Below are 41721 nucleotides of genomic sequence, written 5' to 3' on the forward strand. Positions count from 1 at the left end.
GTCTTGGAGTGCGGATCTATATCTTACTAACCCGTTGGATGCAATATCGCATATCTAGTGCTATAATTTTTTCAAAGCACAAGATATTGTGCTTTAACGATTATAGAAACGAATTTGTGTAGAAAAAAATCACTTAAACTTTTTTTTTATTTTTACTAAAAAGCACCATCTTTAAGTTGATTTTTCTTTGTGAGCAGATAAGCGGATTGTCGAAGGTTAGTAGGCACTAACATAAATAAATTATCCCAAACTTATCCACAATTCTCCTAAAGTTGTTCTCTTGCAAATTCGCACTAACCCCACTATCTTGTGATCCCTAGCCGCTATAGCACCATATATAGTGGTGGTTTGCTAAACAATTTTTAATTCGTGCGATATCTAAAGCGCGTTCCTAAGGAATACAGGCACATAACATGAACCAACAGCTATCTGTATGCAAAAGAAACGGTCGCAAAGAGCCGTTAGATCTAGACAAGATCCATCGTGTCATTACATGGGCCGCAGAAGGCCTAGATAACGTCTCAGTTTCTCAGGTTGAGTTAAAGTCACACATTCAGTTTTATGACGGTATTCGCACTGGTGATATCCACGAAACGATTATAAAGGCTGCAGCGGATCTTATTTCAAAAGAATCTCCGGACTACCAATACCTTGCAGCTCGACTTGCTATTTTTCACCTACGCAAAAAAGCATATGGATGCTTTGAGCCGCCTCACCTATATCAGCATGTGGTAAAGCTTGTTGAAGACAAACGATATGATCAACACTTGTTGACTGATTACACTGAGGCTGAGTTCAACGAACTAAACGATTATATTGACCATAATCGCGACATGAATTTCAGCTATGCGGCCGTTAAGCAGCTGGAAGGTAAGTACCTCGTACAAAACCGTGTTACAGGTGAAATCTACGAAAGCGCACAGTTTTTGTATGTGTTAGTTGCTGCAAGCTTATTCGCAAATTATCCAAAAGAAACACGCTTAGATTACATCAAGCGCTTTTATGATGCCGTCTCTACGTTCAAAATTTCACTACCAACGCCAATTATGGCTGGTGTTCGTACGCCTACACGCCAGTTTAGTTCATGCGTATTAATTGAATGTGCTGACAGCTTAGATTCAATTAACGCTACTTCATCTGCAATAGTAAAGTACGTAAGCCAACGAGCAGGTATTGGTATCAATGCAGGACGTATCCGAGCACTAGGTAGCCCAATTAGAAATGGTGAAGCATACCACACAGGATGTATTCCATTTTATAAGCATTTTCAGACTGCAGTTAAAAGCTGTTCTCAAGGCGGTGTACGTGGTGGTGCGGCTACCCTATTCTACCCACTTTGGCATTTAGAGATTGAAAACCTACTTGTACTTAAGAACAACCGCGGTGTTGAAGAAAACCGTGTCCGTCATTTAGATTACGGTGTGCAGTTCAATAAAACCATGTACAGCCGACTGATTAAAGATGACTATATTACCCTGTTTAGTCCATCAGACGTACCTGGGCTCTACGATGCTTTCTTTGAAGATCAGCAAGAATTCGAGGCGCTTTATACAAAATACGAGCAGGATGAATCTATTCGTAAAAAGCGCATCAAAGCAATTGAGCTTTTCTCAATGTTTGCGCAAGAGCGCGCAAGTACAGGTCGTATTTACCTACAGAATGTTGACCACTGTAATACTCACAGTCCGTTTGACTCTAAAGTAGCACCAATTCGTCAGTCAAACCTGTGTCTTGAAATTGCATTGCCAACAAAACCGTTGAGTCATGTTAATGACCCTGAAGGCGAAATTGCACTGTGCACGCTTTCTGCATTTAACCTAGGTGCGATCAAATCTTTAGATGAATTAGAGGAGCTTGCTGAGCTGGCAGTTCGTGCGCTTGATAACCTGTTGGATTATCAAGATTACCCAGTACCTGCTGCTTACAACGCAACTATGGGTCGTCGTACTCTAGGCATCGGCGTTATCAACTTTGCTTATTACTTAGCAAAAAATGGTGTGAAGTACTCTGATGGTAGCGCGAATGGTTTAACCCATAAAACATTTGAAGCAATTCAATATTATCTGATGAAAGCCTCGAATGAACTTGCCAAAGAGCGTGGTGCTTGTCCTAAGTTCAACGAGACAACTTACTCACAAGGTATTATGCCTACTGATACGTACAAACGAGACCTAGACAAAGTTTGTGCTGAGCCATTGCACCTTGACTGGGACGCGCTCAGAGAAAGCATCAAAAAGCATGGTATGCGTAACTCTACATTGTCTGCTTTAATGCCTTCTGAAACTTCGTCTCAGATTTCAAACGCTACCAATGGTATCGAGCCACCACGCGGCCACATCAGCGTGAAAGCAAGTAAAGATGGTATCTTGAAGCAAGTAGTACCTGAATATGAAAGACTGAAAGACAGTTACGAGTTACTGTGGGATATTCCTTCAAACGATGGCTACTTGACATTAGTAGGCATCATGCAGAAATTCATTGATCAGACCATTTCTGCAAACACGAATTATGATCCAAGTAAGTTTGAAGCGGGTAAAGTACCTATGAAGCTACTTTTAAAAGACTTACTAACTGCTTACAAACTTGGTGTTAAAACCCTTTACTACCATAACACCCGTGATGGTGCGTCAGATGCTCAGGACGAACTAAAACCTGAAGTAGAAGATGATGGCTGTGAAGGCGGCGCTTGTAAGATATAACGTTTTATGCGGGTGTGCTTCACCCGCTTTTTTAGGTATTGAGTAACACATTTATGGCATATTCAACGTTTAGCAGAAATCATAACGATCAACTAAAAGAGCCGATGTTTTTCGGACAGACAGTTAACGTATCTCGCTACGACCAGCAAAAGTACCCGATTTTCGAAAAGCTCATTGAAAAACAACTTTCTTTCTTTTGGCGTCCTGAAGAGGTTGATGTAAGTAAAGACAGACTTGATTTTCAGGCTCTTCCTGAGCATGAAAGACACATTTTCCTTAGCAATCTTAAATATCAGACGTTGTTAGACAGTGTTCAAGGTCGCTCGCCAAATGTTGCGCTGTTACCCATCGTGTCTATCCCTGAGCTAGAAACGTGGATAGAGACATGGGCTTTCAGTGAAACGATACATAGCCGCTCTTACACGCACATTATTCGTAACGTTACACAAAACCCTGAGATTATATTCGATGATATTGTTGGCAATGACAAAATCGTTGAACGTGCAGATGCGGTTACCAAGTATTATGATGAACTCATTGAAAAAGTTAGCCTGTATAACCAGTATGGTGAAGGCAAGCATGAGATAAATGGTAAAACTGTTATCATCAATCTGTTCGAGCTTAAAAAGCTACTATACCTTTGCATCATGTCCGTTAACATCCTAGAAGCAATACGTTTTTATGTCAGCTTTGCATGTTCATTTGCTTTTGCAGAGCGTGAGTTAATGGAAGGTAATGCCAAAATCATCAAATTAATTGCGCGCGACGAAGCCCTTCACCTTTCAGGTACTCAGCATATTTTAAATATTATGCAAGAAGGTAAAGACGATCCTGAGATGTCCATTGTTGCGGCCCAATGTCGCGAAGAAGCAATCAAGATGTTTGTAGAGGCCGCTGAACAGGAAAAAGAATGGGCCGAGTACTTATTTAAAGACGGCTCTATGATCGGTCTGAATAAAGATATCTTGTGTCAATATGTCGAGTACATAACCAATATTCGTATGACCGCTGTTGGTTTACCTTCAAAGTTTGAGACCAAGTCAAACCCGATCCCTTGGATCAACGCTTGGTTAGTATCAGATAACGTACAGGTTGCACCACAAGAAGCAGAAATAAGCTCTTATCTAGTTGGTCAGATTGATTCAGAAGTAGACGCTGCTGACTTTGGCGATTTCGATTTGTAATGGTTGAAAAGCCAATATACCTCATTCAGGTTAATAATATTGAGGAGCCACTGAAATATGTGGCTTCTTCATGTTCAATATTAGAGACTTTAGAAAACGCCAATATCCAAGTGTCTTACCAATGTCGAGAAGGGTTTTGTGGCGCTTGCCGTGCAAAATTGCTAAATGGAAGCACACAATATTCCAATGAACCATTAGCGTTTGTCCGCGAAGGCGAGATCCTGTTATGTTGCAGTAAACCGCTCAGTGACATCAAAATTGAATTGCCAGAGTAATATAATTTACTGCGATTACATTAATTTTGTCACCGGTGTTCGAATGTAGTGCTCGCCATCTGTGACGCTTACCGCATTGGTTTCAAATATTACATCCCAATGCAAGCTTCGAGTCAACATATCGCTAAGCTCATCAATAAATCGCTCCGGAATATTAAATACAGAGAGTGAGTCAATAAATTCAAGCTGTGCTTTACGTGCATCAAACCACTGCTGACCCTCTAGGCAGAAAATAACAACCTTAGGAAATAGTTTTTCATACTTAGTAATTTCATCTACTTCAAAATTGCCAATAAAAAGTGCAACTTCAACGTCATTATTATCATTAACTATCCAAACGTCGGGCCAGTTTTTTCTTTCCTGTTTACTCCATTTCACCGGTTTGTTAAACGACAACGCACAGATCCCAATAAGTTTAATAGCAAAGTGTTTACAGCTCTCTTTTGACAACATGGCTGCTGTAAATGCTTCTTCATGATGACTGTGATGAAATAAATCAGCAACTTTAATTCTTGCTTTGAATACAAATGGTTTGTTCATCATGGCATGCCTAGTTATGCGCATCTACTAACTATAGTACCTATATTAATTTCAACAATAACTAAGTTATAGTATAACGTTATTGATCCACCTAAACTGTAGTGTTATATTATAACTCTATTGCCTAAAGGGCTCACTCGTTCAGTAAATAATCTAACTCGTGGTAAAATAAATATGTTTAAGCAGTCTCTTATCGCCAGCGCGTTATTCTCGTTACTAGGCACTTCTCAGGCCTACGCAGGACAATTAACCGGAAAAGTCGTTGATGCCAACAATCAGCCTCTAAGTAATGCGACCGTTCACCTCCATGGTAAAAGTAAAACCGTCAAATCTGACAAAAATGGGCAATTTACAATTGAAGTAGACTCTGATGCTCAATTACACATTACAAAACCAAACTATTTAGACAACCGGGTTAATATCACTGAACAACAAGGGTTTGTACGTGTACAACTTGAGCCAACATCAGTTGAGAGTATCGTTGTTTATTCATCGGCATTACACAAAAATAGTATGGAGATGACCTCTCCTGTTAGTGTATTAAGCGGTGATGAATTAAAAAACCGTGCTAAGCCCACACTAGGGGAAACATTAAAAGGTCAACCAGGTATTAACGCCAGTTACTTTGGCCCAGTTAGCTCAAGCCCAATTATTAGAGGCTTAGATGGACCTCGTGTCAAAATCACGCAAAATGGCCTAGACAGCAGCGATGCTTCAAGAGTCGGCCCTGATCACGCAAATACCAATGACTCACTGGCAGCGCAACAGATAGAAGTACTCAGAGGACCTGCAACATTGCTTTATGGCTCTGGTGCTATTGGTGGCGTAGTTAACGTTGTAGATAATCGTATTCCTACAGATGTCATAGATAGCTTGCAAGGTGCTGCGGATTACAGCCATGACACCAATTCGAATACCAACACATTTGCCGTATTACTTGAGTCAGGGTTTGATGGTTTTAATTTCCACTTTGATGGTGTTAAGCGCAAAGGCGGCGATTATGAAACGCCTAATTTTGCACAACCGCACGACGATCATGAGTCACATGACGAACACGAACACGAACACGAACACGAACACGAACACGAACACGAACACGAACACGAAAGTGAATCACATGAAGTCGAATATGCGAATAAAGTAGATAACACTTTCATCGATTCAGAGCAATTTAACTTTGGTACAAGTTACGTTGGCGATCACCTCACTCTTGGTTTGTCTTATGGCCGTATTGATACTGACTATGGGATCCCTGCACACTCGCATGTTGGCCATGACCACGCGCATGATGACCATGACCACGAAGCGCATGATGATCATGACCACGAAGCACATGATGATCATGAGAGCGAAGAGACCCATGCCGAAGAATCAGTCTTTGCCCGAGTTAAGCAAGACCGTTGGCAAGGTCTTATCAACTATGCGGTACACAGCGATTGGCTAGAATCAATAGGATTACGTGTAGGCTACACTGATTATGAACATGCTGAGATCGAACATGGTAATATCGRCACAGTATTTGAAAATGATACTACAGAGCTGCGTTTAACTGCAGAGCACCGCTTGGGTGAGTGGCATGGCACCGTAGGCTATCATTTTTCTGACAGTGATTATTCAGCAAATGGTGAAGAAGCATTTACGCCTTCAACTCAAACTAAAACTCACGCTTTCTATATTCTTGAAGAACGCCGTTTCGGTGATTTTACATTAGAACTTGGTGCAAGAGTCGAAGATTATCAGCTTTCTAGCAAAGGTGATTCATTAGAAGATGACCATGACCATGACCATGACCATGACCATGACCATGACCATCATGATAGTGAGATAGAAACTGGATTCATAGCTTATGATCTTGATATGACAAACTTGAGTGTTTCTGTCGGCGGTGTATATGACTATACAGCAGGTAGCAATGTTGCTGTTTCATTATCACGCTCAGAGCGTGCACCTTTAACAGCCGAGCTACTTTCAAATGGTATTCATATCGCTACAAGCACTTATGAGCTTGGCTTAGGCTATGAACTTGAGGGCGATCATTTACATTTTGAACCACAAGATATTGAGCAAGAAACATCAACTAATCTAGATGTTAGTTTCAGAAAGTTTTCTGGTGATTTTGGCTATACGGTTAATTTCTTCTACAACGATATAGAAAACTTCTATTATCAAGCACTGACTGATTACATTTTTACTGCTGAACATGGGCTAGAAATCGCAGATCACGCTCATGATGACGCAATCCCAGTATTTAAATTTGAAAGTAGCGATGCAAAGTTATATGGCCTTGAGTTTGATGCTCACTATAAGCTTAATCGCTTCGCCCGAGTCAAAGTTTTTGGTGATTCAATCACAGCTAAATTAGATAATGACGAATACTTACCTCGTATTCCTAGTAATAAACTAGGTGTGGATTACGAGCACCGTTATGAAAATTTAACGGCAAACTTTACCGTTACTCATTATTTTGACCAAGACAATGTTGCCCGCTATGAGAGCGAAACTAAAGGCTATACTATGGTTGATGTCTCGTTAAATTATGACTTTGAGTTGATGGGCAATGATATGGTTGGTTATCTGAACCTAGACAACCTAACGGATGAATTGGGTTATGTGCATAGCTCATTTATCAAAGATCAGGCACCATTGCCTGGTCGCAATATTAAGCTTGGGATCAGAGGCTACTTTTAACAGTTCCTTTCTTTTATAGAAACCAAAAAGCTACCTTCTCGGGTAGCTTTTTTATTAGCTAATCACGTGTCTTACTGCTCAATCATTCAAGAATTTGAAACTACTCCCTCACGTTGAGCAAGTATTAACGTATGTTGATGTCATACCAATTTGCTGAATTAAGTGGTCTATTTTGAGGCGAGAAAATCTTGTCGATAACTCCGCTACCGCGTCCTGCTATCGCCAAGGTACCTACATCCGTGTAGGCAAGGCAAAAATTTTGCTATTTAGTTGTTCTAAATGAGAAATTTTTAACGTTGTTAGCGTCAGATTTACTCCTTCAAATTGAGCAAGTATTAAGTCAAATTGGTATTATGCTCTAGTACCAAAAATTTTATCACCAGCATCACCAAGCCCAGGAACAATATACCCCTTTTCATCAAGATGGCTATCTAGCGATGCGGTATATATCTCAACATCTGGATGTGCTGCCTCAACTAATTTTACGCCCTCAGGTGCAGCAACAAGCACAACCGCTCGGATTTCCTTGCACCCTGCTTTCTTAAGCATATCTATTGTGGCGACTAGAGACCCACCTGTTGCTAACATTGGGTCTATCACTAGTGAGAGTCTAGCATCTATATTACCCACTAATTTTTCAAAATATGGTACTGGCTCTAATGTCTCTTCATTTCTTTGCAAGCCGACAACACTTACCTTAGCAGCTGGAATAAGTTGTAATATGCCATCAAGCATACCAAGACCAGCTCGCAAAATAGGTACTAGTGTAATCTTTTTGCCAGCAAGACGCTTCACAGTCAACTGTTTGCCGTCCCAAGCAGAGACTATCTCATCACCGAGTGTTAAATCTTTAGTTGCTTCATAAGTCAGTAAGTTTCCAACTTCTGATACAATCTCACGAAAATTCTTGGTCGATACTCCCTGCTCTCGAAGTAACCCAAGTTTATGTTGAACCAACGGGTGGTCAATTACATGTAATGCCATTGGGGGATCCCTTATAAACTACTGAAAAAGTCTTCTGGCTTGTGTCTAACTGGCTTTGTACATAACACTGTTGGCGTGCCTAAGTATAAATAGCCAACAATCTCATCTTTTTCATCCAGTCCTAGTTGCTTTTTAACTTCCACACTCTGCGCAAAATAACCGGTTCTCCATACACCTGATAAACCTTGTGCAAAAGCAGCTTGCTGCATCGCTAACACACTACAACCTGCGCTTTGGATCTGTTCAATACGAGGAACTTTAGGGTGTTCTTGATACGGTGAAACAGCAATAATAAGCATTGGCGCACGCTGAGGTAGCGCCTTCGCCCTATCTATGACTCTTTGTTCTTGCTGCTCCTTTATAGCTGCTTGATAATAAATATCACCCAGCTTTTCACGACCTTGCTCTTCGACCACAATAAACCTAAACGGCGTAAGGCCACCATGATCTGGTACCTTCAAAGCAGCTTTTTTAATTATCTCTAGTTGCTCTGGGTTTGGTCCTGGATAAGAAAGATTGCTATCTGATTGACGTGTCAAAAGTAATTCTATTGCGTCCATTAGTTCGTTCCGTATTGTACCTTCAAAATCGATATCATTAATATGCGCTTAGTCTACCATTTCAAAGCGCCTGCGACTATGCAGCACGCTTAAGTTTACAGTGCTTTGTTTTATATGATCATCGATACTGTATACTTTTTGATTGGCTGCTCATTAGCAGTTTCAACCAATAGTCGATACTGACGTAACGTCCTCCCCCCATAAAAAATAGCGACAGTAACAACACAAAATAGGTAGCGGCAAATTCGATGCCATTGTTCAATATGACTATGTTTCCTTTTTCGTATAGGTAATCCGGCCGCCCATGCTCTGCAACCAACCCTTTGATTATGTCTAACCTCTGTTTTACCTCTAGGCTATTATCTAAACTATTTTTTGCCTGCTCAACACCCAACCAGTGTACAACCTTAGCTGCACTGGTATCAGGGTTTGATGGCGCAACTGAAAACCAGCCGTTATCAAGGTGCACAGTTACTGCTGCAACCACCATAGTTATCATTAGCGGGATCGTGACTAAACGGGTTAATATACCAACCAAAATCAGCCAACCACCTAAAAATTCAGTCCAAGCAGCCATAAATGCTAATAAGTCAGGAACAGGCAGCCCCAATCCCCATTCACTATTACCAAACCACTCTACTACACCAGGGTCTGGAAGCAGTTTTTGGTAAAGTTCGATGTCTTGGTGCTTCAAGTTTAGTTTATTGTAGCCAGCGATAATCATCACTGGTGCGAGGAGTAATCGGATGAGTAAAGGGGCAAGCCCTGAGAAGTGTTCCAACGTTAGTTTAGTGCTGTTATAAAACTTTAGCAGGTTTACAAGCATAAGTTAGGCAGTCCATAGTTGATAGTTACAATATCAGTATAGACCGCCTAATTCTTAGGGTTATTACATTAAATTTTTCTCGCGACCTGAAGAGCTTCAGCTATCGCTCGTTTTGCATCGATTGCAGCTGCAAGTTTCGCCCCACCAATAACATGATGGTTATCTGGCAATGTTTCTTTATTAAACAATGTATCGTTGGATACTTGGCCAATACATGCAATAACAGTATCAACGTCAAGTATCTGCTCATCGTCTGCGACTTTGATAGTCAGCCCTTGACCATCAAAACGAATGTACTCACTTTGTGCAATTTGTTTAACGTTATGGTGCTTTGCAACCGCTCTGTGGATCCAACCTGTGGTTTTGCCTAAATCTTTACCAAAGCGACCAGCTGAACGCTTTAACATATAAATTGTTTTTTGCTCCTGGGATGGCTTAGGCTCGCATTCGATACCCCACTGTGCCTTAAAGTCTGAAATAGATTGCTCTCGCGGTTCTGTCAGATAGGCAACCATATCAAAACCAATACCACCCGCACCTAAAATCGCGATTTTATCACCGAGTTCTACTTCACCTTTGATCACCTCATCATAGGCAAATACACGACGCCCATCAGCACATTCGATTTTGGACATTCGTGGACTTACACCAGTTGCAAAAACGACATCATCAAAAGCATCTGCCATAGACAATTCATAAGATGTGTTTAGACAAAGCTCTACTCCAAGGCGGTTAATTTCGCTCACATAGTATTTAAGCGTGTGTTGAAAGTCTTCTTTTCCAGGTATGCGCATCGCTAGGTTAAATTGTCCACCTAGTTCGCTACCCCTATCAATGAGCTTAACTTGGTGTCCCTTTTTAGCCAAATAATAGCTCACTGATAATCCAGCGGGGCCAGCTCCCACCACTAATACCTTTTTCTTTGTAGTTGCTTCTTCTAACGGGTAATCCAGCTCAAACCCTGCTTGAGGATTAACTAAACAAGTAGCCCGTTGCCCTTTAAATACATGATCTAAGCAGCCTTGGTTACAACCGATACAAATATTAATTTGCTCTTCACGTTGTGCTTGATACTTATTGAAAAACTCAGGATCAGCAAGCAATGGACGCGCCATAGAAATAAGATCAGCGTCGCCTTTAGCTAAAATATCATTTGCTAGTGTCGGGGTATTTATTCGATTGACGGCCACAACGGGTATGTCAACAACCTGCTTTAACCTATTTGACGCTTCTCGATACGCTCCTGGTGGTACCATTGAAGCAATTGTAGGAACTCTAGCTTCATGCCAACCAATTCCAGTATTAAGAATATCAACACCGGCGGACACTAGCGCTTTTGCCTGAAGCGTAACTTCTTCTGCTGTCGATCCATTTGGGATTAGATCCATCACTGACAAACGAAATACGATAATAAACTTATCGCTCACCTTCGTCCTCACCGCTTTTACGATGTCAGTCGCCAAACGCATTCTATTTTCTAGACTACCACCGTATTCGTCAGTACGTTTATTGGTGTGATTCGCCATGAATTCGTTAATTAAATACCCTTCAGAGCCCATGATTTCGACACCATCATATCCGGCCTTCTCAGCTAGCTTTGCTGACTGTGCAAAATCTTTAATGGTACTTTTAATAGCGCCCAAGCTCATCGCTTTTGGCGTATAAGGATTTATTGGTGCTTTGATTGCACTTGGTGCTGTATTAAAAGGGTGGTAAGCGTATCTTCCTGCATGCAGTAGTTGTAAGCAAATTTTTCCACCATGTTGGTGAACCACGTTGGTGTATGCTTTATGCTTTATCACATCATACCGCGAGTTAAAAGAAGACGAAATGGGCGTCAATTTACCGCGTAAATTTGGACTATAGCCACCAGTGATAATTAACCCCACCCCTCCTTTTGCGCGCGCTTCATAGAATGCAGCTAGGCGCTTTCGATTGTGCCAACCTTCTTCAAGCCCGGTGTGCATCGATCCCATCACCAAGCGATTTCGCAAACTTGTATGTTTAAGTTTTAGTTCTTTTTCTAACATTTGCCGCCCCACAAAACTGGTCTTACCTGTGAACATTAACGTTTTTTTATTATTTGGCAAGTCTTAAACAGAAAGAAATTAACGAACCTTGGCTCATTGCTGATATTTCACGCATGAAAATACTTAGTTACGTTTTTCTATTATCTATGAAACCGACTCTGATATATGATAAATAAATAGTGTTTTATTGATGTTAAGCATAAGGGATCGATTTGAAACTGATAGCGAATATTTTTAAAGGCATATGGGCCACTTTGAACTTTTCTAGACGATTGATTTTAAATCTATTGTTCTTATTCATTCTGATTGCCATTGTGATTAATATTATATCCGGTGAAGACCAAGTCCAAGTGGAAGATAAAAGTGTCTTACGCTTAGATCTAAATGGCATCATTGTCGAGCAACTAACCTATGTCGACCCGTTTGAAGCGGCAATGAGCGGCAAGTTTGGTGACTCAGAGAAACCTGGTGAGATTTTACTTGATGATATAATTGACGTAGTCAACAAAGCAACGCAAGACCAACAAATATATGCAATGTACCTAGACTTACAACGCATGCACAGCGCACATTTAGATAAACTCCGCGACATTAGAGATGCGCTGGTAAAATTTAAAGCTGCAGGCAAAAAGATCTATGCTCACGGTGCATATTACACTCAAGCACAATATTATTTAGCCTCTATTGCTGATCAAGTAACGTTACACCCATACGGGGGTGTCAACATCACCGGTTTTGGCATGTACCCTCTTTATTTCAAAGAAGCCCTAGATAAGCTAAAAGTGACTCAGCATATTTTCCGTGTTGGTACCTATAAATCTGCCGTTGAGCCTTTCATCCGCAGTGATATGTCACCAGAAGCAAAACAATCTAACCTTGGTTGGATAACACCACTTTGGAGTCAATACAAATCAGAAGTGGCTGAGAACCGAGGTTTCGATGTCACAAATTTTGATGAAACATTCGCTGCATTGACGGATAAAATGGAAGCTGCACAAGGCGACTCTGCTAAATATGCAATTGATAATCAATGGGTGGATGAACTGGTTACAGATCAACAGTTCGTACAAAAGTTGATTGATGAAGTGGGGTTAGACGCTAAAGGCAAATCGTTCAAGCAAGTGTCCTTTGATCAGTATCTGTCAACACTGCCACCAAAAGAATTTGCTGAAAATCCATTTACAGAAAAAGTTGCAGTGATCGTTGCTAAAGGTCAAATATCCGATGGTAAACGTAAGGCTGGTGCCATAGGCGGAGATTCAACAGCTGCACTGCTCAAAAGAGCGCGTCTAAACGATAAAGTAAAAGCGGTTGTTTTAAGGATAGATTCTGGCGGCGGCAGTATGTTTGCTTCAGAAACGATTCGTAACGAAGTGTTAGCATTAAAAGCGGCAGGTAAACCCGTTGTCGCATCTATGGGCTCAGTCGCGGCTTCAGGTGGCTATTGGATTGCGGCCTCAGCGAATGAGATTTGGGCCTCGCCGAGCACAATTACTGGGTCAATTGGCGTTTTTGGCATGATAATGACTTTCGAAAACGCGGCTAATTCACTTGGTATTTATTCAGATGGTGTAGCTACGACAGAGCTAAAAGGTCAATCACCATTTAGAGGAATTGAAAGTAATTATAAACATCTTATTCAAATGGGTGTTGAAGATGCCTATGACAAGTTTATCTCTATGGTTGCAACTGAACGAAACCTTGAGAAATCAGCGGTTGATGAAGTAGCGCAAGGCCGTGTATGGCTGGCAACTCAAGCGCTAAATTTTGGTCTCATTGACAAGTTAGGCAATAAGAATGATGCCATTAACGCAGCAGCCAGTCTTGCAAACTTGGAGATGTATGATGTTATCACCATAGAACAAGCGCTAACTGAGCAGGAAAAGCTAGTGCAACAGTTATTTGGTGCTGCGATAGTACAAAGTGCAGTTGACGCCATTATGCCTGAGCAATCGATATTTGCAAAAACAGCGTTAAACGCTCTAGATGATATAAGTCATACACTAGAAGCTCAGAGCAAAGTGCTCGGTCAATTAAATGACCCAAATCATGTCTATACCCTGTGTTTAGTATGTAATGTATCGGCTGAATAACCCTGAATAAGACTGCAATTGCGGATACACAATTGCTATAATAAGCCCAGATTTTATTCTGGGCTTATTTATGAAAAGAAAAAAAATATACATTGCTTATACCGGCGGTACTATTGGTATGAAGCAATCGAGTCGTGGTTATGTTCCTGTTGCCGGCTACCTTACGGATACGGTGAAGAATAACGCTGAGTTTACACGCGATGAGATGCCACTTTTTGATATTCACGAATACAGTCCTTTAATTGACTCATCTGATATGTCTCCCCATCATTGGCAACTCATTGCTGATGATATCCAATCAAAGTATCAGGATTACGACGGCTTTGTCGTACTACATGGCACAGACACAATGGCGTATACCGCTTCAGCGCTGTCTTTCATGTTTGAGAATCTGACCAAGCCTGTGATTGTAACCGGCTCACAAATACCACTATCTCAACTTCGTTCGGATGGTCAAGTGAACCTGCTAAATGCCATGTACTTAGCGGCTAATTATCCCATTGCGGAAGTTAGCTTATTTTTCAATAATAAGTTGTATCGTGGTAACCGAGCAATAAAAGCTCATGCTGACGGGTTTGATGCCTTTGCGTCTCCAAACTTATCACCTTTAGCGCAAGCGGGGATCAACATACAGCTACTAGAAGGAAAGCTCAGCCCTTATGTTGAGCAAAGTTTGCAAGTAACCCAGATTTCACCACAGCCTATCGCTGTGATGCACCTTTATCCCGGAATTTCAACTGAGATCCTTAAGAACCTCATGAAAGGTCAAATGAAGGCATTGATATTATTGAGCTTTGGTGTTGGAAATGCGCCACAAGACGAGCACTTTTTAAATGAGCTTAAGGCAATAAGTGACAGCGGAGGGGTGATCATTAATCTAACTCAGTGTATCCAAGGTAAAGTGAATATGGGCGGCTACGCTACTGGCAACGCTTTACTCAATTGTGGAGTGATCAGTGGTTATGACATGACTTTGGAAGCGTGCTTAACAAAACTACATTATCTATTCAGCCAAAAGCTTGAAATAGAAACTATCCGCCACCTTATGCAAGATAGCCTTCGTGGTGAACTCACTAGGTAAAGATAGAAGAAAAGAAAAGTAAAAAGCCGCAAGTGGATACTGCGGCTTTGTCATTTCTAGTGTCGGCGTGACTATCTTACTTTTGCATCAATCTCGACAAGATCAGTGAGGTGACACGTTTCACCACTGTGCGTCTTAATGCCATGTTCACCAAAGTAATCACGTTGTGCTTGCACTAAGTGACCATTGCTTGGAGTGCTCAACGTCGCAATGTATGTTTGCGTCGCAGCAAGCACAGGGAAAGATAAACCTGTTGCAATCGCTTTACCGGTAGTGCGACGAAGTGCCAGTGCTGGCTCCTCTAATGAATCGATAAACTCAACACCCTGAGCAACATCATCTAGGTAGTCGGCACGAATGATACAACCGGCGCGCCAGGTTTGAAGTGTCTTATTTAAGTCGACTTTCCATTGGTGAGCTCGTGACGCACCTTTAATTAATGCAAGGCCTTGACGATAGCATAGCAAGCTCGCGAAATAGAATGCTTGTTTCAATTCGTCTAAATCAACTTCAACCGACTCGGTAGATTTGGCAGCATACGTCATTTCTTTGGCCGCTGGCGTATCTATCGTATTAGTTAAATGGCGAGCTTGCACCGCAGCGACCAAAGATGGGACGGCAATCCCTAATTCTAACGCATTTTGTGCTGTCCAAAGGCCAGTACCTTTAGCACCTACTTTGTTATCTATAAGGTCAACTAGTGACTCACGCTGCTCTGTTTCGAGGCTGAGAATATGGCTCGAAATTGCGAGTAGGTAGCTATTTAGATTACCCTCTGACCATGACTCGAAAATTTCAGCGACTTCTTTCGGTGAGCGGCCAGTGCCATGACGAAGTAGTTGATACACTTCAGCAATCAGCTGCATTAACGCATATTCAATGCCGTTATGTACCATTTTTACAAAATGGCCACTTGCAGATTGACCCACGCGAGCAAAACATGACTCGTTATTGTAGCTTGCCGCAACTTTCTCAAACCAAGGTTCGATACGTTCCCATCCCCCTTCAGAGCCACTCGCCATCATAGCTGGACCGTGACGCGCCCCTTCAGCTCCGCCAGAGATCCCCATGGTGGCAAACTCAAATTTATTTTGATATTTCAACTTGCGAGCAATACCATCTTTGTAGTTACTATTACCACAATCCACAATGATATCTTCTTTCTCAACCCCGGCTTCAACCAAGTCGCTACAAACTTTATCTACTAATTCACCAGCTGGAACCAGTAATAAAATCGAGCGAGGAGTCTCAAGCCTTCTGATCATATCACCGAGATCAGACACTATGTGTAAGCGCTCCGCCATACCTAACGACTGTGCGCAACTTAATAATTCCGCACCTACTTCGGGGTTCTTGTCATATGCGACTAAGGTCATCCCCTTCTCTATTAGATTTAGCGCGAGGTTTTTACCCATCACACCCAAACCAACTAATGCAACCTGCATTTAGTTTCCTCCTCGGTAACATCAAAACTTTATGCGTTCGTGTATGTGCATTATACCTTAGCAACCATGATTGACCAGCGAGACACACTATTCACTGGCTACTTATCAGTTACAAAAATATGACTGCTAACACAATTCACTGTATAGCAATATAGTGACAGCGGCGCGCATTCACCACTATTTGTGATTAATCGCAAATATTCTCTTATCATTAAAAGGTAAAATATTCGAGATTGACGCCCACTGACACCGGTGTCATAATGATGACATATAGATCATATAACTTAATGAGAGTGTTAAAAAGGGTATTTGCATAATTCTTTATGCTCAAGTTAGTTAAATAATGGTTTCACAATGTGTGATGTGTAAAAAGACAGCAAGTTTAATTTATTTTTAACACATTCATAAGTTTTTGCTTACCTTGATAAGCTTACAGGAGAATCTGATGCTTAGACGCACTAAAATCGTTGCAACTCTGGGGCCCGCAACTGATAGAGATAATAATTTAGAAAAAATAATTCGTGCCGGCACCAACGTAGTCAGACTAAACTTTTCACACGGCGTTGCTCAGGATCACAAAAACAGAGCTGAAGCGGTACGCGAAATATCTCAACGCTTAGGTGTGAATGTCGCTATCCTAGCTGATTTGCAAGGACCTAAAATCCGTGTTTCAACCTTCAAAGAAGGTAAAGTATTTTTAGAAGTAGGTGCAAAGTTTACTCTAGACGCAAAAATGGAACCTGGACAGGGTCATGTTGAAGCTGTTGGTATAGATTACAAAGAGCTACCAAATGATGTAAAGCAAGGTGATTTGTTATTGTTAAACGATGGTCTGATCCAACTGGTTGTTGAGCAAGTGCACGGTCACTTAGTTCATACCAGCGTCAAAGTGGGTGGTGTGCTATCTAATAACAAGGGTATTAACCGTTTAGGTGGTGGGTTAACGGCACCGGCATTCACGGATAAAGACAAAGAAGATTTAATCACGGCAACGGAAATCGGTGTTGACTACATTGCAGTATCTTTCCCTCGAAGCGGTGATGACATGCGTTATGTCAGAAGCTTAGCTGAAAAAGCAGGCTCTAATGCGCAATTGTTAGCAAAAATAGAGCGTGCAGAAGCTGTTGAAACTGTTGAAGCAATTGATGACATTGTGCTTGCTTCTGATGCGGTGATGGTCGCACGTGGCGACTTAGGGGTCGAAATTGGCGACGCTGCGCTTGTGGGTAAACAGAAACAAATTATCAGCCGTGCTCGTTCATTAAACCGTACTGTCATTACAGCAACACAAATGATGGAATCGATGATTGACAACCCAATGCCAACCCGTGCTGAGGTGATGGACGTAGCAAATGCTGTATTGGACGGCACAGACGCGGTTATGCTCTCTGCAGAAACAGCTGCGGGAGATTATCCAGAGCAAACGGTTGCAGCGATGGCTCGCGTTTGTTTAGGCGCTGAGTCGCAACCACAAATTCACATTTCTAAACACCGTCTAGATAGTCGCTTTGCAGACACTTGTGAAACCATTGCGCTTTCCGCCATGTATGCAGCTAACCACTTAGACTCAGTAAAAGCCATTGTTGCATTAACGGAATCAGGCAATACTGCGAAACTAATGTCACGTATTAGTTCCGGTTTACCAATTTATGCCCTGTCTCGCCATCAATCCACACTCGGTCAAGCCTCGTTGTATCGTGGCGTTTATCCGGTAAGGTTTGACTCTACCCAATGTTCAGATGATAGTGCGGTTAGAGAAGCACTAGACACTCTTGTTGCAGCAGGATCTTTAGAAAAAGGCGACACAGTTATCATTACCCATGGCGATAAAATGGAAACTATCGGTGCAAGTAATACACTAAAAATTATTACAGTATAAAAACCACAACGAACTGGGTAGCCACGCTACCTAGTTCTGTTATTTAGCCCGTGTGACTGCGCGTAAAAGCTGTATTGATAATAAAATGAGGAAACAGCGCTAATCACTTGGCGTTATTTTATACCACTTTCTTGTTGTAACTATTTAATAAAACCAAACTGCCTAATGTGAAGCAGAACGTTTAGCTTATAACCGAGCAAAGCCTTGTTATCAACAAGTTGCTCTAAATAAGACATTTTATCGCTTGTAGTGCCACAATAGCTTCTTCTAACTGAGCAAGTATTAAGATTAATTGGTATTAGCTTGCTAATGCTGCCTTCACTTTATCTCTGTAGCTTCTGCTTACTTTTAGCTCTTGACCATTTTCAAGCACTAACAAGTATTCACCACTGCTCTGGGTTACTAGCTTACTAATTTGTTTAGTGTTTACGATAGCAGAGCGATGCACGCGTACGAATAATGTTGGGTCCAATTCTTGCTCTAAATCCTTCATTGTTTTTCTTAAGATGTGTGTTTGACCATCACTACAATGTAGACACATGTAATCTCCAGCAGCATCCACCCACTGAATTGAGCCGGTAGAAACACGAATGATCTCTCCTTGCTCTTTTACCGCAAGTGACTCAGGGAACTTTTTATCTTCGATTGTATCCCCTGTCGCTAACTTCTTTAGGATTTCTTCACAATTGTTACCAGTGATCCCTGCAACAAAGCTGGCTAACTTTTTCTTATGCGCATTGTCTTGTTGTGTTTTTAAATAGCTTTGCACTTTTTCCACCGCCTGTTTTAATCTGTTGTCATCAACGGGTTTTAAAATGTAATCTAACGCATGGATCTCAAATGCTTTGACAGCATATTGATCAAACGCAGTTACAAAAACGATAGCAGGCAATGGTTTGACACTTTCACTCAAGGCTCTCGCTACTTCAAAGCCATTCATGTTTGGCATTTGAATATCAAGAAAGACTAGATCTATGTCCTCAGACTTACATAAATCAATAGCCTGTTGGCCACTGCCACATAATTCTACAATTTCAATTTCAGGAAAATCTCTTAACCTTACCGCCAAGCCTTTTCTGGCTAGCGGTTCATCATCTACGATTAATGTTCTAATTTTGTTCATTACTTCTTCGCCCTTTCGTATGGCACGCGAATGTTTACCTTTAAACCCGAAGGCTCATTGTTTGACAGCACAAACGAGTAATTGTTTTCATATAATGTTTTTAGGCGATCTTTGGTATTCACTAAACCCACTCCTTGTGCACTTTTCAACTGTCCATCTTCCAACTCTGCGCCTGGGCCGTTATCRCCTACTTCCAAGAGTAGCTCATTGGCAAAAACCTGTGCTTTAATCTCAATTTTGCCGCCATGTTCAATATGTGCAATAGCATACTTGATGCTGTTCTCAATCAATGGCTGTAAAATTAAACTTGGCACTAGCGCTTGTTCTGCCTCTTCTGTTACATCTAACTCAATCGACAACCTTTCATCAAAGCGTACTTTCTCAATTTCAAGGTATAAGGTTAACGCATGTAACTCTTGCTCTAGTGGTACTTTTTTGATCGGATCTGTATTTAAGGTATGTCTCAAAAAGTCACTAAGCCTTGATACCATTTGATTTGCATCTTTATTCTCTTCAACGAGAATAAGTGTTGAGATTGCGTTGAGTGTATTGAAGAGAAAGTGAGGATTAAGCTGATACCGAAGCATTTTTAGTTGTGCTTCATGAGCCATCGTATTGGCTTTTAGTGCCTTTTGCCTCTCACTTTGTAATAATTGATAGTACTTTATACCGAAGTATAGTCCGCTCCAGCATAAAACGATATAGACGGAGTCTAGGCCTTGCTGCAAATAATAAAACCATTCATCGGGTCGATAGCCATGACGGTATATTTCCCAATGATTGAATTTTTGCACCACAGCCCAGAGCGTTCCGGTTAAATATGATGCAGTAAATACGACCAAGATTAAGACAACTGGAGAGGCGTTCCATATCTTACGATATAAATAACGCAGTGGTACTGTCATCAAACAACCGGCATAAGCATTTAATGCAATAACAAATACATAGATGTCGCGCATTTCAAATACTTTCGAGCCAATGTAATTCACCAGCGCATAGCCCAACCAGCCGGCTATTTGTAATACCCAGAAAAATCTCTGCCTGTTATCAACCAGTGATTGCCACTTCAAAATGATTATACCTCTTCTATCTTAACTGGATTATATCTCAGCTCGTTGCGTTTATTCACTGCTGATGGTCTCAGTTTTTACACGACCTACCGCAAATAAAAAAAGACACCGCAGTGTCTTTTTTAAGATAAATTATAATGACTTATTTAATTTAACCGCTCTGTTTTGGAACACCAAAAAAGTGCTAGTAGGTTGTTATGAATAAGAAATATAACGACCGCTTAGCTTCAATCTATGTTCCCTCAGGTTAAGCAGTTCTACACAAATTGCTATAAATGCCTTATCTTGTAGACTGTATTTACGCCAGCTTATCTGAAGCGACTTTATATGTTGGATCTGCTTGACCATCTAATTCGACTAAGTCTTTGGCCTTTTCGAGTAACACTTTGCAGTCTTGGCTCAAGTGGCGCAGATGAAGTGTTTTTCCAGCTTTTTTGTAGCGTTCTGCTAACGCATCTATCGCTTCAATGGCGCTGTGATCAGCAACTCGGCTATATTTAAATTCTACAATAATGTCGTCAGGGTCATTATTTATATCAAATAGTTCAGCAAAGTTTTTTACAGAGCCAAAGAATAGTGGTCCGTGTAATTCATAAACCTTTGAGCCATTTTCATCAATATAATTATTGGTATAGATATGTTTTGCATGTTCCCAAGCAAACACCAATGCCGATACAATTACACCAACACAAACTGCAATCGCGAGATCTGTGACCACAGTCACACCAGATACCAATACAATCACAAAAGCATCTGATTTGGGGATCTTTCTGATCAGTCTAAAGCTAGACCATTCAAACGTACCTAAAACAACCATAAACATCACGCCAACTAGTGCGGCTAATGGGATCATTTCTATTAAGCTAGCAGCAAATAGAATAAAGACCAATAGTAGAAGCGCAGCTGTTATTCCCGATAAACGACTACGGCCACCAGAATTAATATTGATCATTGACTGGCCTATCATGGCACAGCCGCCCATCGCACCAAATACGCCACAGGTAACGTTTGCTGCACCTTGACCAATACACTCACGATTACTATGGCCACGTGTTTCTGTGATCTCATCAATCAAAGTGAGCGTCAACAGCGACTCTATCAAGCCAATTGCTGCCAATACTAACGCATAAGGGAATATGATTTTAAGTGTTTCAAGTGTCCATGGTACATCAGGTATATGAAAAGCAGGGAAACCACCTGCGATAGTCGCATCAGAGTTGCCAGACATGTCTTTAAGATAGTCAAGTACATTCCTCGCATCTAGGTCCAGGCCTATTACAATTCCAGTTACTACAAGGATAGCGGCAAGGCTTGAAGGTACTGCCGTCGTCAACTTAGGGAGAAAATGAATGATAGCCATTGTAAGCGCAACTAGGCCACACATAATATAGAGCGCTTCGCCCTGCATCCACGTCAAGTTACCTTGCTCATCAAGCACCTTGAACTGCCCAAGTTGTGCTAAGAAAATCACAATTGCCAGGCCATTTACAAAGCCGAGCATAACAGGGTGAGGCACCATGCGAATAAACTTGCCGAGTTTAAATATACCGGCCAATATTTGCAAAAAGCCCATCAATAAGACTGTCGCAAACAGATATTCAACACCATGCTCTATCACCAAGCTAACCATAACGACTGCAAGTGCACCAGTTGCACCAGAGATCATACCCGGTCTACCACCGAAGATTGAGGTAATAAGACCTACAATGAATGCCGCATATAAGCCAACCAAAGGGTCTACTTGCGCAACAAAAGCGAAGGCTACAGCTTCTGGCACCAACGCCAGCGCAACTGTAAGTCCTGATAGTACATCGTTTTTAGCAGAGCTAGGCGCTTTGCTGATCAGATTAAACATCTATTTCCWCTGGTCTGAATTGRCAATGAACACAAAGGCTGCGGATTCTAGCAAAAAGCAGCAATTTAAACAAATAGCAGACATCTAGCATTTAAAGCAGATTGGTTTGTATGCACTAATTCTAGTATAGAACAGTGACAGTAGGATGTTAGTAAGGCGCTATTGCAGCTAAAAGGCAGGCCAAATCGTCTGCTCACTATCATTTAACAAGCAGACGATGATGCTGTACTAAAGTGGTAAAGAGGTACTGCGTTTTACGCAAGTCATGGTTACGTTTGAATGTACCTCTTGAACAAACTCAAGGTTAAGTAAATTGTCTCGAACAAACTGCTCATAACCTTCAATGCCCTTAGATATAATACGCAGCATAAAGTCCATCGTGCCTGCCATTGAATAACACTCAGTCACTTCGTCGTAGCTCAATATAAGTTTTTCAAACTCAGCGAGGTTATTTCTGCCATGGTTCGACAAGCGAACGTGTGCATAAACCAGCATATCAAATCCGAGTTTTTTCTCGTCTAACAGTGCGACTTTACCTTTGATGTAACCATCTTGCTCCAATTTGGCGATACGGCGCCAGCAAGGAGATTGAGAAAGCCCTACTTTATCTGCAATTTCGGCGGTCGAAAGACTCGCATCTTGTTGTAACAATGCCAAGATTTGGCGATCTACTTGGTTTAATGACATATCTATTCTAGTTTAATTAGCACATTAGCTTACAAAGCCAATGTTGATTATTATTCCCTGACGTATAGTAGACTAACTTATTGTATATGAATACTACTTAGCGCCTACTATTCTACCCAAATCGGCCACTCATAAAGGGGTTTGTAGCCTTTTCATACCCTATCGTGGTATTTTCACCGTGCCCTGAATGCACAACGACTTCGTTAGGTAACGAAAATAACTTACTCTCAATGGAGTGCTTCAGCTTTGCTGCGTCCCCTTTAGGAAAGTCAGTTCGCCCTACTGAACCTTTGAACAAAACATCACCTACCAACACCTGCTGTGAGACAGGTTCATAAAAAACAACATGTCCAGGCGTGTGACCAGGGCAATGCCTAACTTCTAACTTTAGCTTCCCTACCTCAACTGTATCACCATCATTTAGCCATGATGAGGGTAAAAATGCAGCGTGGTTTTCAAAACCAAACATTTGTGATTGCATTGGTAATGCTTCAAGCCAAAATAGGTCATCTTTATGAGGGCCTATGATTTCAATATCATAATACTCCCCCAGTTTCGTACTTGCCCCCACATGATCTAGATGCGCGTGGGTGAGCAAAATCATCTTCGGTTTAAGCCCCTCTTCACTCAAGCGCGCGATGATCTTTTCCGGCTCGCCACCTGGGTCGACAATTGCGGCGATTCTGCTTGTCGGGCAAACTAATACACGGCAATTTTGCATAAACGGCGTAACAGGTATTGTTAATACTTGCATTGTTAATTTGCTCCAAATGCCATCAAAACAGGGTACTTCAAATAAGCGCTGTCATAAAATGGTGTCCGAGCGTACAGCCACTCCATTCTCGCTTTAGAGTCGTTGGCAAACTTTTTGTCTTCACGAATTTTTTTATCAAATGCTAATGCCATTGCTGGATTTTGTTTTAGCATCTTTCTGGCAAACGGTTCAAGCGCATAATTTTCAACATATTCTGTACGTTGAAAAATCGTATTAAACTCACCCCAAGCAAAGAAAGAGTCCGGGGCTTTAGGGTGCAATAAGTGAGTTGCCAACTCTCCCGAAGGTTGCGCTGTTTCAACTTTATACCAGCCACTTACATCCACTTTTTCTGGCAATACGTTAAAGTTAAATGATGCCTCTACTCTAAAGCGACCTTCAAAAGGCACACTGTCGAATTGATAGTCACTTACCGCAGCCTGGCTGACATTTTCAACTACTGACGATGCTGGCAATTTAATGACTTCAACACCATGAAGCTTTAGCTTTTCAACGACTTCGGGATACGCTGGTGGTATATAAAACTGCTCTGGAACATTAACTATCGTTTTTACTTCTTTTTGCCAATAAATCGGTAATTTCTCATAGTCGACTGGCGTACCAAGGTATTTTGCTTCTACATGCCCAGAAAGTGCACTTTCGAATTGCTTGTATTCGATACCTTTAAATTGAATGAAATCAGGAGTTTTAGCGTAGCTACGCTCAACCACTAATTTTTTGGGCAAAAACTCAGCTTCTTTTTTCACAGCTTCTCGTAATATATCTATATTGTTGGCCAGTCCATCAATGACGCCATCCATAAATACATACGTCCCTAAAACACGCTGTTTATACGGTTTTAAAGAGTGATTTTCCACAAGTATCGTTGGTAGCCCTTTTAAGTCGCCCCAACCATTTGAGAATCTTGGTGTTGCTACCCAACCTGCTAAACCCTGCTTAAAGTCACGCTTGTCCATGACAAACACCAAAGGTCCGGGAATATGCCCCTGTTTGCGAAGTGCTTTATCTATTTCAGGAGAGAGTTGATTTTCCAATACTTGGGCAATTGCTGGAGATTCACTGGCAAAGCTTGGATTAAAACCATAGGTCACATCATACTGGTAATCCGCACCGTCAGTAACATGAACATCAATGTATAGGTCTGGCTTATACTCATTGATCACAGACATGATCGCTCTAATACCAGGAGTATCTAGCTTTGTATAATCACGGTTGAGATTAAGATTTTTACCATTCGTCCTAAATCCCATCACCGCTGGGCCGCGCTGATTAATACGGTTATATTCGCTGCGACGCTCATGACCATCGACATTTAAAATCGGCACAACTAGTAAGTTGACTTTCGCTAAAATGTCGCGACGTTTCCCTGTGGCAATATCACGCAGCAACATAAACATGGCATCTTTACCATCAATTTCACCGGCATGAATACCCGCTTGAACTAAAATAGTCGGTTTATCGCTATTAATGACTTTAGATTTGTCACCACCTTGCTCAGTGGCAACAATCATCTTAATAGCGCGATGACTATCACTAGTACCTATAGTTTCAAGCTTAAACTGTGTTGGATTGGCCGCGACTAGACGGYCAACAAACGCCATTGTATCTTCATAATTTGGGGAATCGGTACCATCACTAAGTTCGAAATCAGTTGTCAATGGGCCTTGTTGTTGTAATAGTTGTTCACTGTTACCCTGCCACTCCATTAGCGGTGGCAAATGACTATTCATACCTAGCATTGCAGTAAGCATAATAATGCTGGAACTCATCATAATTCTCTATTCCTCTGCTTTTATCCGTCAATTATATCAATATTTTATCTATCGGCTTACAATGTGCGGTGATTCAACAAAAATTTGCAGTTAATCGCAGATAACTATCACTTTAGGGAACAAATGAGCGTACAAAAATCAATTTTAATCACTGGTTGTTCTACCGGGATTGGTTATTACTGTGCATTGCAGTTGTCAAAAGCCGGATATCAGGTCATCGCATCAGTCAGAAATGAAAAAGACCTGAATAAGTTTGAAGGCACAGGTATTCATTGCATCGTATTAGATCTAGCTTGTGAGCAAAGTATCAAAGATGGATTTCATCAGGCACTTACAATCGCCAATGGGCAATTGGACGCATTATTTAATAATGGCGCCTACGGTCAACCTGGTGCAGTCGAAGATTTACCTACAGATATATTAAGAAGGCAGTTTGAAGTTAACTTTTTTGGTTGGCACACACTAACATGCTTGGCTGTCGCGCAGATGCGAAAGCAAGGTTCAGGCAGAATAGTTCACAATTCTTCAGTGCTTGGCCTTGTTGCATTACCCTATCGCGGAGCCTATAACGCTAGTAAATTTGCACTGGAAGGGTTAACCGACACATTACGCATGGAGCTCGCCAACACCAATATCCAAGTCAGTTTAATCGAGCCAGGTCCAATCGTATCAAAGTTTAGAGAAAACGCGAAACGCGCATTTTTAACTAACATCAACCATCAACATAGCGCACATCACAACGAGTATCAGGTGCAGCTTAATCGCTTAGGCGCTGAAGACGCACCACAGAAATTTACCTTAGGGCCAGAAGCGGTTTATAAAGCCCTGCATCACGCATTGAGTGCTAAAACTGCGAAACCAAGGTATTACGTAACGTTCCCTACATACTTGATGGGGTATCTAAAACGAATATTGAGCAGTCGCATGCTAGATAAAATATTGATGAAAAACCGTTAAGGACTGAGTAATCTATGAGTATAAAACTAAAAAAGGAGCCAACGGCTCCTTTTTAATACAAGATCTAGTCCTAAGACTAAGTCATGCTCTGCTTATTAAGCAGCTAGACCATCTTTTGCTTTAGCAACTAGTGCTGCGAAAGCTACCTGGTCGTATACTGCGATATCAGCTAGGATCTTACGATCGATTTCAATCGATGACTTTTTAAGGCCATTGATGAAACGGCTGTAAGAAAGACCATTTTGACGTGCAGCTGCGTTGATACGTGCAATCCATAGTTGACGGAAAGTACGTTTCTTAGCACGACGGTCACGGTAAGCATATTGACCAGCTTTTGTTACCGCTTGGAAAGCTACGCGGTAAACGCGTGAACGCGCTCCGTAGTAACCTTTAGCTTGCTTTAATACTTTTTTGTGACGTGCACGTGCAACTACGCCGCGTTTAACTCTTGCCATTTCTGATATCCTCTATTAAGCGAATGGTAACATACGATCGATTAGGCCTAGGTCATTCTTATGAACCATAGACTTAGCACGAAGGTGTAGTTTACGCTTTGAAGACTTCTTAGTCAGAATGTGACGAAGATGCGACTGTTTACGCTTGTAACCGCCTGAAGCAGTCTTTTTGAAGCGCTTTGCAGCACCTCTGTGTGATTTTAGCTTATAAGCCATTTGCAATAACTCCGAATGATATTGCTTAACACTATGTAAGTAGGCGGAGATAAACTCACTTGTAGGCCTAGCTTACTACCTAAAACCGGTGAAGGATCAAGTCCTTACTTTAAAACCGGATAACGCAGGTGGCCGAAGCACTTGAAACCTGCGTTAAATTCGATGCGTATTATGCCGAGATTAAGACTTTTTAGCAATAGGTGCCATCATCATTATCATTTGACGGCCTTCTACTTTCTTCGGGAAAGACTCTACTGAAGCAATCTCTTCCAACTCTGTCTTGATACGATTTAACAGGTCGATACCAATTTCTTGGTGCGCCATCTCACGACCACGGAAGCGAATTGTGACTTTAGCTTTGTCGCCACCTTCCAAAAACTTGCGAAGGCTACGTAGCTTAACTTGGTAATCACCAACATCAGTACCAGGACGGAATTTAACTTCCTTAACCTGAATTTGCTTTTGCTTTTTCTTTTGTTCTTTTTGGATTTTTGCTTTTTCAAAAAGGAACTTACCGTAGTCCATCACTTTACAAACTGGTGGTTCTGCATTTGGGCTGATCTCTACTAGATCTAAGCCTGCTTCATCCGCCATGTTTTGTGCGTCTCTAGTTGAGACAATGCCAGCCTGCTCGCCTTCAGCGTCAATTAAGCGAACCTCTTTCGCTGTAATCTCTTCGTTAATACGATTTTTCTGAGCGTTATTTTGCCCTTTTTTGCCGCCTCTAATGGTACGTTCCTCCAAAAAATTCAAAAGTAGTTGCGCGTACCAGAAAAAGTGAAGTACACGCAAGTTTGTATTTATAGTCGATTTTTAATCTCTTCGCTAACTTTCGCGATGAAATCGTCAATCGAGAATTTACCTAAGTCTTCACCAGTGCGAGTTCGAACAGCAACTTCTTGTTGCTCAACTTCTTTGTCACCCACAACTAACAAATAAGGTATACGTTTTAAAGTATGCTCGCGGATTTTAAAACCAATTTTCTCATTTCTCAAGTCAGCGCAAGCTCTTATTCCAAGTTTATTTAACTTTTGTACAACTTCGTGAACATAATCGGCTTGTTTATCCGTAATATTCATGATCACAACTTGCTTAGGCGCAAGCCAAGTTGGGAATTGACCCGCATATTCTTCTGTTAAAATACCGATAAAGCGCTCTAACGAACCAAGAATTGCACGGTGGATCATAACTGGCGTTTTACGCTCGTTATTTTCCGCGACATAAGTAGCCCCTAAACGCCCTGGTAATGCAAAGTCTAGTTGTACTGTACCACATTGCCATGCACGTTCTAAACAATCATACAAAGTAAACTCAATCTTCGGACCGTAGAATGCACCTTCACCTGGTAAATATTCAAACTCGATGTCGTTTGCTTTCAACGCATCTGCCAATGCAGCCTCTGCTTTATCCCACATCTCATCTTCGCCGATGCGTTTCTCTGGGCGTGTAGATAATTTAACAACGATCTTTTCAAAGCCAAAAGTTGAGTAAGTATCATATACCATTTTGATACAAGCTGATACTTCGTCCATGATCTGTTCTTCTGTACAGAATACGTGCGCATCGTCTTGTGTAAATCCACGAACACGCATCAAACCATGTAGTGCACCCGACGGCTCATTACGGTGACAACAACCAAACTCAGCCATACGCAGTGGTAGATCACGGTAAGATTTTAAGCCTTGGTTGAAGATTTGAACGTGGCCTGGGCAGTTCATCGGCTTAATAGCATATTCACGCTTTTCAGACTCCGTAGTGAACATCGCATCTGAATACTTGTCCCAGTGACCCGACTTTTCCCACAAACCACGATCCATCATCAGTGGACCTTTTACTTCTTCGTACTGGTACTCGCGTAACTTTTCGCGTACAAAGTCTTCAAGCTCACGGTAAATGCTCCAGCCATCATTATGCCAAAACACCATACCTGGTGCTTCTTCTTGCCAGTGCCATAAATCAAGTGCTTTACCAATTTTACGGTGGTCGCGCTTTTCAGCTTCTTCTAAACGCTTAAGGTAGGCTTTTAATTGCTTTTTATCTGCCCATGCAGTGCCGTAAATACGTTGCAACATTTTGTTTTCTGAGTTGCCACGCCAGTATGCGCCTGCCACCTTCATAATCTTGAAGTGATGACAGAATTTCATATTTGGTACGTGAGGACCACGACACATATCAACATATTCTTCGTGGTGGTATAAACCTGGCCTATCATCTTTAGCGATATTCTCGTCTAAGATTTCCATCTTGTAGGTTTCACCACGTGCTTCGAATGCGTCGCGGGCTTCTTGCCAGCTTACCTTTTTCTTCACTACATCGTAGTTGGTCTTAGCAAGTTCCAACATACGCTTTTCAATCGCTTCAAGGTCTTCTTGCGTCAATGAGTGGTCAAGATCAACATCGTAGTAAAAGCCATTGTCGATAGTCGGACCGATCGCCATTTTTGCTCCAGGGAACAATTGCTTAACTGCGTGACCAATTAAGTGCGCGCAAGAGTGGCGAATAATCTCAAGGCCATCGTCGTCTTTAGCGGTGATAATCTCAAGCGCAGCATCATTTTCAATGATGTCACACGCATCAACACGCACACCATTGACGCGACCAGCGATAGTTGCTTTTGCAAGTCCTGGACCGATGTCTTGAGCGACGTCTAGAGTAGTTACTGGGTTTTCAAAAATACGCTGACTGCCGTCAGGGAGAGTAATAACTGGCATGATAAATCCTATTTACAGTGGTGACACCTACAATGCGCCACATGTATTTAATTAATTTTAAATGTAAAGTGTGCCTATCAACGCTTTTACGAATAAGCATTGTCTTGCGCGACTTATCGCGGCTCATTCAAGGTCTTTCGTATGAGAGACACTATTCTCGCGTGTAACTTGGCTAAGTGCAAGCCTAGGGCTAAAATTAATCTATTAATTTACAAAAACTATTTCGGGATACTCTGTGGCCAAAAAGCGATATCGATTTGCAACCTTTAATCTATTGAATTTTGCAGCACCACCTTTTTCGTTTTATCAACTTCATGAGCATTATAACGACACGCAATGGCAAACTAAGACCCAGTTCATCACTGGTCTTATTCAACATATCAATCCTGATGTGATTGTATTTCAAGAAGTGTTCACCCCCGACGCATTACAGATAATTTGTGAAGATTTAGGGTTAGTTCACTTCGCCACGGTAGACTCACCCAGTCCAGACCACGTTTACCCAAATGTTCTATTTAAACCTGTCGTCGCTATCGCCTCTAAGTTACCTATAAAGTCTTTCGCTCCGCTTGAGCCTTGCCCTGAATTACTTGAATACCTAAATAACCAACATCAGTTCAAGTTCAACCGTACGCCAATAAAATGTAAATTTGATATTCCTGGATTTGGGTTACTCGCATGTTATGCCATACATCTAAAGTCACAACGTGTTCACTCCATGGCGCACATGTTGGGAGAATCACATCAGGATGACCCACTATTAACGCTATTACATGAAACTGTAGGCACCATGCAATCGCAAATATCTCGGTCACTAGAAGCCTCTATTATTTATTACGATGCCTTGAAAACACAACGCGAAAAACAGGCAGCCACATTAGTAATGGGAGATTTTAATGATGCGTTAGAAAACCCTGCCCTGTCTTTTATGACTCAAGCTTTTCCGCCGTTGGCAAATAGCAGTTTTGATAGCGTTGGATTATTTGACAGTTTTTTTTACGCTGATAACAGCAACGGCAAAAAACCGCCTAGCCACTACTATCGCGGGGAAGGCAATGTGCTGGACTACATTTTATGCTCCAAAGAGTTTAATCCCAATCGCGCGGAACAAAAAGTGACCTCGCTGAACTACTATAGTTATGATGCTCACCTAGATCCGAGGCGTATAGATGAAGATATTTGTTATTCTGACCATGCAGCAATAGCAATAGAAATAACACTGTGAGATAATTCAATTTTTGCATAATCTGGACACGAAAATGAGAACACTTGGGGTTGAAATTYCTGGCAGCGAAGCGCTTCTTTGTTTGCTAACTAAAGAAGATGATGTTTTTGATATCAGAGATATTCGTCAGCGACGCTTTACTTTGGGCAACCAAGGAGCTGACCTTGAGGAAATGCGCAAATTTCAATTCGACTTTGCAAAACTAATACAAGATTATGGCGTAGACTCTGTTGCCATTCGCCAGCGTCCGCACAAAGGTAAATTTGCAGGTAGCGCCGCAGGGTTTAAGATGGAAGCCGCTATCCAACTTATCTCTGATGTAGATGTGCAACTCCTCGCTGGAAACGAAGTAAAAGAGCAACTAAAAAGAAACCCTATTCCTGTGGACTTTGAAGATACTGGATTAAAAAAGTTCCAAGAGCAGGCTTTTACTAATGCATACGTTTATATCCTTCGTAAAACATACGCAAAAGATGAATAGCTAAAACGATAAAGGTCAGTACGCTGACCTTTGTACCCTACTGCGTTACCAACATTTCTCGACAGACCAGACACTTTCATTGCAACTCTCTTCCTAATTAATTCAAGATAGTTAAATTCTTTGCTTTACTGCTAAATAGCATTTTTAGGACACTTGTAATAATGAATGCTTGCAACTCAACGGAGTCATAGCAATTTGCTTCACACACTAACCGGTTTTGAGTTTGTAACACGATAAGTCAACTAGCTCCTTGTCCCAATATCAAATGAATAAATCACAAGCTATTTGTGCAAATTTAGCACCAATCTGTGACTCGCGCATGGCGCACTATCAAGGTAGACTAGCTACTGAACAAATTTAGGGATTATTCATGTATCGAGTTTTTGAACGCTTTACCAACCCATTTCCAGAACAAGAGGTCGGTCAGCCGCCACAAGGTTTACTGGCATTTTGTCGTTTTTATACCCAAGGTATGGGATGGCCGCTTTTCTTTATGTCACTTAGTGCTGCGATATTAGCAGTGTTGGAGGTTACACTCTTTGGTTTTATGGGTGACTTAGTTGATTGGTTATCCAGTTATACGCCAGAAACGTTATTCGCTGAAAAACAAACCGAATTGATCAGAATGTCTTTGGTCACCTTAGTTGCTTTACCGTTGATCGTTTTCTTCCATAGCGCAATTTTGCACCAAAGTTTACTGGGTAATTACCCGATGGCGATCCGCTGGCAAGCACACCGCTATTTGCTAAAGCAGTCCATGACATTTTACCAAGACGAGTTTGCTGGGCGTATTGCAACTAAAGTAATGCAAACAGCACTAGCTGTGCGAGAGTCCGTCATGAAGCTACTTGATGTACTGGTATACATATTGGTTTATTTCACCGCTATGCTTGCGCTCGTTGCCAGTAGTGATATGCGTTTGATGATCCCACTTATAGTATGGCTTGGATGCTATATAGGCTTTCAGTTCTATTTTGTACCTAAGCTAAAACAAGTCTCTAGCGAACAAGCTGATGCACGCTCAGAAATGACAGGCCGAATTGTTGACAGCTACACCAACATCTCGACAGTCAAGCTATTTTCTTACACTAAACGTGAGGAAGAGTATGCCAAAGATAGTATGGATGTATTCATCCAGCCTGTTTATAAACAAATGCGTTTAGCAACTAGCCTTAATGTAAGTATTCAGACGTTAAACTACCTTCTCGTTTTTTCGGTTGCTGCGTTGTCTATTTATCTTTGGTCTTTTAATGCCATTAGCGCTGGTGCAATTGCCATAACTGTTGGCCTGGCGCTGCGGTTAAACGGCATGGCACAGTGGATAATGTGGGAAATTAGCGGCCTATTTGAAAATATAGGTACCGTTGCAGATGGCATGAATACTCTCTCTAGACCACTTGAGATTGTCGATCAAAAGACCGCTGCACCATTGGCTTTTAAAGCAGGAAAAATAGATTTTTGTAACACAACTTTTGCTTATAAACGAAAAGATGCTGCACGTCAGCATAATGTTATTGAAAATCTTAACCTCAATATTAAACCTGGGGAAAAAATAGGTGTTGTTGGACGCTCAGGTGCTGGTAAGTCTACACTCGTCAACCTATTACTAAGATTTTATGATATTGATAATGGTAGCATTAACATTGACGATCAGAATATCGCAGAGGTTAAGCAAGAGAGTTTGAGGCGTTATATCGCCATGGTGACACAAGATACGTCACTGTTGCACCGCAGCGTGCGAGACAATATTCTTTACGGTCGCCCAGATGCCTCAGAAGCAGAATTAATTGCAGCAACAAAAGAAGCTCAAGCGTACGACTTTATTCAAGATTTAGAAGATAGTCATGGTAATACAGGTTTTGATGCTCAAGTCGGTGAACGTGGCGTCAAATTATCAGGCGGCCAGAGGCAGCGCATCGCAATTGCCAGAGTGTTGTTAAAAAATGCGCCTATTTTGATATTAGATGAAGCAACATCGGCTTTAGACTCAGAGGTTGAACAGGCAATTCAAGAAAGCTTAGATGCACTGATGGAAGGCAAAACCGTAATCGCCATAGCTCATCGTCTTTCCACCATAGCGCAAATGGATAGATTAATCGTAATGGACGAAGGTAGGATTGTTGAAGAAGGCAGCCATCAGTCCTTGCTAGCCTTGGGTGGTATTTATGCCAAACTTTGGTCCCACCAAACCGGCGGCTTTATTGGCGTTGAGTAACACCGTTACAAAATAGTGCCACTGCCTTCTCAACTAATTTGTCAAGCTCTGCTTCAGGAAGTGGAGCTTGCCATTTAATCGCCCGCTCCCAGTACCCAAGTTTTTTAAGCGCTCCCCAGAAGTACGCGGCCGCAAGATCTGCATCAAAGTCCCCCAAACAGCCTGCATTTGCTGCGTCCTCAAACCACTGGATCATTTCAGCTTCACAATGGCTAAATTTGCCATTCAAATTCTGAGCTTGTTCAAAGCTGCGCATAGATTCAATCATCACAATTCGTGATAAGCGCATGTAATCTTCATCATTTAACAACGTCATCGCGCTTTTTGCGAGGTGCTGTAGTTGTACAGAAAAATCATAATTTGGAATAAACTGTATTGCTGTAATAGGTTTTATCCGTTCAATCAACAATTCAACAACAGCATCAAACAATTCATCTTTTGTTGAGTAATGTTTATATAGTGTACGTTTGGATACTTCAGCTGATTGGCTGATTGACTCCATCGTGGTTGCTTGTAAACCTTTTTGCGCAAATTCTTCAATCGCTGCGCATAAAATTGACTGCTGTTTTGGTGAAAGTTGCGTCATCTACTTATTCTGTCTTTAATTAATAGTGGGAAAAGCGAGCCATCTACATAACCTAACGTTTGGATAAGCAAAAGGTCATCACTTAGGATGCCAGTATCTCATGGTTTATTTTATTAGCCTGTGCATTTTTGACTACTGAATTTTACGAATTATCAATACCAGATAAAACGTAAATGGTAACAGTTGACCTAAAAACTCGCTCAAGCACCGCCCACACCAATGGGCAAAGGTTATTTAGCTGCTAAATCACATGGTAAGTTGTATACCAAGTAAGGCTGATATAAGCCCTCTTCGTAATAAATCAACATTCCCTTTATTTTAATCAATAAAGCCGTTAATAAAAAGTACACATGATCGTATACCTAAACAAAAGAAAAGTACACGGAGTCGTTTACCTTTTATTTCTTTAAGTATACACTAGCGTTTACTTGCTTAATTGTCGATCAAAGTGCCTTAACTTTGGTGTGGTTGAGACATGAAATTGCGTCAGCTGCTTATGCACTTATAGGCAACTGTTTGTTATTAAAGGCAAATTGCAAGATATTCCCAGTAAACCCGCTGGGCAGCATAAAATGATAATATAGGAATTGGAGTGTTCATGTATCCAACATCAATACGTAGTCGTGCAAAACACCTATCTTTTTTAATGCTCACGCTTGGCGCTTTGTCTGCGTGTTCAGAAGCACCTAAACAAGGAGGTGGTCATGCAATGCCTCCTGCAAAAGTGAGCGTGCAACAAGTTACCACCCAGTCGGTTCCATTTGATATCGAGTTACCTGCAACACTTGCTGGTGATAAGGAAGTAGAGATCCGTTCTCGGGTGTCAGGGATTATCGAGTCAAGAAATTTTGAAGAAGGCCAGTTTGTAAAATCTGGACAATCGCTATTTACCATTGAGCTTAAACCTTTTGAATTAGCCGTAGAAAAAGCAAAAGCAGCACTGCAAGCAGCAAAAGCAAACGTAGAGCAAACTAAACGCGAACGTGACAGACTTGAGCGACTAAAAAACGAGCGTTCAGTATCCAAACGCGACTTTGATAACTCTGTTTCAGCATATGATGTTGCGATTGCAAACCTTGAGTCAGCCAAAGTGGCATTAAAGGAAGCTGAGCTAGACTTAGAATACGCAAAAGTTGAAGCGCCGGTTTCTGGTATTGTAGGTCGAGAACTGATGTCTGAGGGCAGTTATGTTTCAGGACCTAGCGTATTGTTAACAGAACTAACTGATACTAGCACTATCCGCGCTCGTTTTGGTTTTTCAGAGCGTGAGCAGTTAGCGATGCGAAAAGACGTGGAAAGTGGCTTGTTGTCTTTACCAGAGCACAATGAGTTTGATACCACAATTATTCTTCAAGATGGGTCGTTATACGCTCAAGTGGGCAAAGTAAACTTTAGCGATGTTCGCGTAAATCGCTTTACTGGCACCAGTGAACTGCAAGCCCGTATCCCAAACGAAAACGGTGAACTAAGACCGGGGCAATTTGTACGAGTCAAGTTATCTGGAGCCGTGCGAAACAATGCGATTGTGTTGCCACAACGAGCCGTATTGGATAACGGCACAGGTAAGTTTGTATACATTGCAACTAAGAACGAACAAGCTACGACCGTTGCCCTACCCGCACCAGTTAAAGTTGGCGAATGGGTTAAACTTAACAACGAAAATATGTGGGTGATCCGTGAGGGTCTGCAAACAGGTCAACCTGTGATTGTCGAGGGGATGGCTAGAATTTTCTTCCCCGGTATGCCGGTCTCTGTGAGCGAGCAAGGAGAATAACCTGATGTTCTCCAAATATTTCATAAATAGGCCTATTTTCGCCTTTGTTATTTCAATTGTGATAGTACTGGCAGGTCTGGCAGCAATGCGTAGCTTACCAGTCGCTCAGTACCCTGAAATTGCCCCACCTCAAGTCGAGGTTCGAGCAGTGTACCCTGGAGCCTCCGCTGATGTGTTAGAGCAAACTGTCGCGACCCCTATCGAAAATGCCATAACGGGTGTCGAGGGCATGATGTATATGACATCGACAAGCACCAACTCTGGCGTCACAACAATAGCGGTGACATTCGAGATTGGCACAGATGTCGACCAGGCTGCGGTAGACGTAAACAATCGTGTAAAGCAGGTTGAAGCTCGACTACCTGAAGAAACGAGACGTCAAGGCGTGGTTGTTCAAAAAACCTCTTCTAACTTCTTACAGGTTCATGCGTTTTATTCGCCAGATGGAACTCGAGATAGTCTTTGGACGTCAAACTACGTAACGATGAATATCCTCGACCGTGTTAAGCGAATTCCTGGAACGACTAACGTACAGATCTTTGGTGCTAAAGATTATGCCATGCGTATTTGGTTGCGCCCAGATATTATGAGTCAGCTTGAAGTTACAGCGGATGAAGTTGCCAGTGTAATTAGAGAGCAAAACTCTCAGTACGCGGCAGGTAGTATCGGTGCAACTCCAACCTCTCAAGACGCGCAGTCTTTGGTATACAGTGTTACCGCAAAAGGTCGCTTATCTACCGCAGAAGAGTTCGAGAATATCATTGTTCGTGCAAACCCTGACGGCTCAACACTTCGCCTTAAAGATGTTGCACGCGTGGAACTAGGCTCAAAAGACTATAACTTCCAAGGTACTATCAACGCTAAAGAGGCCGTATTACTCGGTGTGTTCTTACAACCAGGTGCAAACGCACTGGATGTAGCAAAGGCTGTAGAAGCGGAAATTGAACAGATCAAACCTCAATTCCCTACAGGTCTTGCTCACGTCAATTCTTATGACACCACTAGATTTGTAGAAGTTTCAATTCGAGAGGTGTTAAAAACCCTTGGTGAAGCAATGATCTTGGTATTCTTAGTGGTCTACCTATTCTTGCAAAACTGGCGTGCAACGCTAATTCCAACACTTGCGGTACCAGTATCTTTACTTGGCACATTTGCTGGTCTTTATATGCTCGGTTATTCAATTAACACATTAACCCTGTTTGGCATGGTACTGTCTATTGGTATTGTGGTAGACGATGCCATCGTAGTACTTGAAAACGTTGAGCGTATTATGCACGAGCAGGGCTTACAGGCTAGAGAGGCTGCGGTTAAAGCCATGCAGGAAGTAAGTGGCCCTGTCGTTGCGATTGTGCTGGTGCTATGTTCAGTGTTTGTACCTATCGCCTTTTTAGGTGGCTTAACAGGTGAACTATTCCGCCAATTTGCGATCACGATTTCGATCTCGGTTAGCTTGTCTGGTGTGGTTGCACTGACGATGACGCCTGCACTTTGTGTGTTGCTGCTAAAGCACGAGCACAAACAAGATGCCAAGTTCTTCCTGTGGTTCAATGACTGGTTCCATCGTGTAACCGGACGCTATGTTGGTGCGGTTAGCTTTATGGTTCGCCGTGGTTTTGTTGGCCTAACATTGATGGCAGCCATGATTGGTGCAACGGTATTTTTGTGGCAAAAAACACCAAGCTCTTTAGTACCTGACGAAGATCAAGGTTACTACATGATTGCTGTATTTTTACCTGATGGCTCTTCACTAGAGCGCACCGCTAAAGTAGCCAATGAAGTCATCGCAGCGGCTAAATCAAACCCAGCTAACGAAAACGTTGTGGCGTTTACGGGAATGGACTTCATCGGCGGAGGTTTCAAAAATAGCGCCGCGACGATGTTTGTGACACAAACACATTGGGATGAGCGAGATGTGTCAGCGAAAGAACTTGTTGGTGAGCTATTTATGAAGACCGCACACATCAACGAAGCATTGGTACTTGCTTTTAACCCGCCTCCTATCTTTGGATTGGGTACTACAGGTGGGTTTGAAGTCTTCTTGCAAAATAAAGGCGGCTCTGATCCTGCTAAATTGAAGCAAGGCATGCAGATGATCATGGCTGAAGCCCAGAAGAGTCCAATCCTTACAGGTATTCAAACGCTATGGCGTCCTGATGCGCCGCAGTTGAAAGTGCATATGGATCGTGAACAAGCCCGTGCCATGGGAGTTAATATCAATTCAGCGTTTAACGCTCTGGCAGCTAATTTGGGTAATTACTACGTTAACGATTTCAATAAGTTTGGTCGTGCATGGCAAGTAATTATGTCTGCAGAAGCCGAGTTTAGAATGACACCGGAAGATGTTGGACGCATATATGTGAAAAACAACCGTGGCGAAATGGTTCCTATCTCTGCCTTTACAGATATTGAATACAGCCGAGGTCCTGAAACCATGAACCGTTATAATAATTTATCAGCGGTGAAGTTAATGGGTGAAGCCGCGCCAGGTTACAGTTCAGGACAAGCTATTGCTGAATTTGAGCGTATCGCTAATGCAGTACTCCCCCCAGATATGACTTACGAATGGACAGGCTCTGCGTTTCAAGAGAAGCAAAACTCTGGTACCACTGGTATTGCGCTAGGTATGGCTGTGATCATGGTATTTTTGATCCTCGCAGCACTTTATGAGCGTTGGTCATTACCGGTCTCTGTGATGCTAGCACTACCATTTGGCACCTTTGGCGCACTAGTATCGATTTGGATTGCAGGACTCACCAACGATGTCTACTTCCAAATTGGTTTGGTGACGCTACTTGGCCTTGCCAGTAAAAATGCTATCTTGATCGTTGAATACGCATTGATGAAATATCAAGAAGGATGGAGTCCTGCCACTGCAGCACTAGAAGCCGCTAGACTACGTTTTAGACCCATCATTATGACTTCACTTGCGTTTATCCTTGGTGTTGTTCCTTTGGTGATGAGCTCAGGCGCAGGTGCAGGAGCAAGACACAGTGTTGGCACAGGGGTTATGGGTGGGATGCTCTCTGCGACTTTCCTCGCGGTATTTTTCTTACCATTATTCTTCTATTGGCTAATGGCAAGGCGACTATCAGAAAAACGCTCCAAACAAGCGCTTTCAGATGAGATTGCTAAACACCACAAAGAAGAGCATGTAGAAACAGATGAAGGGCTGGTGTAACCCGCCTTAATCGCAAGCCAAAGTAAAACGCCTGAATTTCTCAGGCGTTTTTTTATCCTAAGCAATCTGAGCTTCGGATAATTATACCAATCTGCTTAATTAAGCGGTYTATTTTGGGGCGAGAAAATCTTGTCGATAACTCCGCTACCGCGTCCTGCAATCGCCAAGGTACCTACATCCGTGTAGGCAAGGCAAAAATTTTGCTATTTAGTTGTTCTAAATGAGAAATTTTTAACGCTGTTAGCGTCAGATTTACTCCTTCAAATTGAGCAAGTATTAAGTCAAATTAATGGATTAATACCAATTATCTTAATCAAGAGCCCTATTTTGGGGCGAGAAAATCTTGTCGATAACTCCGCTACCTCGCCCTGTTATGCCCAAACCTCTCAGACTAGACAAGGAAAAACTAAGTTACGCTTTAGCAACAATGAGTTGGAATATTCCTTATCCAAACCTCTGGTTAAATAACAAGCTTATTATTATTTTACTCCCATGCTTTATTACTATCCATTAGTCGTAAATTCATGCTTTTCATCCAATTAAACTTGATTTTGTCGACAATTACGTTATCACTGAATGTACATAACGATAATAATTACCGATCAACAGCAAGGACAAGTCATGACTACAGAGAGTAAAGAATTAGATAACTATAAGCTTACAAAAAGTTACTTTACAGGATCTCAAAAAACACCATTAACCAATCTGACGATAGGACAGTACTTCGACAGCATTGTCGACAATCATTCACAAAGAGAAGCGATTGTTGTTTCTCATCAATCAATTCGTCTGACTTACCGCCAGTATCTCGATAAAATCAATCAATTGGCCGCAAGCCTATTGGCAGTTGGCATACAACCTGGAGATAGAGTTGGTATTTGGTCTCCCAATAACCTTGAATGGAGCTTGGTACAATTTGCAACAGCCAAAATTGGTGCCATTATGGTTTGCATAAACCCCGCCTATCGACCAAGTGAGCTTGAGTATGTACTCAATAATGTAGAATGCAAGATGCTAGTGATGGCAAAATCGTTTAAGCATAGCCATTATGTCGATATGATAAGAGAGCTAGCACCAGAATCTTATGACTGTATGTTTGGTGAGCTAACCTCCAAACGTCTTCCATCTTTGAAACAAATTGTACTGATTGATGAGGATAGTGAACCTGGGTTCATGAATTTTTCAGCTCTGCTAGAGATGGCAAATGAGGCCCACTATTTAGAAGCAAGCGCAATCGCAGCCAACTTAAATGCAGATCAGGCAATCAATATTCAGTTTACTTCTGGCACCACAGGAAACCCAAAAGGCGCTACACTGACACATCGAAACATTCTTAATAATGGACTACTGGTTGCCAATGCCATGAAACTCACAGAGCAAGATAAGCTTTGCATTCCTGTCCCACTTTATCATTGCTTTGGCATGGTACTTGGCAACTTAGTATGTTTAAGTAAAGGCGCTTGCGCTGTATTTCCAAACGATAGCTTCGACCCGTTAAAAACACTTCAGGTTGTCGATCAGGAGCAGTGTACTGCGCTTCATGGTGTACCAACGATGTTTATTGCTCAATTAGAGCATCCTAATTTTAGCGAATTCAATTTGTCCTCGCTGCGCACAGGCGTGATGGCAGGCTCAACTTGCCCTGAAAAAGTAATGCGCCAAGTACAAACACAAATGCACATGACTGATGTGCTAATTGGCTATGGCCAAACTGAGTGTAGCCCCATTAATAACATTACCGAGATTGACTCTCCCATCGACAAGCGCGTCCAAACTGTCGGTCGGGCCATGCCGCACACCGAAGTTAAAATTATTGATGAACTTGGACATATCGCCCCCATTGGGACGCCCGGAGAAGTATGTGCGAGAGGTTACTGTGTAATGCAAGAATATTGGCAAGACCCTGAAAAAACAGCTGCGACCATTGATGCTGATGGCTGGCTACATTCCGGCGATTTAGCGGTAATGGATGAGCAAGGGTTTGTGAGTATTGTCGGCCGTATTAAAGATATGATTATTCGCGGCGGCGAAAATATCTACCCTCGCGAAATTGAAGAGGTAATGTATCACCACCCAGACATTCAGGATGCCGCAGTATTTGGTATTCAAGATGACAGGTATGGTGAAGAGGTATGCGCCTGGGTGCAACTCAAGCCCGGCCACTACATTTCTGAAGATAATATTCGTGAATTTTTAAAAGAAAAGCTCGCTTACTTTAAAATACCAAAACATATTAGATTGGTAGATGCTTATCCCATGACTGTAACAGGGAAACTACAGAAATTTAAAATGCGAGATCAGATGGAGCAAGAGCTACACCAAACCGCATAGTCAAAGCGTGAAATAATCAACACCGC

At 41.9% G+C, this 41721-nt stretch carries 31 protein-coding genes; 14 read left to right on the top strand and 17 right to left on the bottom strand.

From position 1 onward, the window contains the following. The first annotated feature begins 413 nt into the window (after positions 1 to 413). The 3 genes from nrdA to yfaE are packed head-to-tail and all read left to right on the top strand — an operon-like array spanning position 414 to position 4158. Positions 414 to 2699: a class 1a ribonucleoside-diphosphate reductase subunit alpha gene (gene nrdA, locus EAG18_RS19055; RefSeq protein WP_125253947.1), complete on the top strand. Its 2286-nt coding sequence runs from the start codon at positions 414 to 416 to the stop codon at positions 2697 to 2699. A 53-nt stretch (positions 2700 to 2752) separates the two neighbouring features. Beyond that, positions 2753 to 3883, top strand: a complete 1131-nt coding sequence (nrdB, locus tag EAG18_RS19060) for a class Ia ribonucleoside-diphosphate reductase subunit beta (RefSeq protein ID WP_125253948.1) — start codon at positions 2753 to 2755, stop codon at positions 3881 to 3883. Further along, positions 3883 to 4158, top strand: coding sequence for a class I ribonucleotide reductase maintenance protein YfaE (gene yfaE / locus EAG18_RS19065; protein WP_125253949.1), 276 nt, complete (start codon positions 3883 to 3885; stop codon positions 4156 to 4158). The genes nrdB and yfaE overlap by 1 nt, the downstream gene beginning before the upstream one ends. 15 nt (positions 4159 to 4173) lie before the next feature. On the opposite strand, the gene EAG18_RS19070 is transcribed toward yfaE, so the two are convergent. Continuing rightward, positions 4174 to 4701 carry a YaeQ family protein gene (locus EAG18_RS19070; RefSeq protein WP_275557343.1) on the bottom strand — a complete coding sequence of 176 codons (528 nt, stop codon included), beginning with the start codon at positions 4699 to 4701 and terminating at the stop codon, positions 4174 to 4176. Positions 4702 to 4872: 171 nt separating this feature from the next. On the opposite strand from EAG18_RS19070, the gene EAG18_RS19075 reads away from it, so the two are divergent. Continuing rightward, a complete protein-coding gene (locus tag EAG18_RS19075; protein ID WP_125253950.1) occupies positions 4873 to 7386 on the top strand; it encodes a TonB-dependent receptor in 2514 nt (837 codons plus the stop codon). 351 nt (positions 7387 to 7737) lie between these two features. Here the strand turns inward: EAG18_RS19075 and upp are convergent, their stop codons facing one another. The 4 genes from upp to EAG18_RS19095 form a co-directional block, all read right to left on the bottom strand. Next, positions 7738 to 8370: a uracil phosphoribosyltransferase gene (gene upp / locus EAG18_RS19080; protein WP_125253951.1), complete on the bottom strand. Its 633-nt coding sequence runs from the start codon at positions 8368 to 8370 to the stop codon at positions 7738 to 7740. 11 nt (positions 8371 to 8381) lie between these two features. Beyond that, positions 8382 to 8930, bottom strand: a complete 549-nt coding sequence (locus EAG18_RS19085) for an NAD(P)H nitroreductase (RefSeq protein WP_125253952.1) — start codon at positions 8928 to 8930, stop codon at positions 8382 to 8384. Positions 8931 to 9048: 118 nt separating this feature from the next. Then, positions 9049 to 9756, bottom strand: a complete 708-nt coding sequence (locus EAG18_RS19090; protein WP_125253953.1) for a DoxX family protein — start codon at positions 9754 to 9756, stop codon at positions 9049 to 9051. Between the two features lie 68 nt (positions 9757 to 9824). Beyond that, the gene (locus tag EAG18_RS19095) at positions 9825 to 11786 is read right to left on the bottom strand and encodes an FAD-dependent oxidoreductase (protein ID WP_125253954.1); all 1962 of its coding nucleotides are present in this window, start codon (positions 11784 to 11786) and stop codon (positions 9825 to 9827) included. A 212-nt stretch (positions 11787 to 11998) separates the two neighbouring features. Between EAG18_RS19095 and sppA the strand changes: the two genes are divergently transcribed. Together sppA and ansA are read left to right on the top strand one after the other, a co-directional pair. Further along, positions 11999 to 13879 (top strand): signal peptide peptidase SppA, encoded by a 1881-nt coding sequence (gene sppA / locus EAG18_RS19100; RefSeq protein WP_125253955.1) that lies wholly within the window; start codon positions 11999 to 12001, stop codon positions 13877 to 13879. 70 nt (positions 13880 to 13949) lie between these two features. Further along, positions 13950 to 14960 (top strand): asparaginase, encoded by a 1011-nt coding sequence (gene ansA / locus EAG18_RS19105; RefSeq protein ID WP_125253956.1) that lies wholly within the window; start codon positions 13950 to 13952, stop codon positions 14958 to 14960. A 71-nt stretch (positions 14961 to 15031) separates the two neighbouring features. Here the strand turns inward: ansA and gndA are convergent, their stop codons facing one another. After that, positions 15032 to 16405: an NADP-dependent phosphogluconate dehydrogenase gene (gndA, locus tag EAG18_RS19110; protein WP_125253957.1), complete on the bottom strand. Its 1374-nt coding sequence runs from the start codon at positions 16403 to 16405 to the stop codon at positions 15032 to 15034. A 445-nt stretch (positions 16406 to 16850) separates the two neighbouring features. On the opposite strand from gndA, the gene pyk reads away from it, so the two are divergent. Beyond that, positions 16851 to 18284, top strand: a complete 1434-nt coding sequence (gene pyk, locus EAG18_RS19115) for a pyruvate kinase (protein WP_125253958.1) — start codon at positions 16851 to 16853, stop codon at positions 18282 to 18284. Between the two features lie 298 nt (positions 18285 to 18582). On the opposite strand, the gene EAG18_RS19120 is transcribed toward pyk, so the two are convergent. The 6 genes from EAG18_RS19120 to EAG18_RS19145 form a co-directional block, all read right to left on the bottom strand. Beyond that, positions 18583 to 19407 carry a LytTR family DNA-binding domain-containing protein gene (locus tag EAG18_RS19120; protein WP_125253959.1) on the bottom strand — a complete coding sequence of 275 codons (825 nt, stop codon included), beginning with the start codon at positions 19405 to 19407 and terminating at the stop codon, positions 18583 to 18585. Next, positions 19407 to 20477: a histidine kinase gene (locus EAG18_RS19125; RefSeq protein ID WP_125253960.1), complete on the bottom strand. Its 1071-nt coding sequence runs from the start codon at positions 20475 to 20477 to the stop codon at positions 19407 to 19409. Before EAG18_RS19125 ends, EAG18_RS19120 begins: the two co-directional genes overlap by 1 nt. A gap of 298 nt (positions 20478 to 20775) precedes the next feature. Then, a complete protein-coding gene (locus EAG18_RS19130; RefSeq protein WP_125253961.1) occupies positions 20776 to 22332 on the bottom strand; it encodes a SulP family inorganic anion transporter in 1557 nt (518 codons plus the stop codon). Between the two features lie 228 nt (positions 22333 to 22560). After that, a complete protein-coding gene (locus EAG18_RS19135) occupies positions 22561 to 23019 on the bottom strand; it encodes an Lrp/AsnC family transcriptional regulator (RefSeq protein WP_010376979.1) in 459 nt (152 codons plus the stop codon). A gap of 112 nt (positions 23020 to 23131) precedes the next feature. Continuing rightward, a complete protein-coding gene (locus EAG18_RS19140; RefSeq protein ID WP_125253962.1) occupies positions 23132 to 23773 on the bottom strand; it encodes an MBL fold metallo-hydrolase in 642 nt (213 codons plus the stop codon). Between the two features lie 2 nt (positions 23774 to 23775). Then, positions 23776 to 25563 (bottom strand): M14 family metallopeptidase, encoded by a 1788-nt coding sequence (locus EAG18_RS19145; RefSeq protein WP_185745629.1) that lies wholly within the window; start codon positions 25561 to 25563, stop codon positions 23776 to 23778. A 126-nt stretch (positions 25564 to 25689) separates the two neighbouring features. Here EAG18_RS19145 and EAG18_RS19150 point away from each other — a divergent pair, with 126 nt between their 5' ends. Further along, entirely contained in the window at positions 25690 to 26523 is an 834-nt protein-coding gene (locus EAG18_RS19150; RefSeq protein ID WP_125253964.1) for an SDR family oxidoreductase, read from the top strand. Positions 26524 to 26618: 95 nt separating this feature from the next. On the opposite strand, the gene rplT is transcribed toward EAG18_RS19150, so the two are convergent. The 4 genes from rplT to thrS all read right to left on the bottom strand — a co-directional run bounded on the left by rplT (position 26619) and on the right by thrS (position 29905). After that, a complete protein-coding gene (gene rplT / locus EAG18_RS19155; protein WP_010376973.1) occupies positions 26619 to 26978 on the bottom strand; it encodes a 50S ribosomal protein L20 in 360 nt (119 codons plus the stop codon). Positions 26979 to 26993: 15 nt separating this feature from the next. After that, entirely contained in the window at positions 26994 to 27194 is a 201-nt protein-coding gene (gene rpmI, locus EAG18_RS19160; RefSeq protein WP_010604868.1) for a 50S ribosomal protein L35, read from the bottom strand. A gap of 180 nt (positions 27195 to 27374) precedes the next feature. Further along, positions 27375 to 27938 carry a translation initiation factor IF-3 gene (gene infC, locus EAG18_RS19165; protein WP_125253974.1) on the bottom strand — a complete coding sequence of 188 codons (564 nt, stop codon included), beginning with the start codon at positions 27936 to 27938 and terminating at the stop codon, positions 27375 to 27377. Positions 27939 to 27994: 56 nt separating this feature from the next. Continuing rightward, the gene (gene thrS, locus EAG18_RS19170; protein WP_125253965.1) at positions 27995 to 29905 is read right to left on the bottom strand and encodes a threonine--tRNA ligase; all 1911 of its coding nucleotides are present in this window, start codon (positions 29903 to 29905) and stop codon (positions 27995 to 27997) included. A 235-nt stretch (positions 29906 to 30140) separates the two neighbouring features. Between thrS and EAG18_RS19175 the strand changes: the two genes are divergently transcribed. From EAG18_RS19175 to EAG18_RS19185, 3 genes are all read left to right on the top strand, one after another. Next, positions 30141 to 31130: an endonuclease/exonuclease/phosphatase family protein gene (locus tag EAG18_RS19175; RefSeq protein WP_125253966.1), complete on the top strand. Its 990-nt coding sequence runs from the start codon at positions 30141 to 30143 to the stop codon at positions 31128 to 31130. Positions 31131 to 31164: 34 nt separating this feature from the next. Continuing rightward, complete coding sequence (locus tag EAG18_RS19180; RefSeq protein ID WP_125253967.1) at positions 31165 to 31611, top strand: DUF3010 family protein; 447 nt, start codon at positions 31165 to 31167, stop codon at positions 31609 to 31611. A gap of 370 nt (positions 31612 to 31981) precedes the next feature. Continuing rightward, the gene (locus EAG18_RS19185) at positions 31982 to 33826 is read left to right on the top strand and encodes an ABC transporter ATP-binding protein (RefSeq protein WP_125253968.1); all 1845 of its coding nucleotides are present in this window, start codon (positions 31982 to 31984) and stop codon (positions 33824 to 33826) included. On the opposite strand, the gene EAG18_RS19190 is transcribed toward EAG18_RS19185, so the two are convergent. Next, positions 33810 to 34412, bottom strand: a complete 603-nt coding sequence (locus EAG18_RS19190) for a TetR/AcrR family transcriptional regulator (protein ID WP_125253969.1) — start codon at positions 34410 to 34412, stop codon at positions 33810 to 33812. The two genes, EAG18_RS19185 and EAG18_RS19190, sit on opposite strands and share 17 nt — an antisense overlap. 598 nt (positions 34413 to 35010) lie before the next feature. On the opposite strand from EAG18_RS19190, the gene EAG18_RS19195 reads away from it, so the two are divergent. From EAG18_RS19195 to EAG18_RS19205, 3 genes are all read left to right on the top strand, one after another. Continuing rightward, a complete protein-coding gene (locus EAG18_RS19195; protein ID WP_125253970.1) occupies positions 35011 to 36186 on the top strand; it encodes an efflux RND transporter periplasmic adaptor subunit in 1176 nt (391 codons plus the stop codon). Positions 36187 to 36190: 4 nt separating this feature from the next. Then, positions 36191 to 39364, top strand: a complete 3174-nt coding sequence (locus EAG18_RS19200) for a multidrug efflux RND transporter permease subunit (protein WP_125253971.1) — start codon at positions 36191 to 36193, stop codon at positions 39362 to 39364. Between the two features lie 621 nt (positions 39365 to 39985). Next, complete coding sequence (locus EAG18_RS19205; RefSeq protein ID WP_125253972.1) at positions 39986 to 41695, top strand: AMP-binding protein; 1710 nt, start codon at positions 39986 to 39988, stop codon at positions 41693 to 41695. The last annotated feature ends 26 nt before the right edge of the window (positions 41696 to 41721 follow it).

The sequence above is a fragment of the Pseudoalteromonas sp. J010 genome (genome assembly GCF_003934235.1).
Taxonomy (GTDB): domain Bacteria; phylum Pseudomonadota; class Gammaproteobacteria; order Enterobacterales; family Alteromonadaceae; genus Pseudoalteromonas; species Pseudoalteromonas peptidolytica.

Bases quoted from the DNA above. Each gene is read 5' to 3' on its own strand.
- EAG18_RS19085 (WP_125253952.1), bottom strand. From the start codon at position 8,930: ATGGACGCAATAGAATTACTTTTGACACGTCAATCAGATAGCAATCTT.
- ansA (WP_125253956.1), top strand. From the start codon at position 13,950: ATGAAAAGAAAAAAAATATACATTGCTTATACCGGCGGTACTATTGGT.
- yfaE (WP_125253949.1), top strand. From the start codon at position 3,883: ATGGTTGAAAAGCCAATATACCTCATTCAGGTTAATAATATTGAGGAG.
- rplT (WP_010376973.1), bottom strand. From the start codon at position 26,978: ATGGCAAGAGTTAAACGCGGCGTAGTTGCACGTGCACGTCACAAAAAA.
- EAG18_RS19090 (WP_125253953.1), bottom strand. From the start codon at position 9,756: ATGCTTGTAAACCTGCTAAAGTTTTATAACAGCACTAAACTAACGTTG.
- thrS (WP_125253965.1), bottom strand. From the start codon at position 29,905: ATGCCAGTTATTACTCTCCCTGACGGCAGTCAGCGTATTTTTGAAAAC.
- EAG18_RS19150 (WP_125253964.1), top strand. From the start codon at position 25,690: ATGAGCGTACAAAAATCAATTTTAATCACTGGTTGTTCTACCGGGATT.
- EAG18_RS19095 (WP_125253954.1), bottom strand. From the start codon at position 11,786: ATGTTAGAAAAAGAACTAAAACTTAAACATACAAGTTTGCGAAATCGC.
- EAG18_RS19130 (WP_125253961.1), bottom strand. From the start codon at position 22,332: ATGTTTAATCTGATCAGCAAAGCGCCTAGCTCTGCTAAAAACGATGTA.
- EAG18_RS19185 (WP_125253968.1), top strand. From the start codon at position 31,982: ATGTATCGAGTTTTTGAACGCTTTACCAACCCATTTCCAGAACAAGAG.
- nrdB (WP_125253948.1), top strand. From the start codon at position 2,753: ATGGCATATTCAACGTTTAGCAGAAATCATAACGATCAACTAAAAGAG.
- EAG18_RS19070 (WP_275557343.1), bottom strand. From the start codon at position 4,701: ATGATGAACAAACCATTTGTATTCAAAGCAAGAATTAAAGTTGCTGAT.
- EAG18_RS19205 (WP_125253972.1), top strand. From the start codon at position 39,986: ATGACTACAGAGAGTAAAGAATTAGATAACTATAAGCTTACAAAAAGT.
- pyk (WP_125253958.1), top strand. From the start codon at position 16,851: ATGCTTAGACGCACTAAAATCGTTGCAACTCTGGGGCCCGCAACTGAT.
- EAG18_RS19190 (WP_125253969.1), bottom strand. From the start codon at position 34,412: ATGACGCAACTTTCACCAAAACAGCAGTCAATTTTATGCGCAGCGATT.
- EAG18_RS19140 (WP_125253962.1), bottom strand. From the start codon at position 23,773: ATGCAAGTATTAACAATACCTGTTACGCCGTTTATGCAAAATTGCCGT.
- EAG18_RS19135 (WP_010376979.1), bottom strand. From the start codon at position 23,019: ATGTCATTAAACCAAGTAGATCGCCAAATCTTGGCATTGTTACAACAA.
- EAG18_RS19200 (WP_125253971.1), top strand. From the start codon at position 36,191: ATGTTCTCCAAATATTTCATAAATAGGCCTATTTTCGCCTTTGTTATT.
- rpmI (WP_010604868.1), bottom strand. From the start codon at position 27,194: ATGGCTTATAAGCTAAAATCACACAGAGGTGCTGCAAAGCGCTTCAAA.
- EAG18_RS19120 (WP_125253959.1), bottom strand. From the start codon at position 19,407: ATGAACAAAATTAGAACATTAATCGTAGATGATGAACCGCTAGCCAGA.
- upp (WP_125253951.1), bottom strand. From the start codon at position 8,370: ATGGCATTACATGTAATTGACCACCCGTTGGTTCAACATAAACTTGGG.
- nrdA (WP_125253947.1), top strand. From the start codon at position 414: ATGAACCAACAGCTATCTGTATGCAAAAGAAACGGTCGCAAAGAGCCG.
- gndA (WP_125253957.1), bottom strand. From the start codon at position 16,405: ATGCAGGTTGCATTAGTTGGTTTGGGTGTGATGGGTAAAAACCTCGCG.
- EAG18_RS19195 (WP_125253970.1), top strand. From the start codon at position 35,011: ATGTATCCAACATCAATACGTAGTCGTGCAAAACACCTATCTTTTTTA.